The sequence below is a fragment of the Microbulbifer sp. genome, assembly GCF_036563125.1.
Classification (GTDB): Bacteria; Pseudomonadota; Gammaproteobacteria; order Pseudomonadales; family Cellvibrionaceae; genus Microbulbifer.
In genome coordinates this window covers 1-49,721 of record NZ_DATCMV010000115.1, presented here as the reverse complement: position 1 = coordinate 49,721, position 49,721 = coordinate 1, and the positions used below count along the sequence as shown (strand labels likewise).

38 protein-coding genes are annotated in these 49,721 nt (G+C 59.0%); 23 read left to right on the top strand and 15 right to left on the bottom strand.

What is annotated here, in order from left to right:
- From VIL80_RS09710 to VIL80_RS09690, 5 genes are all read right to left on the bottom strand, one after another.
- Window positions 1-1,667, bottom strand: a 1,667-nt coding sequence (locus VIL80_RS09710) for a VWA domain-containing protein (protein WP_332035910.1), incomplete at its 3' end; no start/stop codon positions are given.
- Entirely contained in the window at window positions 1,664-2,728 is a 1,065-nt protein-coding gene (locus VIL80_RS09705; RefSeq protein ID WP_332035909.1) for a vWA domain-containing protein, read from the bottom strand. The genes VIL80_RS09705 and VIL80_RS09710, both read right to left, overlap by 4 nt.
- Complete coding sequence (locus VIL80_RS09700) at window positions 2,721-3,311, bottom strand: DUF4381 domain-containing protein (protein WP_332035908.1); 591 nt, start codon at window positions 3,309-3,311, stop codon at window positions 2,721-2,723. Before VIL80_RS09700 ends, VIL80_RS09705 begins: the two co-directional genes overlap by 8 nt.
- Window positions 3,308-4,273, bottom strand: a complete 966-nt coding sequence (locus VIL80_RS09695) for a DUF58 domain-containing protein (RefSeq protein WP_332035907.1) — start codon at window positions 4,271-4,273, stop codon at window positions 3,308-3,310. Before VIL80_RS09695 ends, VIL80_RS09700 begins: the two co-directional genes overlap by 4 nt.
- An 11-nt stretch (window positions 4,274-4,284) precedes the next feature.
- The gene (locus tag VIL80_RS09690) at window positions 4,285-5,244 is read right to left on the bottom strand and encodes an AAA family ATPase (protein ID WP_332035906.1); all 960 of its coding nucleotides are present in this window, start codon (window positions 5,242-5,244) and stop codon (window positions 4,285-4,287) included.
- A gap of 276 nt (window positions 5,245-5,520) precedes the next feature.
- On the opposite strand from VIL80_RS09690, the gene VIL80_RS09685 reads away from it, so the two are divergent.
- Together VIL80_RS09685 and VIL80_RS09680 are read left to right on the top strand one after the other, a co-directional pair.
- On the top strand, window positions 5,521-10,407 hold the full coding sequence (locus tag VIL80_RS09685) for an NAD-glutamate dehydrogenase (RefSeq protein WP_332035912.1): 4,887 nt from the start codon (window positions 5,521-5,523) through the stop codon (window positions 10,405-10,407).
- 148 nt (window positions 10,408-10,555) lie between these two features.
- Window positions 10,556-11,596, top strand: a complete 1,041-nt coding sequence (locus tag VIL80_RS09680; protein WP_332035905.1) for a quinone-dependent dihydroorotate dehydrogenase — start codon at window positions 10,556-10,558, stop codon at window positions 11,594-11,596.
- Between the two features lie 162 nt (window positions 11,597-11,758).
- Here VIL80_RS09680 and rmf read toward each other — a convergent pair whose 3' ends face one another.
- Window positions 11,759-11,962: a ribosome modulation factor gene (rmf, locus tag VIL80_RS09675; RefSeq protein ID WP_332035904.1), complete on the bottom strand. Its 204-nt coding sequence runs from the start codon at window positions 11,960-11,962 to the stop codon at window positions 11,759-11,761.
- A gap of 362 nt (window positions 11,963-12,324) precedes the next feature.
- Between rmf and rlmKL the strand changes: the two genes are divergently transcribed.
- Window positions 12,325-14,514 carry a bifunctional 23S rRNA (guanine(2069)-N(7))-methyltransferase RlmK/23S rRNA (guanine(2445)-N(2))-methyltransferase RlmL gene (gene rlmKL / locus VIL80_RS09670; RefSeq protein ID WP_332035903.1) on the top strand — a complete coding sequence of 730 codons (2,190 nt, stop codon included), beginning with the start codon at window positions 12,325-12,327 and terminating at the stop codon, window positions 14,512-14,514.
- 26 nt (window positions 14,515-14,540) lie between these two features.
- Here the strand turns inward: rlmKL and VIL80_RS09665 are convergent, their stop codons facing one another.
- Both VIL80_RS09665 and VIL80_RS09660 read right to left on the bottom strand, forming a co-directional pair.
- Window positions 14,541-16,913 (bottom strand): bifunctional serine/threonine-protein kinase/formylglycine-generating enzyme family protein, encoded by a 2,373-nt coding sequence (locus VIL80_RS09665; protein WP_332035902.1) that lies wholly within the window; start codon window positions 16,911-16,913, stop codon window positions 14,541-14,543.
- 21 nt (window positions 16,914-16,934) lie between these two features.
- Window positions 16,935-17,933 (bottom strand): PP2C family protein-serine/threonine phosphatase, encoded by a 999-nt coding sequence (locus tag VIL80_RS09660; protein ID WP_332035901.1) that lies wholly within the window; start codon window positions 17,931-17,933, stop codon window positions 16,935-16,937.
- A 288-nt stretch (window positions 17,934-18,221) separates the two neighbouring features.
- On the opposite strand from VIL80_RS09660, the gene VIL80_RS09655 reads away from it, so the two are divergent.
- Both VIL80_RS09655 and VIL80_RS09650 read left to right on the top strand, forming a co-directional pair.
- Complete coding sequence (locus tag VIL80_RS09655) at window positions 18,222-19,106, top strand: FHA domain-containing protein (RefSeq protein WP_332035900.1); 885 nt, start codon at window positions 18,222-18,224, stop codon at window positions 19,104-19,106.
- 16 nt (window positions 19,107-19,122) lie between these two features.
- Entirely contained in the window at window positions 19,123-19,377 is a 255-nt protein-coding gene (locus VIL80_RS09650) for a glutaredoxin family protein (protein WP_332035899.1), read from the top strand.
- A gap of 85 nt (window positions 19,378-19,462) precedes the next feature.
- Here the strand turns inward: VIL80_RS09650 and VIL80_RS09645 are convergent, their stop codons facing one another.
- Window positions 19,463-21,538 (bottom strand): transglycosylase SLT domain-containing protein, encoded by a 2,076-nt coding sequence (locus VIL80_RS09645; RefSeq protein WP_332035898.1) that lies wholly within the window; start codon window positions 21,536-21,538, stop codon window positions 19,463-19,465.
- 169 nt (window positions 21,539-21,707) lie between these two features.
- Here VIL80_RS09645 and VIL80_RS09640 point away from each other — a divergent pair, with 169 nt between their 5' ends.
- Window positions 21,708-23,627: an ATP-binding cassette domain-containing protein gene (locus tag VIL80_RS09640; RefSeq protein WP_332035897.1), complete on the top strand. Its 1,920-nt coding sequence runs from the start codon at window positions 21,708-21,710 to the stop codon at window positions 23,625-23,627.
- 76 nt (window positions 23,628-23,703) lie between these two features.
- Here the strand turns inward: VIL80_RS09640 and VIL80_RS09635 are convergent, their stop codons facing one another.
- Window positions 23,704-24,153 carry a universal stress protein gene (locus VIL80_RS09635; protein ID WP_332035896.1) on the bottom strand — a complete coding sequence of 150 codons (450 nt, stop codon included), beginning with the start codon at window positions 24,151-24,153 and terminating at the stop codon, window positions 23,704-23,706.
- A 247-nt stretch (window positions 24,154-24,400) separates the two neighbouring features.
- On the opposite strand from VIL80_RS09635, the gene VIL80_RS09630 reads away from it, so the two are divergent.
- From VIL80_RS09630 to VIL80_RS09615, 4 genes are all read left to right on the top strand, one after another.
- On the top strand, window positions 24,401-24,967 hold the full coding sequence (locus VIL80_RS09630; protein WP_332035895.1) for a hypothetical protein: 567 nt from the start codon (window positions 24,401-24,403) through the stop codon (window positions 24,965-24,967).
- A 283-nt stretch (window positions 24,968-25,250) separates the two neighbouring features.
- The gene (gene topA, locus VIL80_RS09625) at window positions 25,251-27,992 is read left to right on the top strand and encodes a type I DNA topoisomerase (protein ID WP_332035894.1); all 2,742 of its coding nucleotides are present in this window, start codon (window positions 25,251-25,253) and stop codon (window positions 27,990-27,992) included.
- Between the two features lie 8 nt (window positions 27,993-28,000).
- Window positions 28,001-28,528, top strand: coding sequence for a DUF6586 family protein (locus tag VIL80_RS09620; protein ID WP_332035893.1), 528 nt, complete (start codon window positions 28,001-28,003; stop codon window positions 28,526-28,528).
- Window positions 28,529-28,628: 100 nt separating this feature from the next.
- The gene (locus tag VIL80_RS09615) at window positions 28,629-28,883 is read left to right on the top strand and encodes a hypothetical protein (protein ID WP_332035892.1); all 255 of its coding nucleotides are present in this window, start codon (window positions 28,629-28,631) and stop codon (window positions 28,881-28,883) included.
- A 104-nt stretch (window positions 28,884-28,987) separates the two neighbouring features.
- Here the strand turns inward: VIL80_RS09615 and lexA are convergent, their stop codons facing one another.
- Window positions 28,988-29,596 carry a transcriptional repressor LexA gene (gene lexA, locus VIL80_RS09610; RefSeq protein ID WP_332035891.1) on the bottom strand — a complete coding sequence of 203 codons (609 nt, stop codon included), beginning with the start codon at window positions 29,594-29,596 and terminating at the stop codon, window positions 28,988-28,990.
- A gap of 191 nt (window positions 29,597-29,787) precedes the next feature.
- Here lexA and VIL80_RS09605 point away from each other — a divergent pair, with 191 nt between their 5' ends.
- On the top strand, window positions 29,788-30,429 hold the full coding sequence (locus VIL80_RS09605) for an LOG family protein (protein ID WP_332035890.1): 642 nt from the start codon (window positions 29,788-29,790) through the stop codon (window positions 30,427-30,429).
- A gap of 65 nt (window positions 30,430-30,494) precedes the next feature.
- On the opposite strand, the gene VIL80_RS09600 is transcribed toward VIL80_RS09605, so the two are convergent.
- Window positions 30,495-30,827: a DUF6763 family protein gene (locus VIL80_RS09600; RefSeq protein WP_332035889.1), complete on the bottom strand. Its 333-nt coding sequence runs from the start codon at window positions 30,825-30,827 to the stop codon at window positions 30,495-30,497.
- A gap of 271 nt (window positions 30,828-31,098) precedes the next feature.
- Between VIL80_RS09600 and VIL80_RS09595 the strand changes: the two genes are divergently transcribed.
- The 4 genes from VIL80_RS09595 (at window position 31,099) to VIL80_RS09580 (ending at window position 34,564) form a co-directional block, all read left to right on the top strand.
- On the top strand, window positions 31,099-31,737 hold the full coding sequence (locus tag VIL80_RS09595; protein ID WP_332035888.1) for a TetR/AcrR family transcriptional regulator: 639 nt from the start codon (window positions 31,099-31,101) through the stop codon (window positions 31,735-31,737).
- 109 nt (window positions 31,738-31,846) lie between these two features.
- The gene (gene nagZ, locus VIL80_RS09590) at window positions 31,847-32,860 is read left to right on the top strand and encodes a beta-N-acetylhexosaminidase (protein ID WP_332035887.1); all 1,014 of its coding nucleotides are present in this window, start codon (window positions 31,847-31,849) and stop codon (window positions 32,858-32,860) included.
- A 76-nt stretch (window positions 32,861-32,936) separates the two neighbouring features.
- Window positions 32,937-34,070, top strand: coding sequence for a mechanosensitive ion channel family protein (locus VIL80_RS09585; protein ID WP_332035886.1), 1,134 nt, complete (start codon window positions 32,937-32,939; stop codon window positions 34,068-34,070).
- A 278-nt stretch (window positions 34,071-34,348) separates the two neighbouring features.
- A complete protein-coding gene (locus VIL80_RS09580) occupies window positions 34,349-34,564 on the top strand; it encodes a cold-shock protein (RefSeq protein WP_138234656.1) in 216 nt (71 codons plus the stop codon).
- 161 nt (window positions 34,565-34,725) lie between these two features.
- Here VIL80_RS09580 and VIL80_RS09575 read toward each other — a convergent pair whose 3' ends face one another.
- The 3 genes from VIL80_RS09575 to mfd all read right to left on the bottom strand — a co-directional run bounded on the left by VIL80_RS09575 (window position 34,726) and on the right by mfd (window position 40,578).
- A complete protein-coding gene (locus tag VIL80_RS09575; protein WP_332035885.1) occupies window positions 34,726-35,961 on the bottom strand; it encodes a DUF819 family protein in 1,236 nt (411 codons plus the stop codon).
- A 123-nt stretch (window positions 35,962-36,084) separates the two neighbouring features.
- Window positions 36,085-36,975 (bottom strand): CsiV family protein, encoded by an 891-nt coding sequence (locus VIL80_RS09570; protein WP_332035884.1) that lies wholly within the window; start codon window positions 36,973-36,975, stop codon window positions 36,085-36,087.
- A gap of 126 nt (window positions 36,976-37,101) precedes the next feature.
- A complete protein-coding gene (gene mfd, locus VIL80_RS09565; protein ID WP_332035883.1) occupies window positions 37,102-40,578 on the bottom strand; it encodes a transcription-repair coupling factor in 3,477 nt (1,158 codons plus the stop codon).
- A 337-nt stretch (window positions 40,579-40,915) separates the two neighbouring features.
- On the opposite strand from mfd, the gene VIL80_RS09560 reads away from it, so the two are divergent.
- From VIL80_RS09560 to VIL80_RS09525, 8 genes are all read left to right on the top strand, one after another.
- A complete protein-coding gene (locus VIL80_RS09560; protein ID WP_332035911.1) occupies window positions 40,916-42,379 on the top strand; it encodes a glyceraldehyde-3-phosphate dehydrogenase in 1,464 nt (487 codons plus the stop codon).
- 513 nt (window positions 42,380-42,892) lie between these two features.
- Window positions 42,893-44,233, top strand: coding sequence for a Na(+)-translocating NADH-quinone reductase subunit A (locus VIL80_RS09555; RefSeq protein ID WP_332035882.1), 1,341 nt, complete (start codon window positions 42,893-42,895; stop codon window positions 44,231-44,233).
- A gap of 2 nt (window positions 44,234-44,235) precedes the next feature.
- Window positions 44,236-45,447: an NADH:ubiquinone reductase (Na(+)-transporting) subunit B gene (locus tag VIL80_RS09550; RefSeq protein WP_332035881.1), complete on the top strand. Its 1,212-nt coding sequence runs from the start codon at window positions 44,236-44,238 to the stop codon at window positions 45,445-45,447.
- Window positions 45,440-46,222, top strand: a complete 783-nt coding sequence (locus VIL80_RS09545; protein ID WP_332035880.1) for a Na(+)-translocating NADH-quinone reductase subunit C — start codon at window positions 45,440-45,442, stop codon at window positions 46,220-46,222. Before VIL80_RS09550 ends, VIL80_RS09545 begins: the two co-directional genes overlap by 8 nt.
- A gap of 2 nt (window positions 46,223-46,224) precedes the next feature.
- Window positions 46,225-46,899, top strand: a complete 675-nt coding sequence (locus tag VIL80_RS09540) for an NADH:ubiquinone reductase (Na(+)-transporting) subunit D (RefSeq protein WP_332035879.1) — start codon at window positions 46,225-46,227, stop codon at window positions 46,897-46,899.
- A 3-nt stretch (window positions 46,900-46,902) separates the two neighbouring features.
- Window positions 46,903-47,511: an NADH:ubiquinone reductase (Na(+)-transporting) subunit E gene (gene nqrE / locus VIL80_RS09535; RefSeq protein ID WP_318953956.1), complete on the top strand. Its 609-nt coding sequence runs from the start codon at window positions 46,903-46,905 to the stop codon at window positions 47,509-47,511.
- 18 nt (window positions 47,512-47,529) lie between these two features.
- Entirely contained in the window at window positions 47,530-48,756 is a 1,227-nt protein-coding gene (nqrF, locus tag VIL80_RS09530) for an NADH:ubiquinone reductase (Na(+)-transporting) subunit F (RefSeq protein WP_332035878.1), read from the top strand.
- Window positions 48,757-48,932: 176 nt separating this feature from the next.
- A partial coding sequence (locus VIL80_RS09525) for an FAD:protein FMN transferase (RefSeq protein WP_332035877.1) occupies window positions 48,933-49,721 on the top strand: 789 nt, incomplete at its 3' end.

The window sequence follows — 49,721 nt, the reverse complement described above, 5'->3', positions numbered from 1 at the left end:
TGTCCGTTCTGCGCCTGTTGCTGTTCGCTTTCCGATTGTTCCTGCTCGTCCTGATCTTGCTGGCCTGAGGAGGATTGGTCCTGCTGGGCAGATTGCTGATCCTGCTGGTCTTGGGAATTTTGCCCGGCATTTTGCTGCTGGGACTGTGCGCCCTGTTGCTGGTTCTGTTGCGGATCCTGCTGGTCTTGGCTTCCCTGGCTCTGCTGGTTCTGGTCCTGCTGATTCTGCTGCTGGTCACCCTGCTGTTGCTGGTCCGATTGCTCGCCCTGGGATTGCTGCTGTTGCTGTAGTTTCTTCAGTTGCTCGGCAATTTCACGATTGTGTGCAGCGTCTGTAAACTCAGGGTTTTGTTGAATTGCCTGGTCAAACGCCTCGATGGCCTCGTCGAAGCGTCCCTGCTGGGTAAGACTGTTTCCCAAGTTGTAGAGCCCTTGCGGATCATTGCTCTGGGCAAAGTTTTTGGCCGCGGCGTCGTACTCGCCGGCGCGATACTGCGCGGTGCCGCGCCACTGGGAGTTCTCAAACCGCTTTGCCGCGCCCTCGGCATCGCCCTGTTCCAGTAGTTCGCGCCCTTGCTGGTTGGGGGTTTGCCAGAGATTTTCAAGCTCAGCCGCCTGCGCCCGGGGTGAGGGGAATGTCAGAAGCGCCACGGTCAATGGCAGGGCGCAGGCGAGAGTGCCCTTGCGGAACAGTGGCAGCATTAACGGCAGCAACAGCAGGACCAGCCAGGGACCTTCTTCGTGCCACTGGTCGAACTCGCGCTCGGTCAGTTCCGCCTGTTGCGGGCTGCTGTTTTCCGGCAGTACCCGGGCAATATCGCTGTCGTCCACGGTGATCTGGGAGAATTCGCCGCCGGTGCTGTGGGCTAGCCTCGCGAGTTCCCGGAGGTCGAAATTAGTGATGACGATTGCACCGCTGTCGTCGGTAATAAAGCCGCTGCCATTGCTTTTGGGGATGGGGCTGCCGTCGCCACTGCCGACGGCGAGAATCGACAGGCTGACATTGCTAGCACTCAACGCATCTTTGATGGTGCCGACCGCGGACTTGTCGATACCGTCGGTAACCGCGAGCAGGCGACCCTGGCCATTGGCGCCATCCCGGATCAGCCTGAGTCCGGCTTCCACCGCCATTTCAATATTGCTGCCCGGCACCGGCATGATCAGGGGGGAGAGTGACGGCACCAGATTGGCGATGGTCCCGGTATCGTCGGTCAGTGGCGTCACCACGTGGGCTTCGCCAGCGTATGCGACAAGGGCGGTGAGCCCGTCTTTGCGCTGTTTGAGAATATCCAGAACTTTCAGGCGCGCGCGGGTGAGGCGATCTGGAGAAAGGTCCGTGGCCATCATTGAGGGGGACAGATCCAGCAGGATGACAAGGGCATCCTGGTTGCTGTAGACCGGCGTTGGCAACTTGCGCCAGCTGGGGCCGGCGAGCGCAATGATGGCGCAGGTTAGCAGGGCAAATATCAGGGTAAACAGCCAGGGGCGCTTCTCTCCGCCACGCATCAGCAGGTAGGGCAGGAGGTTTGGGTCGATCAGTTTTTGCAGGCCACCGGCCGCAAACACGGTGCGCGCCAGAGCCCAGCAGGCGATGGCTGCGGGGATAATCAGCCACAGCAGTGCAGGGCGCAGGAAGTGGAACTGGCCGATGTCGTTCAGGAAACTCATAGATTGAGGCTCCCGTTGTCGTTGGCCGTGACCCCGGAATTGTTCACCGTGGATCGGCGCGATCCCATGTTGGACATCGCAGTGCCGATCAATGGCGCAGTAGCCCAGAGTGCGGCCAGCAGCAGCGCGGTTGCCAGTGGCCAGATATAAAGAGCGCGGAGCGGGCGGTAGGTTTCCGCTTCCTGCTCCACCGGCTCTAGTCGATCCAGTTCTGTATAAATGTTTGCCAGCTCCTCGGGATTGTGTGCGCGGAAATAGCGGCCACCGGTCTTGTCGGCGATGGCCTGCAGCGTCTCACTGTCGAGGTCGCGTGATGGGTTGACCCTGCGGGCGCCGAAGCGGGAGCCGAGTAATCCGGGCTGTACCATCTCTTCCGCGCCGACGCCGATGGTGTAAACCTTGACGCCCGCCTGTTTTGCCAGTTCCGCCGCCTTCAAAGGTTCGACTTCACCGGCGGTGTTGGCGCCATCGGTGAGCAGGATCAAAACGCGCTGATCCGCGGGGCGCTGGGTGAGGCGTTTTACGGACAGGCCGATGGCATCGCCGATCGCGGTACCCTGTCCGGCGAAACCGATTTGCGCTTCACCGAGCAGCGTTTCGACGGTCTCGCGGTCAAACGTGAGCGGTGCTTGCAGATAGGCACGGGTGCCGAACAATACCAGCCCCAGGCGGTCGCCTTTGCGGCGCAACACGAAATCCCCGACCACATTTTTAACCGCGGTGATGCGCATGGCCGGGTTGCCATTCAGGATCATGTCCGGGGTTTCCATGCTGCCGGAGATGTCCACGGCAATCAGCAGGTCGCGGGCGCTGCTGGTCTGGGTGATGGGTTCGCCGTACCACTGCGGTCGTGCAGCCGCGGCGACGAGCAGCGACCAGATCAGCCAAAGCAGGAACAGGTTGAGAAGGTTACCGGTTGCGCTGCCGCCCTTGCGCGGTAGCTGCTGGTAATAAGGCACTTTGAGTGCGCTGTTCAGCGGCTCGTTTTTGGGAAGCAGGCGGCGGGCGAGCAGCGGCAGCGGCAGCAATAAAAAAAGCCAGGGGAGGGCGAACTCAAACAACTTCGACCTCCTTGGCGGGGGCGTGTTGGGCAGCCGGGCGCTCCGACTCTGACTCTGACCTGTGTTTGCGCACCCAGTCAATCGCGAATGCGCGCAGGCTTTCCAAGCTTTGCGGGTCGCCATCGGCGCCGCTGTACAGATTTTCCAGCAGCGCGCGCCGTGCATTTTCCGGAAGCGGAACTTCTGAAGAGGACTCGAGGAAGCGGATCCAGTTCTGCCCGGTAAGGGGGCCCGGCGATTGGCGACCAAAGGTTACCACCGCCACCCGTTTCAGCAGGAGGTTGATGTCCTCGATGGCGCGGGGCGCAGTGAGGTCCAGCGCCTGTAACAACCGCACGCCTTCGGCTCTGTAGAGATTGCGACGGCGCTTCTGGCGCAGGCGCGAGTACAGCATGATGCCGGCGAATGTCAGCGCGATCAGGGCTGCGGCAAGAATCCACCACCCGGGAGCCGGTGGCCACCAGCCGATGGGGGCAGGTTCGTGAATATCCCGCAACTGGGCCAGCAGCTCCTGCATCTCCGGTGTCATCGGATTGGGCGGCTGCGGCGCGGCCTGTTTCAGCGATAGCGACAGTACCCTCACGCCTGCCTCCGGCCGTTTGTGCTCTGGCGCTCGCCGTAGCGGTTCAGCAGTACCGGCACTACCGGCTGGGTATTGTCGAAGTCCAGCAGCGGCAGGTGCAGTCGCCGGCAGATCTGTGCCGTCTGCTCGCGTACGCGGGCCTGGTCCAGGGCGAATTGCTGGCGCAGTCCGCGGCTGGATTTGCCAAGAAAGGTGCGCTGCTTGCCGTCGCTAATGGTCAACGGCTGCTCCGGCAGCTGCTGTTCCAGCGGGTCGGTAATGCGCAGTACCTGCAGGTCCGCGTGGCGGGTGAGCAGGTAGAGCGATTGCTCGCAGTGGTCGTCGAGGTCATGGCAGTCGCTGATCAGGAACAGGGCGCTGCCGGGGCGGGCAATGCGGCGGGCCTCTTCCAGCAGGACGCTGAGCGGCTGGCTGCCGCCACTGGCGATGGGGCTTTTCAGGGCGCCGGCAGTCTCTACCATGCTGTGAATGGCGGCGAGCACCGCATGGTGGCTGCGGCGCGGGCGCACGGTTTCCACCTCTGCGTCGGAAAAAAGCAGGGCGCCGATCCGGTCGCCGTGTTGCAGGCCCGCCCAGCACAATGCCGAGGCGATGCTGCAGGCTGCCACGGATTTAAACGCATTCTGGCTGCCGAAAAACATCGGTGAGCGCAGGTCCAGCAGGATCACGACAGGGCGCTCGCGCTCCTCCTGATACAGCTTGGTATGGGTTTTCCCGGTGCGTGCGGTTACCCGCCAGTCGATAGAGCGGACGTCGTCGCCGGGCTGGTAATAGCGTACTTCTTCGAAGTTCATCCCGCGCCCGCGATAGCGGGTGAGCAGGTTGCCGGCCTGGTCGCTGCGATTGAGCCTGGGCTTGAACAGGCGCAGCTGGCGGGCGATATGGCGCAGGCGCACCAGCGGCGCCACTTCCGGATAGGCGCCGCGCAGGTTCAGTTCGCTGTGATTGATCGCTTTTTGCACGTCCGTCGGCCTTAGATCGCCGGTACCTGTTGCAGCAGGCGGCGAATGACTTGGTCAGGACTGGCGCCGGCGGCTTCCGCTTCAAAGCTCAGCAGAAGGCGGTGGCGCAAAACATCCGGGGCAATTGCCATCACGTCATCCGGGGTTACATAGTCCCGTCCGGCGAGCCAGGCATAGGCGCGGGCACAGCGGTCCAGCGCGATGGTGGCGCGGGGGCTGGCACCGAAGTCGAGCCAGGAGGCCAGTTCCGGGTCGTAGCGATGGGGTTCGCGGGTGGCGATGATCAGCTGGACGATATAGGTCTCCACCGCTTCCACCATGGTCAGGTCGAGGATTTCCTGGCGCGCGGCAAAGATGGTGTCCTGGCTGACGATGTTATTGGGACGACCTTCACCCTGGCTGGCCTCTGCACGTGCCAGCTGCAGAATTTTTCTCTCCGATTCCGCATCCGGGTAAGAGAGATTGACCTGCATTAAAAAACGGTCGAGCTGCGCCTCCGGGAGCGGGTAGGTACCTTCCTGCTCGATGGGGTTCTGGGTGGCCATCACCAGGAACAGGTCGGGCAGCGCGTAGGTTTTGCGGCCGACGCTCACCTGGCGCTCGGCCATGGCTTCCAGCAGTGCGGACTGCACCTTGGCCGGAGCGCGGTTGATCTCATCTGCAAGGATAAGGTTGTGAAATACGGGGCCTGGCTGGAAATGGAATTCGCCGGTCTCCGGGCGATAGATGTCGGTGCCGGTAATGTCCGCGGGCAGAAGGTCCGGGGTGAACTGCACCCGGTGGAAGTCTCCCTCGATGGCATCCGCCAGGGTTTTGATCGCTTTGGTCTTGGCGAGGCCCGGCGCACCTTCCACCAGAAGGTGTCCATCGGCGAGCAATCCTATGAGAATTCGATTGACCAAAGTTGCCTGGCCAATAATCTGCTGTTCCAGCCATTCACCCAGAATTTTTATCTGCTGGCGTGTGTCCATATCGTCACTTCTTTTGCCGATTTCCTGTTTCAATACGCTGCCCGGGACGAGGGGCTAACTATCATTAGAGCACCTCTATATATAGTCACTTGTACGGTATTCGCGGGTCGGTTGATTTTAGCGGCGATGCGCTGTGAGGCAACCGCTGTGCTCGTTTGGGCGACCAACGGGCGGCAAAGTAGACAATGAAACTGACGTTTTGTTCTACGTTAGTGCAAAAAATTTAGCATTCTGGTCCGCGAGGGCGATCGCGGCGATGGGAGGAAGCACGTGAATATGGCGACGGTCATTACCGATAGCCGGGAGGAACTGCTGGCGCAGGTCGGCGGGTTCATTCGCGAGAAACTGGGGGATAAGGCGGAGCCCGTGGTGGCCTTTGCCGAGCAGTTTCTAAATCAGTACCCTCTGGAAGATCTGGCCGGGCGACGCCTGGCGGATGTATACGGATGTATCTACACCTGCTGGGACTTTATCCAGCAGCGCACTGCCGGAGAGCCAAAGATCCGGGTGTTCAACCCGCGCCTGGAGGAGCAGGGCTGGGAATGCTCACACACTGTGGTGTGTGTATTGCAGCGGGACATGCCATTCCTGGTGGACTCGGTACGCATGGAAATCAACCGTCGCAATACGGTGATCCACTCCATCAAGAGTACCGTGATGCATTTGCAGCGTGGCGACGACGGCCGTCTGCAGCGTCTGTTGCCTCCGGGGCGTAAGACTATTGACGAAGTCGACGTCGATCCCAAGGTCTCCAGCGAGGCCCTGATCTACCTGGAAATCAACCTGGACACTTCCGCCTCCCATGCCTCCGGTCTGGCGCGTGCGATCCGCGAGGTACTCGGTGATGTAGAACTGGCGGTAGACGACTATGTACCGATGCTGGATACCTGCGCGGCGATGGAAGACCAGCTGCATGCGGGGGTAGCCGCTAATGACGCCAACCTGGAAGAGGCTGCCGCGTTCCTGCAGTGGATGCGCGACGGCAACTTTACCTTCCTCGGCTATCGCGAATATGAATTCAGCCAGCAGGGCGACGAGAAGATCCTCTGCGAGGTGGAAAACCGCCGCCTGGGGATTTTCAAGAGTTTGCAACAGCATGCGGAACCCACGCCGGAATATGCCTTCAACGAGGGCAAGCAGCGCTTCTACCAGGGTCCAAACTTCCTCACGTTCGCCAAGTCCTCGATGAAGTCTCGCGTGCACCGCGCGGCCTATTCGGACTATGTGAGTATCAAGCGCTATGACGCCAATGGCGAGGTCATCGGCGAATCCGCGTTCATGGGGCTCTATACGTCGCCCGTGTACACCGAAAGCCCTTCGAAAATCCCAATTATTCGCCGCAAGCTGGCATCGGTTATCGAGCAGAGTGGCCTTGCGCCGACGAGCCACGATGGCAAGGCACTGAAGCGCATCCTGGATACCTTCCCCCGCGACGAACTGTTCCAGAGCAGCACCCGCGAGCTGTTTGACACCACCCTCGGTGTGCTCGCCATGAACGAGCGTGCGCGCCTGAAGCTGTTCATGCGCAAGGATCCCTTCGGCAAGTTTGTCTCGGCCATGGTGTATGTGCCGCGGGACCAGTTCAACAGTGAGGTGCGGGAGAAAATCAGCAGTCGCATTGCCCGTACAATTCACGCGCTGGACTCCGATTTCACCACCTATTTTTCCGAATCCATTCTCGCCCGCGTCCACCTGGTGTTCCGGGTCGACCCCAACGAGCCAGTAGAATTTGATGTAGCGCGACTGGAGGCGCAAATCGTGGATATCACTCGCAGCTGGGAAGACGTTTTCCAAAGATCCCTGATTGAATCCCATGGTGAGGAAGAGGGCAGCCGCCTGATCAGCACTTTTGGCCAAGCGTTTCCAGCCGGCTATCGCGAGGACTTTGAACCGCGCATTGCGGTGCAGGATGTGAGTTTTATCCGCGAGCTGAGTGGTGACAATCGTGTTGCCATGAGCTTCTACCAGCCCATCGGTGCGGAGCCTGGCAGCCTGCGCTTCAAGGTGTTCAACCTGGGTTGCGGGTTGACCCTGTCTGACGTGATCCCGGTGCTGGAAAACCTGGGCCTGCGGGTAATGGGCGAGTTCCCTTATACCATCCGCCCACGCGGCCAGCAGGATGTGTGGATGCACGAATTCTATCTGGAGTTCGGTCTGCCCACCCGCATCGATGCGCAGGCGTCCCGCTCCCTGTTCCAGGACGCGTTTGCGGCGATCTGGGATGGGGTGGCCGAGAGTGACTCCTTCAACCGCCTGGTCTTGGCGGCGCGCCTCAACTGGCGCGAAGTCAGCATGTTGCGCGCCTATGCCCGCTACCTGAAACAGACCAAATTCAGTGCGAGCCAGTCCTACATCGCCGCGACACTTGCGAACCATGTGGAAATCACCCGTAACCTGGTGGCGCTGTTCCGTGCGATGTTCGACCCGCGTATCAACGCCGCGGACCGCCAGGATCAGTCGCGCGTTGAGCGCCTGATCAAGAAAATCCACGAGGGCCTGGATGCGGTCGACAACCTGAACGAAGACCAGGTCATCCGCCGCTACCTGGACCTGATTCGCGGGACCCTGCGCACCAACTTCTTCCAGCTGGACGAACACGACCAGCCGAAAGATTACATCTCCATCAAGTTCAGCCCACGCAATATTCCGAATATTCCGGAGCCGCGTCCGGAATTTGAAATCTTCGTGTACTCCCCGCAAGTGGAGGGGGTGCATCTGCGCGGTGGCAAGGTGGCCCGTGGCGGCCTGCGCTGGTCCGATCGTCTGGAAGACTTCCGCACGGAAGTGCTGGGCCTTGTAAAAGCGCAGGCGGTGAAGAATGCGGTCATCGTGCCCAGCGGAGCCAAGGGTGGTTTCGTGGTGCGCCGGCCGCCGGCGGACAACAGCCGCGAGGCGTTTATTGAAGCCGGCATCAACTGCTACAAGACCTTTATTCGCGGCCTGCTGGACGTTACCGACAACCTGAAAGATGGCGAAGTGATTCCGCCGGAGCGCGTGATCCGTCGCGATGAAGACGATCCCTATCTGGTCGTTGCCGCGGACAAGGGCACCGCCACCTTCTCGGATATTGCCAATGGCATCGCTGCGGAGTACGACTTCTGGCTGGGCGACGCCTTTGCCTCCGGCGGCAGTAACGGCTACGACCACAAGAAAATGGGCATCACCGCCCGCGGTGGCTGGGTATCTGTGCAGCGCCATTTCCGTGAAATGGGTATCAATGTACAGGCCGAAGACTTCTCCGTGATCGGTATCGGCGATATGGCGGGCGACGTGTTCGGCAACGGCATGCTGCTGTCCGAGCATATCTGCCTGAAGGGTGCATTCAACCATCTGCATATATTTGTGGACCCGACACCGGATGCCACCAGCAGCTTTATCGAGCGCAAGCGCCTGTTCGAGCTGCCGCGCTCCAGCTGGGCGGATTACAACCGCAGCCTGATCTCCAAGGGCGGCGGCATTTTCGAGCGTCGTGCAAAATCGGTAAAAATCACCCCGGAAATGCAGCAGGCCTTCGATATCAAGGAAGACCAGCTGACCCCGAACGAGCTGATCAGCGCGATGCTGAAAGCACCGGTGGATCTGATCTGGAACGGCGGTATTGGCACTTATGTGAAAGCCACCGGCGAAAGCAATGCGCAGGTGGGCGACAAGTCCAATGACAACCTGCGGGTCAATGGCAACCAGCTGCGCTGCAAGGTGTTTGGCGAGGGCGGCAATCTGGGTGTGACCCAGCGTGGGCGTATTGAGTTCTCCCTCAACGGCGGTCGCTGTAACACCGACTTTATCGACAATGCCGGTGGCGTGGACTGCTCTGACCACGAGGTGAACATCAAGATCCTGCTGGACAAGGTGGTGGCCAACGGGGATCTCACCGAGAAGCAGCGTAACCAGCTGCTGGAGGAGATGACCGAGTCGGTGGCGGAACTGGTGTTGGACAACAACTACAACCAGACCCGAGCCCTGAGCGTGGCGGAATACCAGGTGGGCGATCGTTTCGATGAATACCGTCGCACCATCATCTCTCTGGAGGCGGAAGGGCGCCTGCGTCGTGCATTGGAGTTCATTCCAGACAACGACACCCTGAACGAGCGCCAGAACAAGGGCCTGTACCTGACGCGCCCGGAGCTGTCGGTACTGATCTCCTATGTGAAGGTGAAGCTCAAAGAAGAGCTGCTGCACTCACACATCATCGACAATGAACGAGTGCAGGAATCGGTGGAATCCGCCTTCCCGCCGGCACTGGTTGCTCGCTACAAGGGACTGGTGTACGACCACCAACTGCGTCGGGAAATCGTCTCCACCCAGGTGGCCAACGAACTGGTCAACAGCATGGGGATTACCTTTTACCACCGTATCAGCGGTGCAACCGGTGCAGATATCGATACCATCGCGGCGGCTTATATCAGCGCACGCGATGTGTACCTGATGCCCGAATTCCAGGATGGTGTGGCAGCACTGGACTACAAGGTACCGGCAGAGCTGCAGATGCAGCTGATGAACTCCATGATCGGTCGCGTACGCCGCGCTACCCGCTGGTTTGTGCGCAATCGCCGCGGTGAGCTGGACCCAGCGCAGGAGCGAGATCTGTTCCAGGACTCCGTGCAGCGTGTGATCCGCGCACTGCCGGAAGTGTTGAGCGGCGAGCCCCTGCGCGAGTGGCAGAGCCGTCACGACCAGCTGGTTGACGCGGGTGTGCCCGAAGACCTGGCAATGCTGGCTGCGTCTCCGACTTACCTGTTCTCCGCTTTGGGTATTTCCCAGTCGGCGCGGGTAAGTGACCGCGCGGTGGAAGAGGTAGCGAAAATCTACTTCGCACTAGCAGACAAGCTGGGGCTCTACTGGTTCGGCAACCAGATCATCGAATTGCCGGCGGAGAGCTTCTGGCAGTCGCAGGCACGGGAGACCAGCATGGATGATCTCGACAGCCAGATCTCCAAGCTCGCGATCCACATCCTGCGACTGGCCAGTGATGACGGGCTGGATATCGACAGTGCGGTGGCGCGTTGGGTGGATGTCATGGCACAGCCGATCCAGCGTTGGGAGAGCCTGGTGAAAGAGCTGAAGTCCTCGCCGCAGGGTGACTTTGCCATGTTCACCGTGGCCCTGCGTGAGCTGATGTACCTGGCAAATGCCACCGCCGACCAGGAATCCCTGACGGCGTAATGGTACGGTAATTTCCGGTCGGGAATTTCCCCCGGAAATCCGCGCAGGAAGTCCGTACAATAGGCGCGCCCGCCCACGGAGCCAAATGCCGTGGCGGGCGCTTATTGTTTGGATTACCTCAAATCTGGATTGCCCAAAAAGGAAGCCCATGTATCAACATCTGCGCAAGGCCTTGTTTGCGCTGGACCCGGAGCGGTCTCACTACCTTTCCCTCGACGCCATTGGTGCCGCCGAGCGCCTGGGCTTGATGTCCCTTTTTGCCAAGCCGGTTCCTGATGATCCGGTCGAATTGATGGGGCTGACCCTGCCGAACCCGGTGGGTCTGGCGGCGGGGCTCGACAAGAACGCGCAGGCGTTCAATGGCCTGGGTGCACTGGGCTTCGGCTTTGTGGAAGTGGGGACGGTGACGCCACGGCCACAGCCGGGCAATCCGCAGCCGCGTCTGTTCCGCCTGCCGGAGGCAGAGGCCATCATCAACCGCATGGGGTTCAACAACCTGGGCGTGGACTACCTGCTGGAGCAGGTGAAACGCCGTCGTTACTCCGGTGTACTCGGGATTAATGTCGGCAAGAACTTTGACACCCCGGTGGAAAAGGCAGCGGACGACTACTGCCTGTGCATGGAAAAGGTATATTCCCATGCGGATTACATCACTGCGAACGTTTCCTCGCCCAACACCAAGGGTCTGCGCGATCTGCAGTTTGGAGACAGCCTGAGTCAGCTGCTCAATGCGCTGAAGGAAAAGCAGCAAAAGCTCGCGTCGGAATACGGTCGCTACGTGCCGCTGGCGGTGAAGATTGCCCCGGACATGGACGATGAGGCCATCGCCCAAGTGGCAAAAACTCTGCGTGCGCACAATATTGACGGTGTCATTGCCACCAACACCACCATCGACAAGTCATCGGTCGCGCATCTGGAACACGGCGCGGAAGAGGGCGGGTTAAGTGGCCGCCCGCTGACTGAGCGCTCCACCGAGGTGATCAGGAAACTGTCCGCGGAGCTGAACGGGGAAATCCCGATTATCGGCGTGGGCGGTATTTTTGATGGCGAATCCGCCGCGGACAAGATTCGCGCGGGCGCCACTGCGGTGCAGATCTACTCTGGGTTCATTTACCGTGGGCCCGAAGTGATTCGCGAGGCAGCTGCCGCTATCGCCCAGCTGCACAAGGCGCGAGTAGTTTCCAGCTGAGGCCTTTGAATAAAGAGCGCTTTTTACAAAGTGCTCTTTTGACGAGATGCCTTGAATAAAAAATCCCGGGAGACTGATTTCTCAATCGTCCCGGGATTTTTTATTGGCACGTGACAAACGTGTTTAAAGAAAGTGTTGGAAATTATGCAAATCGTTATGCAGCTACATGTTGGCTATCCGCTGAGCCTGTGCCGCACGCCCGAAACCATTCCAGTAATCCTGTCGCCCTTGGCGCCAGCCGTTTACCCACTCTTGGTGTTGTGATCCATTTTCGTGTGGGCAACTGTCGTGGGTTCTGCCTTCCATAGCAGCAACGTAACCTTTGTGAAATGCTCTATCGTTGGGATTACGTTTTTGGCGTTTCATAGATAAGGTACCTCTAGCGAATCAAGATCTTCCTGCGTAAGTCTTCCCGACTAATTCTCCAATCTTTGTTCCGATAAAATTTCCCCCTTGTACACAATCCAGCTTATTGTGGATGCGGTCCGGCGAGAAGAGTTGCAGTAAACCAGATAGATCACTGCGCCGGAACGAATGGATATTTCTGAAAACATGCGGGTTTAGGAGAAATCCGTCTAGCAGCACAAATGCTTTTGTCGCTGTGCCTGTAAATGGGGAATGCCATCCCGGTTTCCGGTATGCTTGCGCACATTCAGTGGGATTGTGGCCAGATTGCCATGGTTTTCACTGCCAGAATCGCCCGTTATTGATAGATTGAGATAGAAGCTTTGACTGCCCAGTATTCTTTTACCGCCACCTGCCCCAAGGGCCTGGAAAACCTGCTAGCCGAGGAGTTGCGTGCGCTCGGTGCCGATGTCGAGCGGGAGCAGCCCGCCGCGGTGCGGTTTTCCGGTGAGCTGGCGATGGCCTATCGTATTTGTCTGTGGAGTCGCCTTGCCAATCGGGTGCTGCTCAATCTGGGCCTGGCGCGTGTCGCTGACGCGGATGCGCTGTATCAGGCCGTGGTGGAAATCCCGTGGGAAGAGCATATCAGTCCCACCGGCGTACTCTGGGTGCAGTTCTCCGGTACCAACCGCGAGATCCGCAATAGCCAGTTTGGTGGGCAGAAGACCAAGGATGCGATTGTTGACCGCCTGCGCAAAGCCACCGGTGCGCGTCCGGACGTGGACAAGCGGGACCCGGATCTCACGGCGATGCTGCGCCTGCACCGGGACAACCTCGAAATCGCCATCGACCTCTGCGGCGACAGCCTGCACCGCCGCGGTTACCGCACTCATATCGGTGCCGCACCGCTGAAAGAAAACCTGGCGGCGGCACTGTTGATGCGCGCGGGATGGCCGCAGATTGCCGCGGAAGGTGGCGCACTGCTGGACCCCATGTGCGGCTCCGGTACCTTTCTGGTGGAAGGCGCACTGATGGCGGCCGATGTGGCGCCGGGGATTTTGCGGCAGGGATTTGCGTTCGAACGCTGGCTGAATCACCAGAGCGACCTCTGGCTGCCATTGCGCGAAGAGGCGCTGCAGCGACGCGCGGAAGGGCTTGCCAGAACTCTGCCGGAAATTCGCGGTTACGATGCCGATGCCAAGGTGCTGTTTGCCGCGGAGTCGAATATCGCCCGTGCGGGACTGGAAAAGCACGTGCGCGTCAGTTGCCGTCCGGTTGCCGCGTTCAAGGCGCCCAGCCACCGCGAAGTACAGCCGGGACTTGTCATCACCAACCCACCTTACGGTGAGCGTCTCGGTGAACAGGAGGCTTTGCGTGAAACCTACGCTGAACTGGGTCGCCAACTGAAGCAGGAGTTTGCTGGCTGGAAGGCGGCAATTTTTACCGGCAACCCTGAGCTGTGCCACTCGATGGCACTGCGCTCACACAAGCAATACAAACTGTTCAACGGCAGTATACCCAGCCAGCTTCTGCTGTTTGAAATTCACCAGCAGAGCGAAGGCGGGGAGCAGGGGGGCGAAAAACCGCGTCCGCAGCTTTCCGAGGAAGCGCAGATGGTGGCCAACCGCCTGCAAAAAAACCTGCGCAATATCGGCAAATGGGCACACAAGAGCGGCATCAGTTGCTATCGGCTCTACGATGCAGACCTCCCGGAGTTTTCCGCCGCAATCGATATTTATCAGTCGCTGGAAGGGCAGACTTACGCCCACATTCAGGAATATCGCGCGCCGGCGAGTATCTCCGAAGACAAGGCGCGCCGCCGCCTGGGTGACTTGGTGCGCGCCACCCGGCATGTGCTGGAATTGCCCGCGCGCAGCGTTTCCATCAAGGAGCGTCGGCGTCACAGCCACAAAGAGAGCGGTAGCCAGTACCAGAAACGCGGCGAAGCCAGCGCGGGATTCTGGGTGGATGAATACGGTGCGCAGCTTGAAATAAATCTGTGGGATTACCTGGATACCGGGCTGTTCCTGGATCACCGCCCGGTGCGCCAGTATCTGCGGCAGATTGCCAATGGCAAAAAGTTGCTGAACCTGTTCTGCTATACCGCCACCGCCACGGTGCAGGCGGCGATGGGTGGCTGCACGGAAAGTACTAGTGTGGATTTGTCCAAAACCTATCAGGCCTGGGCGCAGCGCAATTATCGCCAGAATCGCATGGATTCTTATCGCCACCAGCTGATCGAGGCGGACTGTCTGCAGTGGCTACAGGCCGCGCAGCAGAACCGCCGCGGACACTACGATGTGATTTTTCTCGACCCGCCCACCTTTTCCAACTCGGCGAAAATGCGCGGAGTACTGGATATCCAGCGCGACCACGCAGAACTGATTCGCCAGTGCATGGCGCTGCTGCGCCCGGGCGGTACCTTGCTGTTTTCCAACAACCTGCGCAGCTTCAAGATGGATGAGAACGTGCAGGAAGAATTTGCTGTGGAGAACCTGTCGTCCAAGCTGCTGGACAAGGATTTCCAGCGCAACCCGAAAATCCACAATGTGTGGGAAATACGCGCGCGGTAAGGAAAAAGGAGCGCGGTGATGGAGTCTTACAGCTCCATCACCAGCCGGAAGCCCACCTCTTTGGAGCTCGCCTTTTCACTGAGGCCGGTACGGTAGTCAGAGCTGATATTGCGCAGTGGCTCGCGCATGGAGCCACCGCGCACTACGCGCAGATCGCAGTTCTTCAGCTGCACCGGACGGGTATCGCCGCGGTGGTTGGTGAAGTCGCCGAGAAAACAATCCTGAACCCATTCACCCACATTGCCGGCGGTATCGTAGAGGCCGAATGCATTGGCTTTGTAGTTGCCCACCGGTGCGGTGGAGGCGGTGAACAGGGTGCTGAATTCACTGGCACAGCCGCGCCGGCAATTGGCTTTGCCCTTGGCGCTGCCATCGCCCCACCAGAAGGGGGTTGTGGTGCCGGCGCGGGCCGCGTATTCCCATTCTGCCTCACTGGCCAGACGATACTTGTAGCCACTTTCCTTGCTTAACCACTCAGCATAGCGCTGTGCATCCTGCCAGCTGATATTCATCACCGGTCGTTTTCCACGGCCCCAATTTCCATCGCTAGGCAGCGCGCGGCCGGTTGCCTTGGCAAAACGGTCGTAGTCATTGAACGTAATTTCATGGGCGCCGATGGCATAGGGGCGGCTGATCGCAATTTTGTGTTCCGGGCTGGTGAACGGGCGCTGGTTATTGCCCATGGTAAAACTGCCGGGAGACACCACTACCATTTCTGGGCCAGAACCACCGGACTTGAGCGGCGACTGAAAATTCCTGCCGGGAAAATATTTACGCTCCAGTTCCACTGCCAGCTTGACATCCGCACTGCTGATTTCAATCCAGCGGCGCACGGTACTATAGCCCGGTTTGCTCACCTCGATGTCGTAGCGGCCAGGCTCCAAGGTGATTCCGGGGGAGTAGCGCGGAACAATATTCATAATACGAATACGCGCATCGTTCGGCTTAACCGAAACTCGCAGCGAGTAGGTGGGTGGTGCTTCCTCGACAGACGGCGTTGGGGTGGGCTCCGCGGGTAACCCTTCCACCGTTGCTGGCTGTTTGCTGTCAGAGATATTTACCGGTGAATCTGCCAATGCGGCGACTGCCGGCACTGCGACCTCAGGTGCAGCGACTTCCTCGCTGGATGCCTGGTTGTACAGATTTTCATCTTCAGCGGATATTGCCGGAGCTTGCTGGTTTGCCGGTTCCGTGCGCGCGGACACAGCAGGGCGGGAGTCCGCTATTTCGGTCGCGGGTGATTCCGGGTTAGCTGTGGGTGCGCTGGACCACTGAGGATTTTTCGCCCAGATGACCAGGGTAATGATCACCGCGGCAGCAATGATGCCCGTATAACGCCGGGAGCGGCGTTTGCTGGGGGCGCCGTGATGTAGCACCTCCTGGAAACGCATGATGGTTTGCTGTTCGGCGCGGGGATGCTGTTGGTGCAGCGGCTTGTCGCGCCAGCGTGCCCAAGTGGCACCGATGCGGTCGCACAGGGTGCCATAAAGTGTCATTACCAGTGCGCGCAGCAGGCTGGAAACGCGCACGGAAGTGTTGTTCAGCTTGGTGTTGTTGGCTGGGGACTTTCCGTCGAGTGCCGCCAGTAATTGGTCTATGGCATCGACCACATCCAGACCGCGTTGGAAGCGTTGGTCCGGATCCTTGGCCAGGAAGCGGTCGATCAGTCCCTGATACAGGGTATGGCGGGCAGGCAGACGTGGTATTGGGTCGGTAAGGTGCTTGATGGCGATTGCCACGGCCTCTTCGGCTTGGAAGGGCACGGCACTGGTGAGCATTTCGTAGAGCACCACCCCCAGGCTGTACAGATCTGCACGCCCATCCACAGCGGCACCGCGAGCCTGCTCCGGGCTCATGTAATGGGGGGTGCCCACCACCATGCCGGTGTTGGTCATGCGTGTGGTGCGGGCTACTGCGCGGGCCACACCAAAATCCGTGAGCACGGCGGATCCGTCTTCCCGGAACAGGATATTTTCCGGCTTGAGATCCCGGTGTACATAACCCTTGTTGCTGGCGTGATCCAGCGCCATCGCGATCTGGCGGGTAATTTGCAGTGCTTCCAGCGGCTCGATAGCGCCGCGGGTAAGTGCGTCCGCCACCGACCCGCCGGGTAGGTAATCCATCGCGATGTAGTTGAGGCTACGGTAGCGGCCGATATCGTGAATGGCGACGATATTGGGATGGGAAAGCTGGCCGACGATATTGGCTTCGCGCTGGAAGCGTTCACTGAAAATCGGGTCGGCATTCAGAACCGGCGACATGACCTTGAGCGCCACCTGCCGGCCCATGCTGCGCTGGGTGGCCAGGTAGACGGTGGACATTCCACCCTGATTGATCTTTTTAAGGATCTGGTAGCCGGGAATTTCCAGCGAAGCGGCACCGCTGCTGACAACTTCCATTCGAGCCTGTCCCTAATTCCGTTAACCGTTCAGCAGCTGCCAGGCCGCGTAAACACCCATTGAAAAAATAATCACAATTGTAGCGATTCTGGCGGGCAGTGTGCGCGGAAAGGAAGAAATTTGCTGGGACACAGGTGGCCGGGGAGGTGTGCAGGAGTTCAGGTTTTCGTCATTTGGTATCGCAGAATCCGGAGAGTTGATCACCTGTACGGTGATATTGTCGCGACCGCCAGCATCCAGAGCCGCGGCAACCAGCAGTTCACTGGCGCGCTGGTTGTCGGTATTTTTTGCCAGTATCTGGCAGATTTCTTCCGCGCTGACATCGTTGCTGAGGCCGTCACTGCACAAGAGGAGTTTCTGCCCAGGGTTCCAGGCAAATGAGGCGCGATCAATTTCCAGTGTCGGATTGGTGGAACCACCGATGCAGCGCGTAATGACGTGGCGATTGGGGTGGCAGGCAGCTTCTTCCTGATTGATGGCTCCGGAGTCCACCAGCATCTGCACATAGGAGTGGTCAACCGTCAGCTGCTTGAGAGAGCCGTGCGGAGTATTTGCCTCGGTCTCGTCGCTACTGTTGGTTGTCGGCGGGGTCCACAGATAGGCGCGGCTGTCGCCGACCCAATAGATGTGAAAATAATTGCCGTCTTCTGCCACAACCACCGCGGTGGTTCCCATGGCGGTAGTGTTGGTTTCTTCGCCCACGAGAAGGGCGTGGGCTCGGCGCAGGGCCTGCTCGTAATGTCGGTCGGTGGCCGATGAGCGCTGAATTTCTTCCACCACAGTTTGGCTGGCAATTTCACCGGCCTGGTGGCCGCCGAGGCCATCCGCCACGACCCAGACACCTCGGGACTCGTCGCCCCAGAAAGCATCCTCGTTCTGCTCGCGGCGATAACCCGGGTGCGTTGCACCGGCACTGCGTTGCGCTTCACGGAAAACGGGGTGGCTCACCCCGCTAGGGCGTTCGCTCCCACCGGTACTTCCGCCGGCATTAACATTGGCATCTACCTTGGCTTCACTCACTGGTATACAACTACCTGTTACCTGTCGTTATTGTCGCAAGTGCAAAACCGCGCAATTCCATGCGGTTTTCGACACTTCCATACTAGAGCCTGCGGGCATTGTAAGCTGCAAACCGATTCACAGGCCAATGAATTTGGCCGTGATAAACTTGCCGCTACGGGCTTGTGTTGTAACCCGTGCACGCGCTGGATATGGCGCCTAACCTGTTTTCAATTGGTTCTGTTTGGTTGGCAGTGGCGGCTGGTTTAAAAATGTACGCCGTCATGCGCATTCGAGGAAACCTGAACAATGCTGAAACTTTGTGACGTAAAAGATGCCAGTCAAAGCGTATGGCTGGTGGCGCCCAAGGTCACAATCGGCCGTGGCAGTCAGTGCGATCTGACACTGGCGGATGCTTCGGTGGCGAAACTCCACGCGGAGATTCTGGTAGACGGAGAAGAGCTGGAGCTTCGCAATCTGGCAGGAAATGGCCAGGTGATGGTTAACGGAAAACTGGTTGACGGCAATTGCCGCCTGTACCGGAATGACCGGATACAGCTGGGGGAGCGGAATCTCACGGTGGTCGACCCTAAAGTTACCCGGCTCAAGGCCGCTGGCGCCAACGCCAATGTCTCGTGGGCACTGCGTGCCAATCACCCGGCCATCGTCGGGCGGGTGTTCCCGGTGCGCGAGACTTCGGTGGTGGGGCGTTCGGACGAATGTGACCTGACCTTTGCCATGTCCCATCTCTCCCGCCGCCACGCGCGTCTCGAAGTGCGGGAGGGGCTGTTGTTTGTGGTGGACCTGGGCTCTGCGAACGGTACCTTTTTGAACAATCAACGGGTCACTGAATGCCGTGTACGCAGGGGTGATGAGCTGCGCTTTGACAGCCTGAGTTTCAGCGTGGTGGGACCTGCAGACGATCTCGATAAAACCACCGTGCGCCAGGCCGTCCCGCTCCCTGAAGCAGCGCGCCAGAGTGCCGCTTTGACACAGGCCATCGACCGGGCGCGCACTCGCCCGACGGCAAAATCGCCACTGCAACAAGATGTGCCTGAAGTCCCTCACTCGGCACACGGCGTTACAGGTGACGTCGCCAGCGCGCGCGGTAACGGCTGGATCTGGGTTGGCGCTCTGGTGGCCGCGGTCGCCGTTGGCGGTTATTTCTGGGCGCAGGGCCAGGGGCTTGTCTAAGGAGCTGGTTTAATCCATGTCGCAACGTCCGCTGGTGTTCTATACCACCCTCGGTTGCAGCCTGTGTGAAAAGGCGAAACCGGAGATCTGGCCGCTGCTGGAAAAGTTTGGCTTGTTTCTGCAGCCGGTGGATATTGCCGATGACGAGGAACTGACCCGGTTGTTCGGCTGGAGTATCCCGGTGGTAGGACTCGGCGAGGTGGAGGACGTGCTTTGCTGGCCGTTTACGGCCAGTGAGCTGGAGTCCTGGCTGCAGGCCCGGTTGCCCTGATTGTTTTTGCACTTCCTGAAATACGAGGCGCCGATAACCGGCGCCTCGCGTCTTTCTGACGTACTTCCCGCTTCGTAATCCGTAACTAAAGCCGTGATTCGGCCTCGACCTTGGTCAGTAGTGGAGCCTTGTCGCCACTGCGGTAAGCGTAGATAACCGAGTAGGACAGCACATTCTGCACATACTTGCGGGTTTCGCTGTAGGGAATGGTTTCTATCCACACATCAAACGGAAGCTTTTTATTGGTGTCCTTGAGCCAGCTGGCCACCCGCGTGGGCCCCGCATTGTAGGCTGCGGCGGCGAGGAACCGGTTGTTGTCGAAGCGGTTCAGCAGTGAGTTGAGGTAGTAGGCACCGAGGGTGATATTGGTATTCGGATTCAGCAGATCCCAACTGCGCCGGTATGGCACGCCGGCCTTGCGTGCGGTGGCCTCGGCGGTAGAGGGCAACAGCTGCATTAACCCCATGGCACCGGCGTTGGATTTCGCATCGTGGCTGAAATGGCTCTCCTGGCGTGCCACCGCCAATACCAGATAGGAATCCAGGGCTGTCTTTTTGCCCAGGTTGCTGGCGACGTCACTGACAATATCGGTAAATGCCAGCGGAAAGCGCAGCTCCAGATCATCCAGGTAGTTTGCCGCCAGGATTGACTGGATGGACTTGTGGTACCAGCCCCAGGAGCTCGCAATCTTGCCCGCGGTCATCAGTTCTTCGGGCTTCATTTTTTCCGTGGCGTAATCCCATTCCCGGCGCGCGTGGTAGAACTCGCCGATCGCCTGTAATTCCCGTGCCCGCTGCATGCCCGGGCGTGCGGCGACCTCTTTCACCTGTTTTGGGGTTACCGGGGCAGGGTGGTCGACGAAGCTGTATTCCCGTTTGATGGTGTCCGACGCGAGGAATCCGTAATAGCTGCGCTCGAGGGCGGCTTTCTGGAATAGCTTTTCCGCCTCGGCCTTACGCGCCGGATCCTGCTTGTTGTTCTGTTCGTTGATGGCTCTGGCTTTCCAGTAGAGCCAGCGGTCGAGGTTTTGCTCTTCCGTGGGCAGGCGGTCGATCCAGAACTCTACCTGGGCCCAGTCCATTTCCCGCAGGGACTGGCGGATAAGCCACTCGGAAGTGCGCAAATCAAAAAATCCCTGGGTGGACTTGATCAGTGTCTCCAGGCCCTGTTGGTCGTCCTGGCGTGCGAATTGTAGCGCCAGATAGCGCAGGAATTCGTCGCTTTCCTCATCGGAGTAGAGATAGCTGGCGCTGTAGCGCTGCCAGGCCGCCTCTGCCTTTTCCGCGTTCTGGGACGCCAGCCGACGCAGGCCGATGGATACGATGTCGCGGTATTCCGGCTCTTCCTGGATAAAGCGTTCGTAATTGAGAATCAGCTCCGGTTTGCGATAGACCTCGCGCATCAGCTCCGCACGGCGCGCGCGGTCCGTATCCAGTTTGCGGGCGATATAACCGGCAAGATCCAGATTGCCGGCACTCACAGACAGTGCGTGGCGTTTCCAGATGCGCTCCTGGGTGAGGCCGCCGTCATTGACCCAGCGGTTGAAGGCGGGGTCACACTCTTTCGGCTGCGAGGCACCGACGGTCCAGAGTTCTTCGATAAGGGCGTAGGCTTCTTTCTTGTCGCCGTAGCGGGACAGCGCGTCCACGTAGTAGCAGCGCAATTGAGTGCGTGTGATCCACTCCGGGCGGTAGTACTTGAGGTAATCGCGGAAGCGCTCTCGCGCACCCAGCTCGCGCAACACGCGGATACGCATCCAGTCACCGACGGCAGTGCCGTCGTGCTTCTCCAGGAACGCATCGATATCGCCGTAGGGCAGACGCGCGAGATTCTTGCTGATGTTCCAGTAATCCAGGTAGGGCAACAGCGGGTAGTCTTTGAGCTCCTTTTTGAGCTGGGCCAGACGGCGCTGGTCATTGCGGGCAATGGCCATGCGAGCTTCCTGCAGCTTGTTGCGCTGGGCGACTGCCGCTTCCGCCTCCCGCACCTCCCGGGTTTCCGCTTTTAGGGCCGCTGTAGCGGCTGTGCCCGCGGAGGCGAGCAACGACGCGGGTTCGGCGGCATCTGCTGCGCTCTGGGCGTGCAAAAGCGGTGCGGCCGCGAAGCCGCCAACAAACATTGCGGAGAGGAAAATGGCGAGTCCATTACTGCCAATCGACATACTGAACACCCGATTGAGAAATCGCTTATTCGAAGGGCGCAGAATAAAGCGTAAAATGTCCGTTTTCACCAGTGCACCTCAAAAATCTTCCCTAGCGGGCGGCCAGTCGCGACCGGCACATGCGCGGTAGATTTATAGGGATGTCCCAAAACCATTGTAGTGTTTATTTATGTTGCTTCAGTTGGATGGCGTTTGTTTGCGCTATGGCGTGCAGGTATTGGCGGATCATGTGAGCGCCAAGATTGAGCGCGGAGATCGTATTTGCCTGGTTGGGCGCAACGGCGAGGGCAAGTCCAGCCTTTTGAGCCTTATCGGCGGCAAGGGCGATCCGGACGAAGGCGAAATCATCCGCCAGAGCGGCACCGTGCTCGCCACACTTGAGCAGGCCCTGCCGGAAGATTGCGACCACACGGTTTACCGTTATGTCGCCGAAGGCCTCGGCGAGGTAGGCGGCTGGCTGTCGGAATACCGCGACAACCAGAACCCGGACCTGCAGGCGAAGATTGACAGCGCGCACGGCTGGGAGCTGCTGGCGCGGATCGACAGCGTTCTCGACCGCCTGGACCTGGACGAAAATGTCAGGGTGATGGACCTCTCGGGTGGCTGGCAACGTCGTGCGGCACTCGCCAGGGCGTTGGTGACGGAACCGGATCTGCTTATTCTGGACGAGCCCACCAACCACCTGGATATCGCCGCGGTAGAGTGGCTGGAGACCTTTCTCGCCACCTACCGCGGTGCTCTGTTGTTCGTCAGCCACGACCGCGCGTTGGCGCAGCGACTGGCGACCTCGGTATGGGATCTGGATCGCGGCATCCTGCGGGTATTCAACTGTCCCTTCGACCGCTACCAGCAGGAGAAGGAAAAACAGCTGGAAGAAGAGGCGCGCAACGACGCCCTGTTCGATAAAAAACTCGCGCAGGAGGAGGCGTGGATTAGACAGGGCATCAAGGCCCGGCGCACCCGCAATGAGGGCCGTGTGCGCGCCCTGCAGGCTCTGCGCCGGGAGCGTCAGGCCCGCCGCGAACGCCAGGGCGTGGCGAAGATGTCGCTGGATGCGGGTGAGCGCTCCGGCAAACTGGTGGCGGAACTGAAGGGCGTGAGCTTCGGCTTTACCGACGAGCAGGGCGAGCTGGTGCCGCTGATCCGCGACCTCGACTTTACCCTGATGCGGGGCGACAAAGTGGGTCTGATCGGCCCGAACGGTGCGGGCAAGAGTACCCTGATTCGTCTGCTGCTCGGTGAACTCGAGGCCCAGGCCGGCAGTATCCGACTCGGCACCAAGTTGCAGGTGGCCTATTTCGATCAGCGCCGGGATACGCTGAATCCGGAACTCACCGTGGTAGACAACATCGCCGAGGGGCGCGAAAGCATCGACGTGGGTGGGAGTACCCGCCATGTGATGTCGTACCTGAGCGATTTCCTGTTTACCGGCGTCAAGGCTCGCACCAAGGTCGGGGCCCTGAGCGGTGGAGAGCGCAACCGCGCGTTGTTGGCAAAGCTTTTCAGTCAACCCGCGAATATCCTGGTGCTGGACGAACCTACCAACGACCTGGATGTGGAGACACTGGAGCTGCTCGAGCAGCTGCTGTTGGATTTTTCCGGCACAGTGTTGCTCGTCAGCCACGACCGAGCCTTTCTCGACAACGTGGTGGAAAGCTGCCTCGCGTTTGAAGGCAACGGCGTAGTACGGGAGTACGTGGGTGGCTATCAGGATTTCGTGCGTCAGGGCGGACGCTTCCTCAGTGCGGAGGAGCAGCTCAGGTCCCGCAAGCGGGAGCGGGCCGGGGAAGCTAGCGAGACGGAGTCCGCAAGTGTGGATGCCGCGGAGAGCGCTGCGACCGAAAAGAGCGCTGCAGCGGCGCCGAAAACTAAAAAACTCAGTTACAAGCTGCAGCGGGAGCTGGATGCGTTACCCGCCCAGATCGAGACGCTGGAAACGGAAATCGCCGCACTGGAAGAGGAGGTGGGACAGCCGGACTTTTACCAGCAGGACAGCGACCTGGTGCAGGCGCGCTTGCAGAAACTGACCGAGTTACAGGAAGCGCTGGAAGTGGCGTTTGAGCGGTGGGCGGAGCTCGACAGCATGTAGGGCGTTCTGGGCAGAACTTGTTGGCGCCAGACGCAACGGAAACGGGGGCTTGATGCCCCCGTTTTTATAACAGGTGTTATTTGGATTCGCCGGTAGGGTGCACCCGCACCGCCAGTACATCGCATCCCGCGCCGTGCAGCACACCGTTGGCGGTTGAACCCAATAACAGCGCCAGGCCGTGACGGCCGTGGCTGCCGATCACGATCAGATCGCAACCGGCATCCTCAGCCAGGCGGTGAATTTCCGTCGCCGGCTGGCCGAGCACCACGTGCTGGCGTTCCGCCGGGATATTCAGGGGAGCTGCGGCCCGTCGCAACTGCTCTTTTGCCTGGTTCTGCAGTTGTTCCTGTACCTCGGAGAGATCCATCGGAATATCGCCGCCATAAGCAAAGGTAAGCGGCTCGATGATATGGGCAAGGCTCAGTTGTGCATCGCTTTGCGCAGCAATCTCCGCGGCGCGATCCAGAACTTGAGTGGATTCCTGAGAGAGGTCCAGTCCAACCAGAATATTGTTATAGCCTGACATATTGCCCCCACGTACTGTTGAATTTCTGGCGCTTCCGCACTAATTGGTGGAGCGCCCGGTTTGCTGCATTGAGTCTACTTTAAAAAAACAGGCTTGACACAACCTCTGCCTTGCGGAGAAAAATGCGCGCCTAAATCGGGGCATGATACTGCCGTTTGCCAGGCATACTGTGCAGATTGCCGTTATGTCACGGTATTGAGCCATTTACAGAGTTCCGATTTTCATCGCTCATTCACAGGGAGTGCCCATGGCCAGTTGGCTGCCAATCGTCGTTATTATTTTTGCCATCACCCTGGTGGTCGGTCCGGTAATGTGGCTGAAGCCCAGCAGTCGCGACAAAAAGCTGGCAGAGCTGCGTCAGCGCGCCGCCAGTGCCGGGCTTAAGGTCCAGATACAGCCGCTACCCGAATCCCAGGGTGCCGGCACCGCGGCCGTCTATTTTTCCCAGTGGCGAAATCCACGCCGCCTGCAGAGCGGGTGGGGGCTTGAATTGCAGCGTATGTCTCACGAACTGAACTTCGATGGTGTCTGGGACTGGCGCAAAAAGCGCGAGGCACCGGAGGCCGCCAAGCCGTCCCTTAAGGAGTTGATCTCCCTGTTGCCGGCGGACGCTACCGCGATTTTTGCCAACGATGCCGGTCTCGGTGTGCAGTGGCGCGAGCGCAGCGGCGGCGCCGGACTCGATGCGATTATCCACGCGCTCGGCGCCGTGCGCCCGGTAATAGAGGAAGCAATCCGCCTGCCACAGGTGGGAGGGGCACCAGTGGGAAATTCACGCGAGGAAGGTAGCGCGGGCGGGCATCGGGACTCCTGACTCGCCGCCTTGCCGAACTGGTCTACTGTTTCTAGCGGCCGGTTCGGAGTTATGCGGGTGGCAAGCTTGTGGAATCGCCATGGCCTAGCGGTGAGATTTTGTCGAACCAACTGACGGATGATTGGTCAGAATCGCATGCAAAATGATCAATCTGGTCACCGAAATGTGACGCTTGCTTGACCATACCGGGGGCGGAGCATATATATTCGCGCAGCGCACCGCTCATAACGGCTCGTGCCGAAGGTGCAGAAGCAGTAAATTTTCTTTTAAAAATCAGAAGCTTATGGGTAAATCACTGGTCATCGTCGAATCGCCGGCGAAGGCGAAAACGATCAACAAGTATCTCGGTAAGGACTTTGTGGTGAAGTCCAGTATCGGTCATATCCGGGATCTTCCTACCGGTGCTTCCAGCAAGCAGCCGGTGGATGCCAAGGAGCGCGCCCGTCGGGCGGCGGAAACCCGCAAGCTTTCCAAGGAAGATAAAGAGGTCTACAAGCGCAAGAAAAGCCATGAGCAGCTGATCAAGCGCATGGGTATTGACCCCGACCACGACTGGGAAGCCCACTACGAGATTCTTCCCGGCAAGGAAAAGGTGGTGGACGAGCTGCGCAAGCTCGCGGCCAGTGCCGACACCGTTTATCTCGCAACGGACTTGGATCGCGAGGGGGAGGCCATTGCATGGCACCTGCGCGAGGCCATCGGTGGCGATGAGCAGCGCTTCCGTCGCGTGGTGTTCAATGAAATTACCAAGTCTGCGATCCAGGAAGCATTCAAGAGTCCCGGCCCGCTGGATATCGATCGTGTAAATGCCCAGCAGGCACGCCGTTTCCTCGATCGCATCGTGGGTTACATGGTGTCTCCGCTGCTGTGGGAGAAAGTTGCCCGCGGTCTGTCCGCCGGTCGCGTGCAGTCTGTTGCCGTGCGTCTTGTGGTGGAGCGCGAGCGGGAAATCCGCGCGTTTATTCCCGAAGAGTACTGGACGCTGTTTGCGGATACGGAAACGGCCAAGTCCGACGCACTACGGCTCGAGGTGAAAAAGCAGGGTGGCGAGAACTTCCGCCCCGTCAATGAAGCGCAGGCCATGGCTGCGCTGCAGGCACTGCAGTCCAGCAACTTTGAAGTTACGGCGCGGGAAGACAAGCCCACCAGCTCCAAGCCCGGTGCACCATTTATTACCTCCACCCTGCAGCAGGCGGCCAGTAACCGTCTCGGTTTCAGTGTGAAGAAAACCATGATGATGGCGCAGCGCCTGTATGAGGCTGGCTACATCACCTACATGCGTACCGACTCCACCAACCTGAGTGCGGAGGCAGTGGCCTCGGTGCGGGATTTCATTGGTGAGAGTTACGGCGAGAAATATCTCCCGGAAACCCCGAATCGATACAGCAGCAAAGAGGGTGCCCAGGAAGCGCACGAGGCCATTCGCCCATCGGATGTGCGGGTGAAACCCAATATGTTGTCCGGTATGGAGCGTGACGCAGAGCGCCTTTACACCCTGATCTGGCAACAGTTTGTGGCCTGCCAGATGACACCGGCGCAGTTCACTTCCACCTCTGTTGTGGTGAATGCCGGTGACTTCGAGCTGCGCACCCGCGGCCGTGTAATCCGTTTTGACGGTTTCCTCAAGGTGGCGCCGCCGCAGAGCAAGAAAGATGAAGACCTGGTGCTGCCGGATATCAAGGTTGGCGAAAAGCTCAACCTCAAGAAGCTGGACCCGAAGCAGCACTTTACCAAGCCACCGGCACGTTTCAGCGAAGCGGCGCTGGTAAAAGAGCTGGAAAAGCGCGGTATTGGCCGTCCGTCCACCTACGCCTCGATTATTTCCACCATTCAGGATCGCGGATACGTGCGCCTGGAGAACCGTCGTTTCTACGCAGAAAAGATGGGCGACATTGTCACCGACCGTCTGAGCGAAAGCTTTACCGATCTGATGGACTACGGATTCACGGCGAATCTGGAAGAGTCGCTGGATGCGGTGGCGGAAGGCAAGAGGGGCTGGAAAGCGCTGCTGGATGAGTTTTACTCCGGTTTCAGCAAGCGCCTCGAGATTGCTCAGGACGCGGATGGCGGTATGCGCCGCAATGCACCTACCGACACCGATATCGAGTGCAGCCAGTGCGGTCGCCATATGCAGATTCGCACCGGTTCCACCGGTGTGTTTCTCGGCTGTTCCGGCTATGCGTTGCCGCCCAAGGAGCGTTGCACCAACACCATGAACCTGGTGTCCGGCGAAGAGGCCATTGACGCGGACAAGGATGAAGAGGCGGAAACCCGCCAGCTGCGTGACAAACGCCGTTGCCCGAAATGCGGCACGGCGATGGACAGTTACCTGCTGGACGAACAGCGCAAGCTGCATATCTGCGGTAACAACCCGGACTGCAACGGTTTCGAAGTAGAGAAGGGCACATTCAAGATCAAGGGCTACGATGGCCCGCTGATCGAGTGTGACAAGTGCGGCAGCGATATGCAGTTGAAGTCCGGCCGCTTCGGCAAATACTTCGGCTGTACCAACGACGCCTGTAAAAATACCCGCAAGTTGTTGAAAAACGGCCAGGCTGCACCGCCGAAAATGGACCCGGTGCCGATGCCGGAGCTCGCTTGCGAAAAGGTCGACGACACTTACATCCTGCGCGATGGCGCCTCGGGCCTGTTCCTGGCGGCTAGCCAGTTCCCGAAAAATCGCGAAACCCGCGCACCGCTGGTGAAGGAGCTGTTGCCGCACAAGGACGAGATTGATCCCAAGTACAGCTTCCTGTTTTCTGCACCGACAGAGGACAGCGAAGGGCGGGACACCGTGGTGCGGTTCAGCCGCAAGACTCAGGAGCAGTATGTGCAGTCTGAGGAGGACGGCAAGGCGACCGGCTGGAAAGCTTTCTACACCGGCGGCAAGTGGCTGGTAGAAGATTCTGGCAGCAAATCTGCGGCACCTAAGAAGGCGGCAGCCAAAAAGGCCCCGGCCAAGAAAGCCGCCGCGAAAAAGGCAGCCGTAAAAAAAGCGCCTGCTAAAAAATCGCCGGCAAAATAGGTAACGCTGTGAGCAACCCCTATACCGGTACAGTGGCTTCGGCGCTGCGGAAAGCCGAGCTGTTACTGCAGTCCCTGGAGGCCGGGGAAGCCGAGAGCAATCCGCTACACCAGTCGGCGCTGCTGGAAGGCACGCTGCTGCAGCTGTGGCGGGCGCATCGCGCATTTCTTGCGGAGCAGGGCCACCAGTTGCAGCTCGGTTTCAAGCCCGGTGGCGAGCCGGAAGCGGCACACCGGCTTCAGGAGCTGACTGCCGCCCGGGGCAAGTTCAGTGCCGAAGTGGCTGAACTGGTGGGGCTCGAGGAGAATCCTGACAGCTGGTTCAGTGCCATGGCCCGCTGCTGGCAGGGACTGTGGCGTCCTGCTGGTGGTGGCGCCCAGGAGTCCGCCGCCAACAACGGCGTGCAGACCCTGATACCCCTGCGTCAGCTGGATACCAATTTTTCCGCCGGCCTCGACCGCGAGAGCCTTCGGCACTGGCACCGCCAGCTCAACGAGCTGGTGGCGCGCCAGCGCGCCCAAGGCCAGGAGTGGTAGGGCGGTGGCCTGCCATCGTGTCGATCCTTGCCTGGCCGCTGATGAATCACTGATCCCTGTGTTACACTGCCGTCAAATCACGCTGTAACTGGAGAAGTGAATGTCCTCTGAGACTTACGAAATCATCGAGTTGTCCAATGGTGATGTGGCGTTGCGACGCGCCGGTCACAAAGGGGACCCGCTGGTGCGTATCCATTTCTCGGATGAAAGCTTGGATTTTCTGCGCGAGCACAAGATTGCCATTGCCCGCGCCATGTTGGAGGCGGGTATCGAAGCGGTGCAGGAGATTGGTGCTATGGAGCCAGAGCCCTTCGAAGACGAGGAGCTCGAGGTTACCGAGCACACTATTCACTGAAAGTGAGGCGCTCGGCACCTACACCGAAAGCAAATAAAAACGGGGCTCATTGAGCCCCGTTTTTATTTGCTGGCGTCACAGCCGAGCGCTGCTCGCTATACCCATCAATAGGGATTCTGGCGAATCACGCCTACTGCCAGGCCCTCGATCGCGAAATTCTTGTCACGCATATCCACTTCGATGATGTCAAAATCCTCATTTTCAGGCAGTAGCTGGACCATGGCCTGATTGCCGCGACGCTTGAAGCGCTTGACGGTAACCTCATCTTCAATTCGGGCCACTACAATCTGGCCATTGCGAATATTGTCGGTGCGTTGTACCGCGAGTAGGTCGCCGTCGAAAATACCCGCGTTCTTCATGCTCATACCGTGCACTCGCAGCAGGTAGTCGGCCGGCGGATGAAAAAATTCCGCGGGAATTTCGCAATATTCCTCGATATTTTCTTCCGCCAGAATCGGGTTGCCCGCAGCGACGCGGCCGACAATGGGTAGGCCACTCTGGTGACCAGGAATGCGAATGCCGCGGGAAGCGCCGGCAACCATTTCAATTGCGCCCTTGCGCGCCAGTGCTTTCAAATGCTCTTCCGCCGCATTTGGCGAGCGGAAACCCAGCTCCTGGGCAATTTCGGCTCTGGTGGGCGGATAGCCTGTTTCATCCAGATAAGATTTGATCAGTTCCAGTACCTGGGCCTGACGAGCGGTAAGGTTTGTCATGAGCGCTTCCTTTTGTCTGTATTTTTATACAGTTGCTGGGATTATATACAGATTTTCCCCCCGCGCAATCCACGGGGTTGTCGCGTCCTTACTGCTAGACTTGAGGTGACCGGCGAAATCTAAAACCCGAAGGAAACCAGGGCTGCCGGGCTCGCTGTAACAATAAGAAGCAAGTGAAAGGAAGCAGGCATATGCTGGATGCAAAGATGCCGGAAGCGTGGCGTGTGCTGCGTATTCAGTCGGAACTGGTTGATGGCATAGAGCGGCTGATTACCCTTAAAGGTGCCGTTACGGTGTTCGGCAGCGCCAGGTTCAGGGAGGACGCGGTCGAGTATCAGCAAGGAATGCGTCTCGGCGAGCTGCTGGCCACCGAGGGGATCCCCGTGATTACCGGCGGCGGTCCGGGCATTATGGAAGCGTGCAATCGCGGCGCTTTCACCCACGCCGGCGCATCCATCGGCCTGAATATAGAACTGCCATTCGAGCAGACGCCCAATCCGTATCTGGATATCCGGCTGAATTTCCGTTATTTCTTCGTGCGTAAATTCATGTTCATGAAGCACGCGGTGGGCTTTATCGCCATGCCTGGAGGCTTCGGTACCATGGACGAACTGTTTGAAGCCCTGACCCTCGTGCAGACGCAAAAAGTGCGCCGCTTCCCCATTGTGCTCGTGGGCAAGCGCTACTGGTCTGGTCTGATGGACTGGCTGGTAAATACCGTACTTGAGCGCGAGTGTATCGACGCCGGGGACCTGGATTTATTCAAACTGGTAGATACCGTGGACGAAGCGGCGGAGATCATCATTGATTACATTCGCCGTCGCGAGGACTAAACAATCACGCTCAGGGCTTTTGGCTATTGCACAGTTTCCCTTGTGCGAGCTTAAGTGGAGTCCGCTTACTTGCCTTCGTCAGTGCCGGGAAACGCTTCGCCTTCAAGGCGGTCTATCGCGCTTTGCGCAGGCGAAAAAATCGGGCTGGTAAACCCCGCATCTTCATCATCCTGCATTTCTTTTGCCCAGGTGCCATAGCCGGCATTGGCGTCTTCCGGCGCTGCGGCGCCGATAATCGGTAACTGCGGCCAGCTGTGAAAATCTATTTCGTCCAGCGTACCGTCGAGATACTGGATTTCGATGGTACGTGATGGCTGATCAACGGCGACCACTTCAAACAGATCTCCGCTCTCAAAGTTTTCGAACCAACTGCCGATTTCCGGTGCGATTCTCGCCATGGTATGCCTCCTGTTGTTTATCAATGCTAGGAGCCAATCACTGGCCTGTATTTCCAATCTAGCGTGCGTGGCGAGAGGCTGGTAACCGTGGAGTCCGATATTCGTTAAATAGTGGGCAGCGTGTGACCTGGGTGGCGGTTTGGGGATGACAGGGCCACCAGCGTGGCCTGTTATCCGGGAAATGTTTGATTGGCCGGGAAATGTTCGATTGGGTGACGATGTGCTAGTCTCAGCTCTTAAACAAACGTTTTAATTGATGGTTTGAATTGGGATGAGTCAGCTGGATACCGTCAACCGGATTCTCGATGCAGCCGAGGTATTGTTTGCCGAACGCGGCTTCACCGAGACCTCCTTGCGCACAATTACCAGCACCGCCGGGGTCAATCTCGCGGCGGTGAACTATCACTTTGGTTCAAAAAAAGAGCTGATACAGGCAGTATTTGAGCGCTTTCTTACGCCTTTTACGGAAAGTCTGGATCGGGAACTGAACCGCCGTGAGTCGCAGGCGCAACTGCAGGTAGAAGATCTGCTGCAGAGCCTCTATCGGGTCGCGCTGGCAGGGCTCGCTCGGGAGGGGCGCGACCCCAAACGCTTCATGCGCCTGCTGGGGCTTGCCTACACCCAGTCACAGGGCCATCTGCGGCGCTTTATCGTATCGCGCTACGGTGCCAGCTACCGACGCTTTGCCGGGCAGTTATCCGGTGTGCTGCCACAGGTGGACCCTGTCACTTTCTATTGGCGTCTGTACTTTATGCTGGGTGCCACCATATTTTCCCTTTCCAGCTTCGATGCGATCGAAGCTATCCTGAGGGAAGATTTTGGTGCCGTGAGCAGTCTCGATGAGACCCTGGCACGACTCGCGCCAGCGGCAGTGGCGATGTTGACCGCGCCGGACGTGGGTGCGGCCTGATTGCACTAGCCTGTCCACACGGTGTGCTGCGGTTCCGCGAATTGTGACTGTGTGAAATGGTGAAATAGCCGCGGAAAGATTCCAGGTTGGTTAAAGGAGCTGACATACCATGTCTGTACAGATTGGTCCGGTGATGATTGATGTGGACGGCACGGAACTCAATGACGAGGACCGCGAGCTGTTGCGCCACCCCATGGTAGGGGGGCTGATTTTCTTTGCGCGCAATTTTCGCAGCCGCGAACAGCTCGAGGCGCTGGTGGCTGATATCCGCAGCGTGCGTTCCGAAATCCTGCTGGCTGTCGACCAGGAAGGCGGCCGCGTACAGCGTTTTCGCGACACCTTCACCCGTATTCCATCCATGCAGGCTCTGAGCGCGCGCGCCAATACCCAGCAGCTTCGCGATGTGGGGTGGCTGCTGGCGGCGGAGTTGCTGGCGGTGGACGTCGATTTCAGTTTTGCACCGGTACTGGACGCAGACGACGACTTCTGCAAGATCGTGGGCGATCGCAGTTTTGCCCGCGATCCTTTGGTACTCGCCGAAAAGGCGCGGCCATTTATTGCCGGTATGCACGAGGCCGGTATGGCCACCACCGGCAAGCATTTTCCGGGGCACGGTCAGGTGCTGGAAGACAGCCATGAAGAACTGCCGGTTGACCAGCGGACACTGGAACAGGTGCTGGCTTCAGATTGTGTCCCGTTTGCCGAGTGCATAGCCGCCGGTGAGCTGCAGGCGGTGATGCCGGCCCATATCCGCTTTGCCCAGGTGGATGAAAACCCGGTGGGTTTTTCGCGTTTCTGGCTACAGGAAATACTGCGTAAACGCCTCGGTTTTGACGGGGTGATTTTCAGCGATGACCTGACCATGGAGGGGGCGGGCGCCGCCGGAGGCTATGCGGAACGGATTCGCGCGGCGATGCAGGCGGGTTGCGATATGGGTGTGGTCTGCAACAACCGGCAGGGCGCACTGGAAGTACTCAAGGCGCTGGAGGGCTTTACCCCGGATCCGGAGTCCAGTCGACGGCTGGCGCGCATGCGCGGTCAGGCGAAAATAACCAGCTGGAGTGAGCTCGAGCAGTCACCCCGCTGGCAGGCAACCCGCGAATGGCTGGCATCCTGGGTTTAAATCCGCACAATACCCCCTGTCAAAAATCGAGCGCATCCGCGCAAATTTATTTTCTTGTCGTTATATGGAGTGATTTGTGGAGTCGGCCAAAGCCTTTTTGCGCTCCCTGCTGGGGGATGACCGTTTCTGGATTGCGGAAGTTTTTCTGATTGTACTGACCACGGCGATGGCATCGTGGCTGCTGGGGTTGTTGGTGAGACGCCTGGAGCAGAGGGCAGAGCGCACCGTCAACCCGTGGGATGATGCCCTGTGCGGCAGTCTCAATCCGCCGGCATCGCTGCTGGTGTGGCTGGTGGGCCTGTCGCTGGCAGCGGCGCGCGCCGGCAATGCTACCGGAGCGGAAATCTTCTCGTTCGCCAACAACATCCGCGAAATCGGCTTCATTGTCCTGATCACCTGGTTTGCGCTGCGCTTTGCCAAGGCGGTGGAGGGCAATCTGGCGGACCCGCGCTTTATGGGCAAGCCCATGGACGCGACCACTGTGCGCGCCATTGGTAAGCTCATCCGCGCCTCGATTATGGTCACCGCCACCATGGTGATCATGCAGCACTTTGGCTATAGCATCAGCGGTGTGCTGGCATTTGGCGGTATCGGCGGTCTCGCGATCGGTTTTGCCGCCAAGGATCTGCTGGCCAATTTTTTCGGCGGCCTGATGATCTATCTCGACCGGCCTTTCAAGGTGGGTGACTGGGTGCGTTCGCCGGACAAGGAAATTGAAGGCACGGTAGAGGATATCGGATGGCGGCTCACCCGCATTCGTACATTTGATAAGCGCCCACTGTATATCCCGAACGGCGTGTTTACCCAGATTTCCGTAGAAAACCCGTCGCGTATGCTGAACCGGCGTATATACGAAACCGTCGGTATCCGCTACGACGATGCCCACCTGATGGCGCCTATCGTCAAGGCGGTCAAAGAAATGCTGCAACAGCACCCGGAAATCGACACCAATCAGACGCTGATTGTGAACTTCAACTCGTTTGCGCCATCGTCGCTGGATTTCTTTGTCTACACATTCACCAAAACCACGGACTGGGTGCGCTACCACGAAATCAAACAGGATGTGCTGTTAAAGATCCTGAACATTGTCCAGGAGCAGGGTGCCTCCTGTGCATTCCCAACATCCACGCTGCATATCGCCGAACTCCCGGAGTTGGCGGTGGCCGGAGACCGACGTATTCCTATTGATACGGGAATGACAGCTAAGTGATGTATTCGCAACCTGCATGAATTGTCAAAAATTGCGATAAGTTTCCGCTGTTTTTGGTGAATTGTTGCGCAAAGCTCGTGGGAATTAATATTAAATTCACGGGGAAACCTAGACACTGGCGCGGTTTTATCTAAGAATCGGTATGGACTTGCCCGGGTGACCGGGCAGGCGCTTCGAGACAGTGGTCCATGTCGGACTCCGGCAGGGATACGGGAATTGGGGTAGGCGCATTGCCCACAACCGGGGCGGGCGCAATAACAATAAATGAGGTTGGCTTAATGAGTGATCGCGTTACGGGTACCGTGAAGTGGTTTAACAATGCCCGGGGTTATGGATTTATCACCTGCGCCGAAGGTTCCGAGGATATTTTTGTGCACTACCGCAGTATTCGCGGTGAGGGCTACAAGACCCTCAACGAGGGGCAAGCCGTCGAGTTTGAAATGCAGCAGGGCGATAAAGGTCTGCTGGCGGAAGATGTTGTTCCCTGCGAATAACCCATTCCCGCAAGAAGCTTTTTGCTGAAATAGCGCAATCGGACGCGTTTTATACGTAGGTCCGATTGTTTGCCTATTGCATTGGTTTCCTGAATTAAAAAGGCCATTCCAGGTTGCTGGAATGGCCTTTTTATTGTCTGCCAGTTATGGGATTGGGCGCGTTACAGCGCGCCCACCATACGCAGCAGCTGCCCACAGAACCAGGCGGCGTAGGTGCCAAGCGCGTAACCCATTACCGCCAGCAGTACGCCCACCGGTGCCAGAGACGGGTGGAACGCGGCGGCCACCACCGGTGCGGAAGCGGCACCGCCGACATTAGCCTGGCTGCCCACGGCCATGAAAAAGGTGGGTGCCTTGATAAGCCAGGCCACAAACAACATCAGTCCCGCGTGGATTGCCATCCAGATAATACCGAGCACAAACAGCTCAGGACTTTCCTTCAGTGCGGTGATATCCATGTGGGTACCGATGGTCGCGACCAGGAAATAGATAAACACGGATCCCACTTTGGATGCACCCGCACCTTCCAGTTTTTTCGCAGGCGTAAAGGCCATGAAAATACCGAGGGTGGTGGCGATCACAATCAACCAGAAGAACTGACTGGTGAAGCTGAAGCGCGCCAGCTGTGGGGCGTGTGTCTGGAACCAGGGCGCCAATACGTCCGCGAAGCCATGGGCAATGGCGGTTATGCCAAAGCCCACCGCTGCAATCAGCATCAGGTCTTGCAGGGTGGGGTTGCGCGCGTGTTTGCGCTGCATGGTTTCCACCCGATCTTTCAGTGTGTCGATGGCGGAAGTGTCGGCGCCGCGTTTGGCGTCCAGCTGTTTGGCGTTGCCGGCCATGATCAGCAGAACGGCCATCCACAGGTTGGCGATGATCACGTCCACGGCGACCATGGCGGAAAACACCTGTCCGCCCACCTCAAAAATTTCTTTCATCGCCGCCTGGTTAGCGCCGCCGCCGATCCAGCTGCCGGCTACGGTAGTCATACCCCGCCAGATGGCATCCGGACCGTTGCCGTTCAGGATCTCGGGGTCGAACGCGGACATGATCAGCAGTGCCAGCGGGCCGCCAATAACAATACCCAGGGTGCCGGTCAGGAACAGGATCAGCGCCTTTGGTCCCAGGTTCACAATACCTTTCATGTCGATGCTCAGGGTCAGTAGCACGAGGCTGGCCGGGAGCAGATAGCGTGACGCAACGAAGTAGAGGTTCGAGTTGTGTGCGTCGATGATATGGAATGTGGTGAGCAGGCTCGGCAGGAAGTAGCAGAGCAACAGTGCCGGCACAAAGCGGTAGAAGCGCTTCCAGAAGCGCTGTTCGCTGCTGGCGGTGTAAAACACGAAGCCCAGGATGGCCGCGAGCATGCCCAGAATGATGGCGTCATTGGTAATCATGAAATGATCTGGCCTAGTTGTTATTGAATGATTGTCATGGATGGCGGTGAGGGTACAGGGATTTTCCCGCTAAGAAAAACGGCCCGCAAAGGGGCCGTCTGCAGATGAATGGCCGGTGTGCGCTCAGGGATTGAATTCCATCGGCTCATCCTGCGACTCGGGTTCGTCCTGTGGTGTCACTGCGCGCACTTCTACCAGTACACCCAGTTTGGGGTGGTCGATATAGTGCAGCTCACCGCTGCGCAGGCGTCGCTCTTCCTGTAGCACCGCCACCCGGGCCGCCAGCTTTTCCATCGGTTCAGCGGCAGTCGCAGAGATGGGGCGGTCGGAGAAGCTGCTGCCGTTGTTAAACACAGCAGCTTCTGAGCGGGTATTGCCTCCGCCGAGCTCCAGCGGTTCCTCGCTGGCCGCAGCTGCCATCACCGCGGCGCGCGGGCGGGTGGGTACCGCAATGCCCTGCGGCGCACTCGGTTCGTCCGCGCCCTGGCTCATCGGGAAGGAGGGGGTTGCGGTCTGCGGCAGCCACTCGCTGAACCACAGATCGGTGCTCAGGTGAAGATAGCGGGAGACGCTCAGGGTCACGCTGCCTTCCAGCTGGTGGTGGTTGCCATCCTGTGGGCCGCCACTGATCAGTATTGCGGGGGCATTGCGCTCATTTTGCAAAACCTGGCGCCAGGTTTTGTGGAACAGCACCTTGTATCCGGGGTCGCGCTGCAGTGCGGCAACCTTGTTGTTCAGCTGATTCGGGGCCGGTTGCAGGGCGGGAAGCATAGGGTCGCCGCGGGAGGGGGTGTTGAAGTCCACCCAGCGCTTGCTGTAGTCGAGGCGCGGGGCCGCCGGCCAGGTTTCCCGGGATTGATTCATGCCGTTTTCGCGGGCAAACACCACCATCTCGATCTCGAACTGGGTACCGGCGTAGCCGGCTGCCTCAGCACCCGCGGCGCAGAGTGCCAGCAGTGCGGCACTGGCCACCTGCTTCAGGCGTGCTGTGACCTGCTTATTGGTAAAGGTCATTTTCTTTCCACTGTGGTTAAGTCGTGGTTATTTCTGAGTTGTTGCGACTTTTGCGCTTTTTGTGAGCAGCGGCCATCTTAGCACTGATTGGGTGTTGAATGCGCCGCCGCCCCGTGTCCGTTTTCACTATTGCGACAGCTGTAGCAATACCTCGTTAACCTGCTGCAGCCGGTGCTCCGGCCCACTTTCGTCGAGCGCGAAGTTCAGGTGGTTCGCCCCCTGAAGCTGGAACTGACCCGGTCGGTTCTGCACCAGCTTCACCAGGGTCAGCGGGTTCACCTTGGCGTTTTCGGCGAATTCGATGCGACCGCGGCTGGCGGAGGCCTCCAGCTTGCGGATGCCCATTTTGGTCGCGCTGAGCTTGATCTCGGTGATGCGGAACAGGTGCTTGACCGGTTCCGGCAGCAGGCCAAAGCGGTCGATCATCTCTACCTGCAGCTCTTTCAGCGCGGCGGAGTCCTCGGCGCTGGCAATGCGCTTGTACATGATCAGGCGGCTGTGCACGTCCGGCAGGTAGTCCTCTGGAATCAGCGCCGGCACCCGCAGGTTCACGTCCACGGCGGGGGACTCCAGCGGCTCGTCGATATTCGGGACGCGTCCCTCGCGGATCGCTTTCACCGCGTGGTCCAGCATCTCCATGTACAGGGTGAAGCCCACACTGTGGATCTGGCCACTCTGTTCCTCGCCCAGCAGCTCGCCGGCACCGCGTATTTCCAGGTCGTGGGTCGCGAGGGTGAAGCCGGCCCCCAGGTCCTGGGCCTCGCTGATGGCTTCCAGGCGTTTTACCGCGTCGGCGGTCATGGCGCGCTTGTTCGGCGTCAGCAGGTAGGCGTAGGCCTGGTGATGGGAGCGGCCCACACGCCCACGCAGCTGGTGCAGCTGGGCGAGGCCGAACTTGTCGGCGCGCTCGATCAGAATGGTGTTGGCCGTGGGCACGTCGATACCGGTTTCGATGATGGTGGTGCACACCAGCACGTTGAAGCGCTTGTGGTAGAAGTCGCTCATCACCTGTTCCAGTTCGCGCTCGCGCATCTGGCCATGGCCGACGCCGACGCGCGCCTCCGGCACCAGTTCCTGCAGTTCGCGCGCAATGCGCTCGATGCTCTTCACCTCGTTGTGCAGGAAGTACACCTGGCCGCCGCGCAGGATCTCCCGCAGGATGGCTTCCTTGATCAGTGCTTCGTCGCGCTCACGCACAAAGGTCTTCACCGACAGGCGCCGCGCCGGCGGTGTGGCGATGATGGACAGATCGCGGATGCCCGCCATGGCCATATTCAGGGTGCGCGGAATCGGCGTCGCGGTGAGATTCAGGATGTCCACTTCCGAGCGCAGGCTCTTCAGTTTTTCCTTCTGGCGCACCCCAAAGCGGTGCTCCTCGTCGATGATCAGCAGGCCCAGATTTTTAAACTTGAGATCGCTCTGCAGCAGTTTGTGGGTGCCGACAAGGATATCTACCTTGCCATCGGCCACTCGCTCCTTGATTGCATCCACTTCCTTGCTGCTGCGGAAGCGCGATACCACCTCGATCGCGATAGGCCAGTCTGCAAAGCGGTCCTGCAGCGACTGGAAATGCTGCTGGGCGAGCAGGGTGGTGGGCACCAGCATGGCCACCTGTTTGCCACCGTGGGCGGCGACGAACGCCGCGCGCATGGCGACTTCGGTTTTGCCGAAGCCCACATCACCGCACACCAGGCGATCCATGGGTTTGTCCGACAACATGTCGGCCACTACTGCCTCGATGGCCTGCTGCTGGTCCGGGGTTTCTTCAAACGGGAAGCCGGCGGCGAATTCGCGGTAGGCGAGCCCGGGGTTGTCAAATGCATGGCCGACGCGCGCCTCGCGGCGGGCGTAAATGTCGAGCAGCTCGGCGGCGGCGTCGCGAACTTTTTCCGCGGCCTTGCGCTTGGCTTTTTGCCACGCGTCACTGCCCAGTTTGTGCAGCGGCGCCAGTTCTTCGTCGGCACCGGAATAGCGGCTGATCAGGTGCAGGCTCGCCACCGGCACATACAGCTTGGCGCCGTCGCCGTATTCGAGCGTCAGGAACTCCGCCTGCTGGCCGTCGATCTCCAGGCTCTGCAGTCCCTTGTAGCGGCCGACACCGTGATCGATATGTACCACCGGTGCGCCGATGCGCAGTTCCGCCAGGTTCTTGACCGCGTTGTCTGCATCTTCCTTGGCTTTCCTGCGCCGGCGCTGCTGTAGTACCCGGTCGCCAAACAGCTGTGGCTCGGCAATCAGGTTGAGCTCGGGATCATCCAGCAGTATTCCCTGATCTATGGGGGCAACGGTAATGCCGAGGCGCTCGTCGGTGTCGAGGAATGCCTGCCAGCTATCGAAGGTTTTTGGCTTGATGCGAATGCCACCCAGCAGTTCGAGCAGGGCCTCGCGGCGGCCACCGCTCTCCGCGCAGAACAGCACGCGCCCAGAGTACTCCATCAGGTAGGCTTCCAGCGCCGCCAGCGGCTGCTCAGACTTTCCGTTGACCGGCAGGCTCGGGGGAAGGCGGGTGGCGAAGTTGTAATTGCCCTCGGCATCCGGAAGTGTCTCCGCGGAGAAAAAGGCCCGCGGCAGCGCTTTCAGGGCGCCGTAAAATTCGTCGATATCCAGCAGCACCTGGCGCGGTGGCAGGATCGGTCGGGTGAGGTCGCCGCAGCGGCTCTGATAGCGGTTTTCCGCCTCGCGCCAGAAGGATTCCACCGGCTGTTTCAGATCGCCCTGTACAAATACCTGGCTGCCCTCCGGCAGGTAGTCGAACAGGCTTGCGCACTGGTCGAAAAACAGCGGCAGGTAGTACTCGATACCCGCTGGTGCGATGCCGGCGCTGATGTCCTGATAAATAGACACCGGGCCCGGGTCGCAATCAAAGCGCTCGTGCCAGCGTTCGAGAAACTTCGCCAGCGCCGGTTTGTGCATCGGGAATTCCCGCGCCGGCAGCAGGTGAATCTGCTCGACCCGGTCGACGGTGCGCTGGTCTTCCGGATCGAAGGTGCGCAGGGATTCGATTTCATCGTCAAACAGGTCGATGCGATAGGGCAGGCTGCTGCCCATGGGGAAAATATCCATCAGCGCGCCGCGCACCGCGAATTCGCCGTGTTCGTATACGGTATCCACGCAGTGGTAGCCCGCCTGCTCCAGCAGTCGGCGCTGGCTGTTGAGGTCGAACTTCTGTCCTTCGCTCAGGATCAGTGCATTACCGGCGATATAGTCTTTGGGTGCCAGCCGGTGCAGTAGGGTGCTGACGGGGGCGATGACCACACCGCTGCCCATCTGTGGCAGCCGGTAGAGGGTGGCCAGACGGTCGGAGATGATGTCCTGGTGTGGTGAAAAGGTGTCGTAGGGAAGAATTTCCCAGTCGGGGAACTGGAATATATCCAGGTCGTCACCGGTATCGCTATCTCGCCGCGCTTTGTTAAAAAATTTCAGCTGCACCTCGAGCTGGTGCGCTTCCTGACTATTGCGTGCAATCAGCAGGGTAGGGGTGTGGCTCGCTTTTGCGGCATTCAGAATGGCCAGCGCGGCGCTGGCGCCGTGCAACTGGCCCCAGAATTGTCGGTCATTGGGCGCGCGGAACGCGGGCGGGGACAAAGGGGGGAAGTGACTCATCTTTCCTTATAATTCCGTGCTTTCTGACCGCAGTCGGCCTTTGGGGCAGCTATTGTAACTGCGAACGGATGACGGTGCAGGCGCAGGCGCTCCGGCACGGGAAAACTGACGATCAGGTCGCGTGGCTGCGGGGCGTGGTGGTGCATTTTTCCAGCAGAAAAAATGTAGTTTAACTACAGTTTTTCGGCCATTTTTTGCTCGGTTGCACGCCCGTAAGTGAATCCACATAATGCGCCAGCCTGCGGCCCGGAGGTGAATTTTTGATCCATCCTTAATGTTCGGATCAGCGTCCGGAGCCGGCCCTGGCACGACCTAATTTTTCACTTTGCAGAGGTGTCTGATAGTGACTCAGAAGCGACCGAAGCCCGCGGACTTTTTCAAGGACTGGAAAGCGCGCGAAGCGCTGGCGGAATCCATGATTCCGATGATTGGCAAGCTCAACCGGGAAAGCAACGTCGGCATTTATATGTACGGCCAGAACCTGGTGAACAGCTCCGTGCTCAGCATCATGAAAGCCCACCGCTTCGTGCGTCAGGTGGAAGAGAACGAGCTGTCCGAGTTTGAAACCTTTCCGGTTCTAGAGGCCATCTGCAAGCTGGAGCTGGGCCCGGTCCATATCGACCTGGGTACCCTGACCAACAAATACATGCGCGACCAGCGCGGCCTCTCCATTGAAGAGTTCGTGCGCGACGAGCTGGCGGATGCCTCCGGTGCCGGCACGCCGCTGCCGCAGCCGCAAGATGTGGTGATTTACGGTTTTGGCCGTATCGGCCGCCTGGTAGCCCGCCTGCTGATCGAGAAGGCCGGCAGTGGTGATGTGCTGCGTCTGCGCGCCATCGTGCTGCGCAAGGGCAGTGCCGCCAATGACCTGGTCAAGCGCGCTTCCCTGCTGCGTCGCGACAGTGTGCACGGCGCCTTCAATGGCACCATCCGTGTGGACGAAGAGACCAACACCCTGATCTGCAACGGCAATGAAGTGAAGGTCATCTACGCCAACTCCCCGCAGGAAGTGGACTACACCCAGTACGGCATCAACAACGCGCTGATCGTCGACAGTACTGGTGTATGGCGTGACGAAGCCGGTCTGGCCCAGCACCTGGAAAGCAAGGGTGCCGCCAAGGTGCTGTTGACCGCTCCGGGCAAGGGCGACCTGAAAAACATCGTTTACGGTATCAATAACTGCGATATCAAGCCGGAAGACAAGATCCTGTCCGCGGCCTCCTGTACCACCAACGCCATCGTGCCGGTACTGAAGGCGATGATGGACAAGTACGGTGTTGAGCACGGCCACGTTGAAACCGTGCACGCCTACACCAACGACCAGAACCTGATCGACAACTACCACAAGGGTGAGCGTCGCGGCCGATCCGCTGCCCTCAACATGGTGTTGACCGAGACCGGTGCTGCCAAGGCGGTTGCCAAGGCGCTGCCTGAGCTCAAGGGCAAGCTGACCGGTAACGCAATCCGCGTGCCGACCCCGAACGTCTCCATGGCGATCCTGAACCTGCGACTGGGCCAGGAAACCACCAAGGATGAGCTGAACGAGTACATTCGCGAAGTGGCTCTGCACTCGCCGCTGCGTCAGCAGATCGACTTTACCAATTCTCCGGAAGTGGTCTCCAGCGACTTCGTGGGCTCCCGTCGCGCCTGTGTGTTCGACTCCATCGCCACCATCGTCGATGGCAACAACGCCGTGCTGTACTGCTGGTACGACAACGAGTTCGGCTACAGCTGCCAGGTAGTGCGCTGTCTGGAAGATATGGCCGGCGTGCGTTACGAGCTGTTCCCGAAGAGGGACTAAGCTGTCGCCGGTGGCGCGGGAGGATTCCTGTGTCACCGGTGGGCGCCCGCTTTGGATGGGGGTAATCCCGGTCTGAGGCGGGTCGACCATTGGTCAGGCAGATCAATAGCGCGCCACGCCGTATTCCCTCCGGGCGGGTAGCGCCTTCCCCTAAAGTCTTTGTTTTTTCAGCAAAACTTTCCTCATCCTGAGCCCAATTGGCTCCATCTGCTCTGGTAAACCCCCCGCCCCATCCTTATAATGCGCGCGATTTTGCGGGGCTGTCGTGTGCCGGGAAAATCGAACGCAAAGACTGCGGGTTGCCTGTGCAACACCGGGGTCATTTGCGCCCCCGGGGCAGAATGCATCTTCTTATATAACAGTGGTGCCATGTCGTAGCGGCTACTATTTAGTCACTACCCTCCGGAGAGCCGCGACCATAAGCCCCCGCTATGGGTTCTTCTATTCCGTTTTTAGCGTTTTACAAACCTAGAAATTTTTAAACCTACCAACTAAGAACTTAGGCATAGGCGTATGAGAAAGATCCGTCGGGGATTGGATTTACCCATATCCGGCGCGCCCGAGCAGGTCATCTATGATGGCCCTGCGGCCAAGACTGTTGCGGTGATCGGTCCCGATTACAACGGGATGAAACCGACCATGGCAGTCGCGGAAGGGGATAGCGTCAAACTCGGACAATTGCTGTTCACCGATAAGAAAACCGAAGGTGTTCGCTACACCGCACCGGCCGCCGGTCGCGTGGTCGCCATCAATCGCGGTGTTCGCCGGATTCTGCAATCCGTGGTCATCGAGGTGGAAGGCGATGAGGCTGAGCAGTTTGCCAGCTATAGCGCTGACCAGCTGGCAGGCCTGACCGCTGAGCAGGTTCGTGTGAACCTGGTTGAGTCCGGTCTGTGGACTGCACTGCGCACCCGTCCATACAGCAAGGTGCCGGCACTCAACGCCCAGCCCTCTGCGATTTTCATCAACGCCATGGATACCAATCCGCTGGCTGCCGACCCGGTAGTGGTTATCGCCGAGCAGCGCGACGCCTTCGCCCAGGGTGTGGAAATCCTCTCCAAGCTGGCGGACAAGACCTTCGTTTGTACCGCGCCTGACGCCGACATCCCGGTGCCGAGCTCAGCTTCCGTGCAGCGCGAAGCCTTCGCTGGCCCGCACCCGGCCGGTCTCTCCGGTACCCATATCCACTTCCTGCACCCGGTCAAGCCCGGTCGTCAGGTATGGACCATCGGTTACCAGGACGTGATTGCCGTAGGCAAACTGTTCGAAACCGGCAAGCTGTACACCGACCGTGTGGTCGCTGTTGCTGGCCCGCAGGTCACCAAGCCGCGTCTGCTGCGCACCCGTCTGGGCGCCGATCTGACAGCGCTGACCGCTGGCGAAACCAAGGGCGACGACAACCGCGTGATCTCCGGCTCCGTTTTCGGTGGCCGTACCGCGTCCGGCCCGCTGGCATACCTCGGCCGCTACCACAACCAGGTGTCTGTACTGCAGGAAGGCCGCGAGCGTCCGATGCTGCATTACTTCACCCCGGGTGCGAACCGCTTCTCCGTGCTGCCGATTTACATCAGCCGCCTGATGAAGAGCAAGCTGTTCAACTTCACCACCAGCACCAATGGTTCCGAGCGCGCACTGATGCCGATCGGCACTTATGAGCGCGTGGTGCCCCTGGACATCATGCCGACCCAGCTGCTGCGTGCACTGATCGTTGGTGATACCCAGGTGGCTCAGCAATTGGGCGTGCTGGAGCTGGACGAAGAAGATCTGGCACTGTGCACCTTCGTGTGCCCGGGCAAGTACGACTTCGGCCCCATTTTGCGGGATAACCTGACCCGTATTGAGAAGGAGGGTTAAGGATGTTGCGCAAACTACTCGACTCCATGGAGCCGCACTTCCACAAGGGTGGCAAATACGAAAAATGGTATGCCCTGTATGAGGCGATCGACACCGGTCTGTTCCAGCCGGCGGATCGCACCAAGACCACGGCACACGTGCGCGACGGTATCGACCTGAAGCGCATCATGATCACCGTGTGGGCCTGTGCCATGATCCCGATGTTCTACGGTATGTGGAACGTGGGCTTCCAGGCCAACACCATCATGGCCGACATGGGCATGACCGAAGCCGCTGGCTGGCGCCACGCCATTATCGGCGCGCTGACCGGCTACGACGCCAACAGCCTGTGGGACAACCTGGTCCACGGTGCCATGTACTTCCTGCCCATCTATGCGGTGACCTTCATCGTCGGCGGTATCTGGGAAGTGCTGTTCGCGGCGGTGCGCGGCCACGAAGTGAACGAAGGTTTCTTCGTTACTTCCATTCTGTTCGCACTGACCTGTCCGCCAGACCTGCCTCTGTGGATGGTGGCGATGGGCATCAGCTTCGGTGTGGTAATCGGCAAGGAAGTGTTCGGTGGTACCGGCAAAAACTTCCTGAACCCGGCACTCACCGGCCGTGCTTTCCTGTTCTTCGCATACCCGGCAGCGATGTCCGGTGACGCGGTCTGGACCGCCGTTGACGGCTACACCGGCGCTACCGCGCTGTCTGTACTGGCGAGCGAAGGCATCCAGAACGGCGTTGTGAATGTTGCAGGTGGTCAGCTGACCTGGATGGACGCCTTCTTCGGCAAAATGCAGGGCTCTATCGGTGAGACCTCCACCCTGGCCATGCTGATTGCCGGTGTGATCCTGATCGGCATGAAGATCGCTAGCTGGCGTATCGTCGCCGGTACCCTGCTGGGCATGATGGCGACCGCCTTCCTGTTCAACATGATCGGTTCCGACACCAACTCCATGTTCAATGTGCCCTGGTACTGGCACCTGGTGGTGGGCGGCTTCGCCTTCGGCCTGATCTTCATGACCACCGACCCGGTATCCGCTGCCATGACCAACACTGGTCGCTGGTGGTACGGCATCCTGATCGGCGTGATGTGTGTATTGATCCGTGTGGTGAACCCGGCATTCCCGGAAGGCATGATGCTGGCGATCCTGTTCGCCAACCTGTTCGCGCCGCTGTTTGACCACTTCGTTGTGCAGTCCCATATCAAACGGAGGTTGGCACGTGGTTAATAAAGATTCCGTAAAAGGCACCCTGCTGGTTGCCGTGATTATGTGTCTCGTCTGCTCCGTGGTGGTTTCCACTGCAGCCGTGATGCTCAAGCCCAAGCAGGAAGCCAACGCTCTGCTGGACATGAAGAAAAACGTACTGCTGGCCGGTGGTCTGATCGATGCAGATCAGAGCAACGCCAAAGCCATTGAGCAGGCGTTTGAGGCGGTAACTATCAAGTACGTAGACCTGCGTACTGGCAAGTTCACCGACGAAGCCCCGGCAGGCGGCAGCGGTCGCGCTGCGGCCAAGATCCCGAGCGCCAGTGAAAAACTGTCGGCGGAAGAAGACACTGCAAAAATCATCCGCCGCGAGAACACCAAAGAGGTGTATCTGGTGGAGAAGGATGGTCAGCTGCAGCGTATCGTTCTGCCGGTTCGCGGCTACGGCCTGTGGGGCCAGCTGTACGGCTTCCTGGCACTCGAGAGTGACCTGACCACCGTAGCGGGCCTCGGCTTCTACGAGCACAAGGAAACTCCCGGACTGGGCGGTGAAGTTGACAACCCGCGCTGGAAATCCCAGTGGGCTGGCAAGGAAGTCTTTGACGCTGACGGCAGTGTCGATATTTCCGTGATCAAGGGCAGCGTTGACCCGAGCAGTGCCAAAGCCAAGCATCAGGTAGACGGTCTGTCCGGTGCGACCCTGACCAGTAAAGGGGTTAACAACCTGATCAATTTCTGGCTCGGCAGCCAGGGATACGGTCCCTTCCTGAAAAACCTTAAAGCAGGGGAGGCATGAGCATGAGCAAGAAGTTGAAAGACACTCTGCTGGAGCCGGTATTTAACAATAACCCCATCGCGCTGCAGATCCTCGGTATCTGCTCCGCGCTGGCGGTGACCAGCTCGCTGCAGGTGACGCTGGTAATGTGTATCGCGCTGACCTTGGTGACCGCGTTTTCGAACATGTCGGTCTCCCTGATCCGCAAGCAGATTCCCAACAGCATCCGGATCATCGTGCAGATGACCGTGATCGCGTCGCTGGTAATCGTGGTGGATCAGATTCTGAAAGCCTACGCCTTCGACATTTCCAAGAAGCTCTCGGTATTCGTTGGTCTGATCATCACCAACTGTATCGTTATGGGCCGCGCGGAAGCGTTCGCCATGAAGCACGGTCCCAAGGACAGCTTCCTGGATGGTATCGGTAACGGTCTGGGTTACAGCTTTATCCTGATCTGTCTGGCGGTTATCCGTGAACTGTTCGGTGCTGGCAAACTGTTTGGCTTCGAGATCCTGTCTACCGTCAACAACGGTGGCTGGTACCTGCCCAACGGCTTGCTTCTGCTGCCGCCGAGCGCCTTCTTCCTGATCGGTCTGATCATCTGGGCAATCCGTACCTGGAAGCCGGCACAGGTGGAAGAGCAAGAGTTCACCATTGCGCCCAACTCCAAGATGCCTGTGGCGCAACAGGAGGCCTGATAGATGGAACACATTATTTCTCTGATCATCCGCGCTGTTTTCGTTGAAAACATGGCGCTGGCCTTCTTCCTCGGGATGTGTACCTTCCTCGCGGTATCCAAGAAGGTAGAAGCGGCGGTTGGCCTCGGTGTAGCGGTGGTTGTGGTTCTGACCATCACCGTGCCCGTGAACAACCTGATTTACACCTACCTGCTGAAAGACGGCGCGCTGGCCTGGGCTGGCTATCCGGACGTGGACCTGAGCTTCCTCGGCCTGCTGTCTTACATCGGCGTAATCGCTGCCCTGGTGCAGATCCTGGAAATGTTCCTGGATAAGTACGTACCGGCGCTTTACAACGCCCTGGGTGTATTCCTGCCGCTGATCACCGTGAACTGCGCCATCATGGGTGCGTCTCTGTTCATGGTGGAGCGCGAGTACAATTTTGGTGAATCCGTTGCGTACGGCTTCGGTGCCGGCCTCGGCTGGGCGCTGGCCATCACAGCACTGGCGGGTATCCGCGAGCGCCTGAAGTACAGCGACGTGCCGAATGGTCTGAAAGGCCTGGGCATCACCTTCATCACCGTTGGTCTCATGTCGCTGGGCTTCATGTCCTTCGGCGGCATCGATATCTAAGCGGGGAGGTCGAATAACATGGAATTAACGGATATTTATTTTGGCGTAGGCATGTTCACCGTGATCGTGCTGGCGCTGGTAGCCATCATCCTGGTTGCCCGCTCGCGCCTGGTGAACACCGGTGACGTCAACATCGTAGTTAACGGCGAGAAGACTCTCACCGTTCCTGCGGGTGGCAAACTGCTGCAGACCCTGGCTGCGAACAACCTGTTCCTGGCATCTGCCTGTGGTGGCGGCGGTAGCTGCGCCCAGTGCGTGTGTAAGGTACTCGAAGGCGGCGGCGACATGCTGCCGACCGAGGCTGCGCACTTCACCCCGCGTGATGCCAAAGCTGGCAAGCGCCTGTCCTGTCAGGTTGCTGTTAAGCAGGACATGAAGATCGAAGTGCCGGAAGAAGTGTTTGGTGTGAAGCAGTGGGAGTGCACTGTGGAATCCAACCCGAACGTGGCCACCTTCATTAAAGAGCTGACCCTGCGTCTGCCGGAAGGTGAGAACGTGGACTTCCGTGCTGGCGGTTACGTGCAGCTGGAGGCTCCGCCCCACCACGTGAAATTCTCTGACTTCGATATCCAGCCGGAATATCGCGGTGACTGGGAACACTTCGGCTTCTTCAAGCTGGAGTCCAAGGTGACCGAGCCGGTAGTGCGCGCCTATTCCATGGCCAACTACCCGGAAGAGAAGGGCGTTGTTAAGTTCAACATCCGTATCGCCACTCCGCCGCCGCGCACCGAGGGTATCCCCCCGGGCCAGATGTCTTCCTACGTCTTCAACCTGAAGGCGGGCGACAAAATGCGCGTTTACGGTCCCTTCGGTGAGTTCTTCGCCAAGGATACCGACAACGAGATGGTCTTCATCGGTGGTGGTGCCGGTATGGCGCCGATGCGTTCTCACATCTTCGACCAGCTGAAGCGCCTGAACAGCAAGCGCAAAATCAGCTTCTGGTACGGTGCGCGTTCTCTGCGCGAGATGTTCTACGAGGACGACTACAACGGTCTGCAGTCAGAGTTCGACAACTTCCAGTGGCACATTGCACTGTCTGACCCGCAGCCGGAAGACAACTGGACCGGTTACACAGGTTTCATTCACAACGTAGTGTATGAGAACTACCTGAAGAACCATCCGGCGCCGGAAGACTGTGAGTTCTACATGTGCGGACCGCCCATGATGAACGCAGCGGTGATCAACATGCTGAAGAACCTCGGCGTAGAGGATGAAAACATCCTGCTCGACGACTTCGGTGGCTGATCCGCATGATTGGATTTGCTAACGCATCCACAAAAACAGGGCCGATGTATTCGGCCCTGTTTTTGTTTGTAGCATCCCGGTTTAACCGCGCTCTGCGCGCAATTTTTATCCTTTCGCTGGTAGTTCTGGCGTCCTGTACGTCTGGAAAAACCTCATGGAAGCTGTCGGGCCCAACCATGGGTACGGCTTACCACATCACTGTGGTGGATGTGCCATCGGCGCTGCGCAAGGCCGACTTGCAGTCCGCGATCGATGCGGAACTGGTGGCGGTAAACCAGGAGATGTCCACGTATATCCCCGACTCGGAGCTGATGCGTTTCAACGCGGCACCGGTGGGGGAGCTGGTGGAGATTTCCCCCCATCTCGCTGACGTCATTGCCCGCTCACTGCAAATTTACCAGCACAGCGGCGGTGCGTTTGACGTGACCGTCGGTCCGCTGGTAAATCTGTGGGGATTCGGTCCGCTGCCGGAGCCGGAAAAGATTCCTGCGGACGACGCCATCGCCGAGCTTCTGCAGGTAATCGGATCGGATGCGCTGTTACTCGATAGTAACCGGCTGAGTAAAACCCGCCCGGTGCAGATCGACCTTTCCGCCATTGCCAAGGGCCATGGCGTAGACCGCATTGCAGACCTGCTGGAAGGCAAGGGCATCACCAATTACCTGGTGGAGATCGGCGGCGAGCTGCGCACCGCGGGGGTCAATCCGCAAGGTGCGGTGTGGCGCGTCGGTATCGAAAGGCCGAGTGCCGGGCAGGTGGTACAGAAGCCGATTCAGGTTAGTGGCAAGGGCATTGCTACCTCCGGTGACTACCGTAATTATTATGAGCGGGACGGCAAGCGCTACGCGCACACCATGGATCCGCGCACCGGGCGACCGGTGGAACATCGGCTTGCATCGGTCACCGTGATTGCCGATACCTGTGCCGAGGCCGATGGCTACGCCACCGCGCTGAATGTGATGGGT

What these genes read in the sequence shown, in the direction of transcription:
- VIL80_RS09690 (WP_332035906.1), bottom strand. Translation starts at nt 5,244, where the DNA reads ATGGACACACGCCAGCAGATAAAAATTCTGGGTGAATGGCTGGAACAG.
- VIL80_RS09540 (WP_332035879.1), top strand. Translation starts at nt 46,225, where the DNA reads ATGAGCAAGAAGTTGAAAGACACTCTGCTGGAGCCGGTATTTAACAAT.
- VIL80_RS09665 (WP_332035902.1), bottom strand. Translation starts at nt 16,913, where the DNA reads ATGGAAGTTGTCAGCAGCGGTGCCGCTTCGCTGGAAATTCCCGGCTAC.
- VIL80_RS09605 (WP_332035890.1), top strand. Translation starts at nt 29,788, where the DNA reads ATGCTGGATGCAAAGATGCCGGAAGCGTGGCGTGTGCTGCGTATTCAG.
- VIL80_RS09645 (WP_332035898.1), bottom strand. Translation starts at nt 21,538, where the DNA reads ATGTCGATTGGCAGTAATGGACTCGCCATTTTCCTCTCCGCAATGTTT.
- VIL80_RS09655 (WP_332035900.1), top strand. Translation starts at nt 18,222, where the DNA reads ATGCTGAAACTTTGTGACGTAAAAGATGCCAGTCAAAGCGTATGGCTG.
- nagZ (WP_332035887.1), top strand. Translation starts at nt 31,847, where the DNA reads ATGTCTGTACAGATTGGTCCGGTGATGATTGATGTGGACGGCACGGAA.
- VIL80_RS09635 (WP_332035896.1), bottom strand. Translation starts at nt 24,153, where the DNA reads ATGTCAGGCTATAACAATATTCTGGTTGGACTGGACCTCTCTCAGGAA.
- VIL80_RS09615 (WP_332035892.1), top strand. Translation starts at nt 28,629, where the DNA reads ATGTCCTCTGAGACTTACGAAATCATCGAGTTGTCCAATGGTGATGTG.
- nqrF (WP_332035878.1), top strand. Translation starts at nt 47,530, where the DNA reads ATGGAATTAACGGATATTTATTTTGGCGTAGGCATGTTCACCGTGATC.
- topA (WP_332035894.1), top strand. Translation starts at nt 25,251, where the DNA reads ATGGGTAAATCACTGGTCATCGTCGAATCGCCGGCGAAGGCGAAAACG.
- VIL80_RS09685 (WP_332035912.1), top strand. Translation starts at nt 5,521, where the DNA reads ATGGCGACGGTCATTACCGATAGCCGGGAGGAACTGCTGGCGCAGGTC.
- VIL80_RS09580 (WP_138234656.1), top strand. Translation starts at nt 34,349, where the DNA reads ATGAGTGATCGCGTTACGGGTACCGTGAAGTGGTTTAACAATGCCCGG.
- lexA (WP_332035891.1), bottom strand. Translation starts at nt 29,596, where the DNA reads ATGACAAACCTTACCGCTCGTCAGGCCCAGGTACTGGAACTGATCAAA.
- VIL80_RS09550 (WP_332035881.1), top strand. Translation starts at nt 44,236, where the DNA reads ATGTTGCGCAAACTACTCGACTCCATGGAGCCGCACTTCCACAAGGGT.
- VIL80_RS09575 (WP_332035885.1), bottom strand. Translation starts at nt 35,961, where the DNA reads ATGATTACCAATGACGCCATCATTCTGGGCATGCTCGCGGCCATCCTG.
- rmf (WP_332035904.1), bottom strand. Translation starts at nt 11,962, where the DNA reads ATGAAACGCCAAAAACGTAATCCCAACGATAGAGCATTTCACAAAGGT.
- VIL80_RS09570 (WP_332035884.1), bottom strand. Translation starts at nt 36,975, where the DNA reads ATGACCTTTACCAATAAGCAGGTCACAGCACGCCTGAAGCAGGTGGCC.
- mfd (WP_332035883.1), bottom strand. Translation starts at nt 40,578, where the DNA reads ATGAGTCACTTCCCCCCTTTGTCCCCGCCCGCGTTCCGCGCGCCCAAT.
- VIL80_RS09630 (WP_332035895.1), top strand. Translation starts at nt 24,401, where the DNA reads ATGGCCAGTTGGCTGCCAATCGTCGTTATTATTTTTGCCATCACCCTG.
- VIL80_RS09555 (WP_332035882.1), top strand. Translation starts at nt 42,893, where the DNA reads ATGAGAAAGATCCGTCGGGGATTGGATTTACCCATATCCGGCGCGCCC.
- VIL80_RS09640 (WP_332035897.1), top strand. Translation starts at nt 21,708, where the DNA reads ATGTTGCTTCAGTTGGATGGCGTTTGTTTGCGCTATGGCGTGCAGGTA.
- VIL80_RS09650 (WP_332035899.1), top strand. Translation starts at nt 19,123, where the DNA reads ATGTCGCAACGTCCGCTGGTGTTCTATACCACCCTCGGTTGCAGCCTG.
- VIL80_RS09680 (WP_332035905.1), top strand. Translation starts at nt 10,556, where the DNA reads ATGTATCAACATCTGCGCAAGGCCTTGTTTGCGCTGGACCCGGAGCGG.
- VIL80_RS09595 (WP_332035888.1), top strand. Translation starts at nt 31,099, where the DNA reads ATGAGTCAGCTGGATACCGTCAACCGGATTCTCGATGCAGCCGAGGTA.
- VIL80_RS09600 (WP_332035889.1), bottom strand. Translation starts at nt 30,827, where the DNA reads ATGGCGAGAATCGCACCGGAAATCGGCAGTTGGTTCGAAAACTTTGAG.
- nqrE (WP_318953956.1), top strand. Translation starts at nt 46,903, where the DNA reads ATGGAACACATTATTTCTCTGATCATCCGCGCTGTTTTCGTTGAAAAC.